Origin of the sequence: Tautonia sociabilis (genome assembly GCF_003977685.1) — a bacterium.
Lineage (GTDB): Bacteria > Planctomycetota > Planctomycetia > Isosphaerales > Isosphaeraceae > Tautonia > Tautonia sociabilis.
The window spans coordinates 1-56,536 of record NZ_RYZH01000032.1 but is presented as its reverse complement, the minus strand read 5'-3'; the positions used below and the strand labels follow the sequence as shown (position 1 = coordinate 56,536).

At 70.7% G+C, this 56,536-nt stretch carries 49 protein-coding genes and 1 pseudogene (1 of these 50 cut by a window edge); 16 read left to right on the top strand and 34 right to left on the bottom strand.

Translation table 11 applies throughout. The annotated features are described in order from the left end of the window. Both TsocGM_RS16390 and TsocGM_RS16385 read right to left on the bottom strand, forming a co-directional pair. Positions 1–523 carry the start of a DUF1549 domain-containing protein gene (locus TsocGM_RS16390; RefSeq protein ID WP_126726541.1) on the bottom strand. It extends 1,268 nt beyond the left edge of the window, so only the first 523 of its 1,791 coding nucleotides appear in the window; its start codon is at positions 521–523; its stop codon lies beyond the left edge, outside the window. Positions 524–661: 138 nt separating this feature from the next. Next, positions 662–1,192 (bottom strand): hypothetical protein, encoded by a 531-nt coding sequence (locus TsocGM_RS16385; protein WP_199756807.1) that lies wholly within the window; start codon positions 1,190–1,192, stop codon positions 662–664. Positions 1,193–1,468: 276 nt separating this feature from the next. Between TsocGM_RS16385 and TsocGM_RS16380 the strand changes: the two genes are divergently transcribed. Next, positions 1,469–2,218 (top strand): heme-binding protein, encoded by a 750-nt coding sequence (locus TsocGM_RS16380; RefSeq protein ID WP_126726540.1) that lies wholly within the window; start codon positions 1,469–1,471, stop codon positions 2,216–2,218. 217 nt (positions 2,219–2,435) lie between these two features. Here the strand turns inward: TsocGM_RS16380 and TsocGM_RS16375 are convergent, their stop codons facing one another. Then, positions 2,436–2,870, bottom strand: a complete 435-nt coding sequence (locus TsocGM_RS16375) for a hypothetical protein (protein ID WP_126726539.1) — start codon at positions 2,868–2,870, stop codon at positions 2,436–2,438. Between the two features lie 417 nt (positions 2,871–3,287). Between TsocGM_RS16375 and TsocGM_RS16370 the strand changes: the two genes are divergently transcribed. Next, a complete protein-coding gene (locus TsocGM_RS16370) occupies positions 3,288–4,112 on the top strand; it encodes a hypothetical protein (protein WP_126726538.1) in 825 nt (274 codons plus the stop codon). Between the two features lie 56 nt (positions 4,113–4,168). Here the strand turns inward: TsocGM_RS16370 and TsocGM_RS16365 are convergent, their stop codons facing one another. The 7 genes from TsocGM_RS16365 to TsocGM_RS16335 all read right to left on the bottom strand — a co-directional run bounded on the left by TsocGM_RS16365 (position 4,169) and on the right by TsocGM_RS16335 (position 12,364). Further along, positions 4,169–5,746, bottom strand: a complete 1,578-nt coding sequence (locus TsocGM_RS16365) for a sugar ABC transporter ATP-binding protein (RefSeq protein WP_126726537.1) — start codon at positions 5,744–5,746, stop codon at positions 4,169–4,171. Continuing rightward, on the bottom strand, positions 5,743–6,255 hold the full coding sequence (locus TsocGM_RS26095; protein ID WP_158633588.1) for a GNAT family N-acetyltransferase: 513 nt from the start codon (positions 6,253–6,255) through the stop codon (positions 5,743–5,745). Before TsocGM_RS26095 ends, TsocGM_RS16365 begins: the two co-directional genes overlap by 4 nt. Positions 6,256–6,272: 17 nt before the next feature. Next, entirely contained in the window at positions 6,273–7,922 is a 1,650-nt protein-coding gene (locus TsocGM_RS16355; RefSeq protein WP_126726536.1) for an alpha/beta hydrolase-fold protein, read from the bottom strand. A gap of 111 nt (positions 7,923–8,033) precedes the next feature. Beyond that, entirely contained in the window at positions 8,034–8,870 is an 837-nt protein-coding gene (locus tag TsocGM_RS16350; protein WP_126726535.1) for an NAD-dependent epimerase/dehydratase family protein, read from the bottom strand. A 191-nt stretch (positions 8,871–9,061) separates the two neighbouring features. Further along, on the bottom strand, positions 9,062–10,192 hold the full coding sequence (locus TsocGM_RS16345; RefSeq protein WP_126726564.1) for a glycoside hydrolase family 88 protein: 1,131 nt from the start codon (positions 10,190–10,192) through the stop codon (positions 9,062–9,064). 308 nt (positions 10,193–10,500) lie between these two features. Next, positions 10,501–11,136 (bottom strand): class I SAM-dependent methyltransferase, encoded by a 636-nt coding sequence (locus TsocGM_RS16340; RefSeq protein WP_126726534.1) that lies wholly within the window; start codon positions 11,134–11,136, stop codon positions 10,501–10,503. A gap of 103 nt (positions 11,137–11,239) precedes the next feature. Then, on the bottom strand, positions 11,240–12,364 hold the full coding sequence (locus TsocGM_RS16335) for a hypothetical protein (protein ID WP_126726533.1): 1,125 nt from the start codon (positions 12,362–12,364) through the stop codon (positions 11,240–11,242). 450 nt (positions 12,365–12,814) lie between these two features. On the opposite strand from TsocGM_RS16335, the gene TsocGM_RS16330 reads away from it, so the two are divergent. Next, on the top strand, positions 12,815–13,267 hold the full coding sequence (locus TsocGM_RS16330; protein ID WP_126726532.1) for a hypothetical protein: 453 nt from the start codon (positions 12,815–12,817) through the stop codon (positions 13,265–13,267). A 96-nt stretch (positions 13,268–13,363) separates the two neighbouring features. Next, positions 13,364–13,825, top strand: a complete 462-nt coding sequence (locus tag TsocGM_RS16325) for a hypothetical protein (protein ID WP_126726531.1) — start codon at positions 13,364–13,366, stop codon at positions 13,823–13,825. Positions 13,826–14,031: 206 nt separating this feature from the next. Here TsocGM_RS16325 and TsocGM_RS16320 read toward each other — a convergent pair whose 3' ends face one another. From TsocGM_RS16320 to TsocGM_RS16300, 5 genes are all read right to left on the bottom strand, one after another. After that, positions 14,032–21,396 carry a NosD domain-containing protein gene (locus TsocGM_RS16320; protein ID WP_126726530.1) on the bottom strand — a complete coding sequence of 2,455 codons (7,365 nt, stop codon included), beginning with the start codon at positions 21,394–21,396 and terminating at the stop codon, positions 14,032–14,034. Between the two features lie 799 nt (positions 21,397–22,195). After that, positions 22,196–22,642, bottom strand: coding sequence for a Dabb family protein (locus TsocGM_RS16315; protein ID WP_233578961.1), 447 nt, complete (start codon positions 22,640–22,642; stop codon positions 22,196–22,198). Positions 22,643–22,775: 133 nt separating this feature from the next. Then, positions 22,776–23,225: a YraN family protein gene (locus TsocGM_RS16310; RefSeq protein WP_126726529.1), complete on the bottom strand. Its 450-nt coding sequence runs from the start codon at positions 23,223–23,225 to the stop codon at positions 22,776–22,778. A gap of 55 nt (positions 23,226–23,280) precedes the next feature. Then, on the bottom strand, positions 23,281–23,559 hold the full coding sequence (locus TsocGM_RS16305) for a hypothetical protein (RefSeq protein WP_126726528.1): 279 nt from the start codon (positions 23,557–23,559) through the stop codon (positions 23,281–23,283). A gap of 143 nt (positions 23,560–23,702) precedes the next feature. Then, entirely contained in the window at positions 23,703–25,058 is a 1,356-nt protein-coding gene (locus TsocGM_RS16300) for an Nramp family divalent metal transporter (RefSeq protein WP_126726527.1), read from the bottom strand. 246 nt (positions 25,059–25,304) lie between these two features. Between TsocGM_RS16300 and TsocGM_RS16295 the strand changes: the two genes are divergently transcribed. After that, on the top strand, positions 25,305–26,147 hold the full coding sequence (locus TsocGM_RS16295; RefSeq protein ID WP_126726526.1) for a hypothetical protein: 843 nt from the start codon (positions 25,305–25,307) through the stop codon (positions 26,145–26,147). Between the two features lie 121 nt (positions 26,148–26,268). Here TsocGM_RS16295 and TsocGM_RS16290 read toward each other — a convergent pair whose 3' ends face one another. Beyond that, positions 26,269–26,862 (bottom strand): DUF1579 domain-containing protein, encoded by a 594-nt coding sequence (locus TsocGM_RS16290; RefSeq protein WP_126726525.1) that lies wholly within the window; start codon positions 26,860–26,862, stop codon positions 26,269–26,271. 302 nt (positions 26,863–27,164) lie between these two features. On the opposite strand from TsocGM_RS16290, the gene metK reads away from it, so the two are divergent. Next, entirely contained in the window at positions 27,165–28,346 is a 1,182-nt protein-coding gene (gene metK / locus TsocGM_RS16285) for a methionine adenosyltransferase (protein WP_126726524.1), read from the top strand. Between the two features lie 297 nt (positions 28,347–28,643). Here metK and gloA2 read toward each other — a convergent pair whose 3' ends face one another. Next, positions 28,644–29,033 carry an SMU1112c/YaeR family gloxylase I-like metalloprotein gene (gene gloA2, locus TsocGM_RS27950; RefSeq protein WP_126726562.1) on the bottom strand — a complete coding sequence of 130 codons (390 nt, stop codon included), beginning with the start codon at positions 29,031–29,033 and terminating at the stop codon, positions 28,644–28,646. Beyond that, on the bottom strand, positions 29,027–29,479 hold the full coding sequence (locus TsocGM_RS16275; protein WP_126726523.1) for an acyl-CoA thioesterase: 453 nt from the start codon (positions 29,477–29,479) through the stop codon (positions 29,027–29,029). Before TsocGM_RS16275 ends, gloA2 begins: the two co-directional genes overlap by 7 nt. A gap of 442 nt (positions 29,480–29,921) precedes the next feature. Here TsocGM_RS16275 and TsocGM_RS16270 point away from each other — a divergent pair, with 442 nt between their 5' ends. Beyond that, positions 29,922–31,517 carry an alkaline phosphatase D family protein gene (locus TsocGM_RS16270; RefSeq protein ID WP_126726522.1) on the top strand — a complete coding sequence of 532 codons (1,596 nt, stop codon included), beginning with the start codon at positions 29,922–29,924 and terminating at the stop codon, positions 31,515–31,517. A gap of 178 nt (positions 31,518–31,695) precedes the next feature. On the opposite strand, the gene TsocGM_RS16265 is transcribed toward TsocGM_RS16270, so the two are convergent. From TsocGM_RS16265 to TsocGM_RS16255, 3 genes are read right to left on the bottom strand one after another with little or no spacing between them, the layout of a single operon-like run. Continuing rightward, a complete protein-coding gene (locus TsocGM_RS16265) occupies positions 31,696–32,262 on the bottom strand; it encodes a rhodanese-like domain-containing protein (protein ID WP_126726521.1) in 567 nt (188 codons plus the stop codon). A gap of 51 nt (positions 32,263–32,313) precedes the next feature. Next, positions 32,314–32,769 (bottom strand): DsrE family protein, encoded by a 456-nt coding sequence (locus tag TsocGM_RS16260; RefSeq protein WP_158633587.1) that lies wholly within the window; start codon positions 32,767–32,769, stop codon positions 32,314–32,316. Between the two features lie 55 nt (positions 32,770–32,824). Beyond that, positions 32,825–33,388, bottom strand: coding sequence for a hypothetical protein (locus TsocGM_RS16255; RefSeq protein WP_126726519.1), 564 nt, complete (start codon positions 33,386–33,388; stop codon positions 32,825–32,827). 105 nt (positions 33,389–33,493) lie between these two features. Between TsocGM_RS16255 and TsocGM_RS16250 the strand changes: the two genes are divergently transcribed. After that, the gene (locus TsocGM_RS16250; protein WP_126726518.1) at positions 33,494–33,850 is read left to right on the top strand and encodes an ArsR/SmtB family transcription factor; all 357 of its coding nucleotides are present in this window, start codon (positions 33,494–33,496) and stop codon (positions 33,848–33,850) included. Positions 33,851–33,907: 57 nt separating this feature from the next. Here TsocGM_RS16250 and TsocGM_RS16245 read toward each other — a convergent pair whose 3' ends face one another. From TsocGM_RS16245 to TsocGM_RS16215, 7 genes are all read right to left on the bottom strand, one after another. Continuing rightward, a complete protein-coding gene (locus tag TsocGM_RS16245; RefSeq protein ID WP_126726517.1) occupies positions 33,908–35,089 on the bottom strand; it encodes an alpha/beta hydrolase-fold protein in 1,182 nt (393 codons plus the stop codon). A gap of 158 nt (positions 35,090–35,247) precedes the next feature. After that, complete coding sequence (locus TsocGM_RS16240; RefSeq protein WP_126726516.1) at positions 35,248–35,667, bottom strand: hypothetical protein; 420 nt, start codon at positions 35,665–35,667, stop codon at positions 35,248–35,250. Positions 35,668–35,726: 59 nt separating this feature from the next. Then, complete coding sequence (gene cbiE, locus TsocGM_RS16235; RefSeq protein ID WP_233578960.1) at positions 35,727–36,980, bottom strand: precorrin-6y C5,15-methyltransferase (decarboxylating) subunit CbiE; 1,254 nt, start codon at positions 36,978–36,980, stop codon at positions 35,727–35,729. 155 nt (positions 36,981–37,135) lie between these two features. Next, on the bottom strand, positions 37,136–37,969 hold the full coding sequence (locus tag TsocGM_RS16230) for an inositol monophosphatase family protein (RefSeq protein WP_233578959.1): 834 nt from the start codon (positions 37,967–37,969) through the stop codon (positions 37,136–37,138). Positions 37,970–38,349: 380 nt separating this feature from the next. Beyond that, positions 38,350–38,688 (bottom strand): hypothetical protein, encoded by a 339-nt coding sequence (locus tag TsocGM_RS16225; protein WP_126726514.1) that lies wholly within the window; start codon positions 38,686–38,688, stop codon positions 38,350–38,352. Then, complete coding sequence (locus TsocGM_RS16220; RefSeq protein WP_126726513.1) at positions 38,685–40,115, bottom strand: DCC1-like thiol-disulfide oxidoreductase family protein; 1,431 nt, start codon at positions 40,113–40,115, stop codon at positions 38,685–38,687. Before TsocGM_RS16220 ends, TsocGM_RS16225 begins: the two co-directional genes overlap by 4 nt. Further along, positions 40,103–40,705, bottom strand: a complete 603-nt coding sequence (locus TsocGM_RS16215; protein ID WP_126726512.1) for a hypothetical protein — start codon at positions 40,703–40,705, stop codon at positions 40,103–40,105. Before TsocGM_RS16215 ends, TsocGM_RS16220 begins: the two co-directional genes overlap by 13 nt. A gap of 385 nt (positions 40,706–41,090) precedes the next feature. Between TsocGM_RS16215 and TsocGM_RS16210 the strand changes: the two genes are divergently transcribed. The 7 genes from TsocGM_RS16210 (at position 41,091) to TsocGM_RS16180 (ending at position 48,756) form a co-directional block, all read left to right on the top strand. After that, positions 41,091–41,855 carry a hypothetical protein gene (locus TsocGM_RS16210; protein ID WP_126726511.1) on the top strand — a complete coding sequence of 255 codons (765 nt, stop codon included), beginning with the start codon at positions 41,091–41,093 and terminating at the stop codon, positions 41,853–41,855. 193 nt (positions 41,856–42,048) lie between these two features. Further along, a complete protein-coding gene (locus TsocGM_RS16205; protein WP_126726510.1) occupies positions 42,049–42,939 on the top strand; it encodes a glycosyltransferase family 2 protein in 891 nt (296 codons plus the stop codon). 212 nt (positions 42,940–43,151) lie between these two features. After that, on the top strand, positions 43,152–43,412 hold the full coding sequence (locus tag TsocGM_RS16200) for a hypothetical protein (protein WP_126726509.1): 261 nt from the start codon (positions 43,152–43,154) through the stop codon (positions 43,410–43,412). A gap of 304 nt (positions 43,413–43,716) precedes the next feature. Next, positions 43,717–44,049 carry a hypothetical protein gene (locus tag TsocGM_RS16195; RefSeq protein ID WP_126726508.1) on the top strand — a complete coding sequence of 111 codons (333 nt, stop codon included), beginning with the start codon at positions 43,717–43,719 and terminating at the stop codon, positions 44,047–44,049. 160 nt (positions 44,050–44,209) lie between these two features. Further along, on the top strand, positions 44,210–46,330 hold the full coding sequence (gene glgX, locus TsocGM_RS16190; RefSeq protein WP_126726507.1) for a glycogen debranching protein GlgX: 2,121 nt from the start codon (positions 44,210–44,212) through the stop codon (positions 46,328–46,330). A 359-nt stretch (positions 46,331–46,689) separates the two neighbouring features. Further along, entirely contained in the window at positions 46,690–46,941 is a 252-nt protein-coding gene (locus TsocGM_RS16185; protein WP_126726506.1) for a hypothetical protein, read from the top strand. A gap of 405 nt (positions 46,942–47,346) precedes the next feature. Beyond that, entirely contained in the window at positions 47,347–48,756 is a 1,410-nt protein-coding gene (locus tag TsocGM_RS16180; RefSeq protein ID WP_126726505.1) for a DUF1501 domain-containing protein, read from the top strand. 62 nt (positions 48,757–48,818) lie between these two features. Here TsocGM_RS16180 and TsocGM_RS16175 read toward each other — a convergent pair whose 3' ends face one another. The 3 genes from TsocGM_RS16175 to zwf form a co-directional block, all read right to left on the bottom strand. Then, positions 48,819–49,268: a hypothetical protein gene (locus TsocGM_RS16175; RefSeq protein WP_126726504.1), complete on the bottom strand. Its 450-nt coding sequence runs from the start codon at positions 49,266–49,268 to the stop codon at positions 48,819–48,821. Positions 49,269–49,447: 179 nt separating this feature from the next. Then, entirely contained in the window at positions 49,448–50,416 is a 969-nt protein-coding gene (locus TsocGM_RS16170; RefSeq protein ID WP_126726503.1) for a DUF1559 domain-containing protein, read from the bottom strand. A 350-nt stretch (positions 50,417–50,766) separates the two neighbouring features. Then, a complete protein-coding gene (gene zwf / locus TsocGM_RS16165; protein WP_126726502.1) occupies positions 50,767–52,734 on the bottom strand; it encodes a glucose-6-phosphate dehydrogenase in 1,968 nt (655 codons plus the stop codon). 237 nt (positions 52,735–52,971) lie between these two features. Here zwf and TsocGM_RS16160 point away from each other — a divergent pair, with 237 nt between their 5' ends. Beyond that, on the top strand, positions 52,972–53,151 hold the full coding sequence (locus TsocGM_RS16160) for a DUF1328 domain-containing protein (protein ID WP_126726501.1): 180 nt from the start codon (positions 52,972–52,974) through the stop codon (positions 53,149–53,151). Positions 53,152–53,309: 158 nt separating this feature from the next. Here the strand turns inward: TsocGM_RS16160 and TsocGM_RS16155 are convergent. The 3 genes and pseudogenes from TsocGM_RS16155 to TsocGM_RS16145 form a co-directional block, all read right to left on the bottom strand. Continuing rightward, positions 53,310–54,431: pseudogene (locus tag TsocGM_RS16155) on the bottom strand (DUF1559 family PulG-like putative transporter). 212 nt (positions 54,432–54,643) lie between these two features. Next, positions 54,644–54,883 (bottom strand): hypothetical protein, encoded by a 240-nt coding sequence (locus tag TsocGM_RS16150; protein WP_126726500.1) that lies wholly within the window; start codon positions 54,881–54,883, stop codon positions 54,644–54,646. A gap of 880 nt (positions 54,884–55,763) precedes the next feature. After that, positions 55,764–56,536 (bottom strand): ABC transporter ATP-binding protein (locus TsocGM_RS16145; protein ID WP_148114879.1); only part of this gene is annotated, 773 nt, incomplete at its 5' end.

The window sequence follows — 56,536 nt, the reverse complement described above, 5'->3', positions numbered from 1 at the left end:
GATACCGGATCACGTCCCGCCAGTAGCGCGCCCTCGAGGCGGCGAAGCGGTCGTCGTCGAGCAGCAGGTCGATCATCCTGGCCCGCTTCCCGGGGTCGTCGTCGGCCTTGAAGGCTTGGATCTGCTCGGGAGTCGGCGGCGCGTCGACCAGGTCGAGCCAGAGGCGACGGAGAAACGTCTCGTCGTCGGCGACCGGGGCCGGTTCGGTCCCTCCCAGCGCCGAGCGGACCATCGCGTCGAGCTGCTCGGCCGTCAGCGACGGCGGGGTGACGACCTTCTCGGGTCGTTCGACCTGGCCTGCCTGGGCCCGGAGCCGGGCCTGCTCGCGCTCGACGGCGCCGGCCAGGTCCTGCAAGGCCCGGACGATCTCCATCGCCTCGGCCCGATCGGGGGCGATCCGTCCCCCCGGAGAGGCCCCCGGCCGGGGCCGCTGCTGGGCGTCCAAGCGCCCGGAGATCGTGAGGGAGAGGGCCGTCGCCCCCAGCCCGAGCAGGCCGAGGGCCTGCCACCTCGAGATCGCCATGGTCGGGTCCTCCTTCCTTCGAATCGCTCGGGGCGGCCTCTCCTCAGGCCCGCTGTCCCCCCGTTCTGATCCGATCTGAGGATTGAACCCGACCGCCGGTTCTCGGTATCGCTCAGCGCGCGAAATCGCGGATTCGCCTCAGCCGAGCGGTTCGGCGCTGGGGGTGCCCGGCGGCTCGGCCGAAGACGGCGCCGAGGACGCAGGGGGCGGGCTCGCTCCCGGGCGGGCGACCTTCAGGAACCCGGAGAGCGCAACAATCGCAAAGCCCAGCACCAGCGTCACCGACAGCCAGTTCCGGTTCGCGCGCCGGATCCCCTCAAACGCCTTCGATCGCCCGGCCAACGCCGAGGCCAGGAAGAACACCGCCAGCGCCAGCAGAATCTTCAAGCCCATGAGGCCGTGATAGAGACCGTCTCCCCGGTGTCGGGGAAGCGAAACGGCGAGGTAGTTGTACAGGCCGCTGAGCAGAAACAGAGCGATTCCGGCGAAGACGAACCGACGCCAACGCGCCAGCAGCCGGTCGCGAAGGGCCTGGTGCTCGTCCTCGGGAAGTCCCTCGGCGGCGGGAATCAGCACGAATCGGAGAAAGACGCTCCCGCCGAGGATCACGATGGCGGTGCCGACGTGCACCCAGCGCGAAAGGACGTCCAGCGGCATCGAATCGGCCATCGTCGAGGGCTCCCAGTCCGACAGCGGCGGTCATCGCCGGCGGTCGGGCGGTTCGGCCGCACCGGCGAATGATGCGGACCACCGACCACCGGCCGCCGCGACGGGGACACTTTAGAACTGGCCCGTCCTCATCGTCAACGTCCAAGCCTTGACGATCCGGCAAGGCATGCCTATGTCACCCGTTGGAGTCGAATCGGCTCGAGGAGCGGATTCGGGTCGATTCGCCTGGGATCGTCCTCGGTCGCCACCACATCTCGTCTCATCGAGGATTGCCTCATGAATGCCGCCCGATTTTCTCTGGCACGGTTGGGGCTCATCTGCTTGCTCCCGACGATGGCGCTGGCCGACGACCCCCCCGCTCCCCCCCCCGACGCCCCCCTGCCCGAGGGCTTTCCTGCCCCAACCCCTCCCGACACGATCGAGGTGAAGCAGTATCCGGCCTACCGCAGCGCCTGGACCAAGGGAGAGGGGATGACCCAGCGCTCCGGAGACCTCATGTTCTTCTGGCTCTTTCGTCATATCAGCCAGCGAAACGTCGAGATGACGGCACCGGTGATCAACACGTACCTTGACCCCGAGATGGTCATCGATCCTTCGAAGAAAGGGGAACTAACGATGGAGTTCCTCTATGAACATCCGGATCAGGGAGAGCCGGGCCGGGGGGTTGGGCCAGTCGAAGTGAAGGATTTCCCGGCGATGACCGTCGTGGCGCTGGGGCTCAAAGGGGAGATGTCGCCGGAGCGAATGGCGGAGGGAGTTACCCGGCTTCGCCAGTGGCTGGATGAGCACCGCGATCAATGGGTCGCCGCTGGGCCCCCGAGACGGCTCGGCTATCACGGCCCGATGACTCCCGTGCCTCAGCGTCTTTGGGAGGTGCAGATTCCGATCACATCACCGGCCGCGCCAGCCTCCGATCCCGCCTCTCCCCCGGCGACCGAATCGAACACGGCCGCGTCTCCCGAAACCGGAGCGATCGAAGACCCTCGATCCGAATCAGGCCTTTGCTCCGGATCTCGGGCCGAGTGACGGTCGGCCGGCAAGACAGCGGCGGCCGACGGGGACGATCTCCATTTCCAGCGCCCTTCAGACCAACCGGGGAGAACGCGGCGGATCGGGCGGAGGGTCCCCTTGTCATCAGCGAACCGGTTCGAACCGGCGAGAGGGCGGCTCGAACCGGTGTTCGATGCGACCGTCGGGTGATTGAGCCCGCTGAGGTCACGGGACGACCCGGACGCTCCTGAGGTCAGAAGCCAGGGCCCGGGGGCGGGACCATCTCCGGCTGCTGCAGCCGACCGGCCGGAGGGGCCGTGATCGGGGGCACGCCTTGGGCGGGGTTGATCACGTCGGCGCCGCCGGGGCCACGCTCCAGCATCGTGCCGACCGGCGGGGTGAGACCGCCGGCCGGGGCCATGCCGGCGGCGGGAGAGGAGCCATAGGGCTCGATCCCCTGAGCCTGCATCTGCGCCCGCTGCGTCGCGGCCAGCGTGTTCGCCCAGGGGAAGTGGGGCCCCTCGGCGAAGTACTGGACGTCGTCGTAGAGGTACTTGCCGGTGGGCAAGGTCATGCCGGCGTATTCGACCTGGCACCCGACGGCGCCGAACAGGCCGAAGGCGGCGATCCCGGCCCAGACCCCCCGACGACCGGCGCGGATCGGGCCTCCCATGCGGGACGTCGACATCGGTTCGACCCTCCTTGGTCAGAGCGGCGGCCGACTCCGGACCGCCCGCGAGGCTGTCATCCTGCTCGCCGATCCCGACCGGCCTCCGGGCCGGATCCGAACCGCCCGCCTCGGGCGGGGGGCTGTCTCGGGAGTCGGGACCGATCACACCTGAAGTGATCGGCCGATCGGACACGCGATCCGCAACGAAACCGGAACCGGGGCCGGGCGTTCGCTCCCTGACGGCGGCCCCGGCCGGGCCGCCCGGGGGAGTCTCGCCGGCCCCGACGATCCTCCCGGTTGTTCTATCGGCCGACACCCCGGAGCTCTTGACTCGCTCGCCCGGATCCCCCCGGCCGTCGTGGCCTTCCGCCCGGGTCGGGCCTACAATGGATGGGTCGGCTCCTCACGATCCGATCGCCACCCGGGACCGCCACCATGCTCGATAGCATTCGGCATCCACAGCGGGCGCGTGTCGTCCTGCTCGCGGCGACCTTCGCCCTGCTGACCGCCGCCCGCCCTGCCCCGGCCCAGCTCGGCGCCGCGGGGCCCTACGGCGCCTGGGCCAACTACGGTTACTACGGCGGCGTCGGCCCCTACGGCTGGGGCCCCTACGCCTACGGCTGGGCCGGCTTCACCACCGCCGGCACCGGCCCGGCGATGCCCCCCCCCGGCGAGTTGCCCGACCTCCGGGTTTCCGTCTCCCATGCCCCCATGCTCCGGCCCGCCACCACCGGCGACCTGCTCCGGCAGGCCGAGGCCCCCTCCTGGCGCGACCGCAGGAGAGAGGCGCTGGAGATGCACGCCCGCTACGACGTCAGCACCGGCCGGCCCCGGGCCCTGCCGGCCCGGGTGCCCCCTCCCGAGGAGACGCTCGAACGCCGGATCGCGGCCCTCTTCCGCCCCGATGGCTCGATCTCCTGGCCCTCGGGGCTCGACTCGGCCGCCCCGCTGACCCGGGCGCGGGTCGAGGAGGCCTGCCGAATCGCCCTGGCCCAGTACCGCCTCGAAGGCCGCGCCAACCTCACCGACATCGCCTTCGCCCGCCACGAGCTGACCGACTTCGCCGCTCCGGTGCTGGCTCGGCTGGCCGCGACGAACGATCCGCTCTCCTCCCAGGCCGCCCTCGACTTCTTCCAAAGGCTCGACGCCACCCTGATCGACCTGGCCGATCCTCCCGCCGAGGCCGACGATCCCGCCGGGACCCCAGCCCCAATCTCGGCCCCGGCCCCGGCCGACAACGCTCCCGAGGCCCCGCGCTGATCCCGATCTGATCTGATTTGATTTGATCTGATCTGATCTGATCTGATCTGATCCGATCAGGAGGCCGCCGCCCGGTCCAGGAACCGGGTCGCGGCCTCCATGATCCGCTCCTCGGTCGCCTCGGCCCGGGAGAGCTCGGCGGTCAGCCTCCCCTCGCAGAGCACGAGGATCCGGGTGCTGACGGCCAGCAGCTCCGGCAGCTCGCTGGAGGTCATCAGGATCGCCATTCCCCGGGCCGCCAGGCGGTGGATCAGGGCGTAGATTTCCGCCTTCGCCCCCACGTCGATCCCCCGGGTCGGCTCATCGAGCAGCAGGAGCCTCGGCTCGGTCAGCAGCCATCGGGCGATGATGCACTTCTGCTGGTTGCCTCCGGAGAGGCTGGTGATCGGAGCCCGGGGAGAACGGGTCTTGATGGCCAGTTGCCCGATCGCGTCGGCCACCGCCCGGCGCTCCGCTCCCGGCGAGATCACCCCCAGGCGGGCCAGGGCGTCGAGCCGGGCCAGGGTGATGTTCTCGGCCACGCTCATCTGATCGAACAGGCCGAGGTGCTTGCGGTCCTCCGTCACCAGGGCCACGCCGGAGGCGATCGCCTCGGCCGGCTCGGCGAAGCGGGCGGGACGGCCGTCGAGGAGAATCGAACCCTCGGGGGGCTCCGCCGAGGCGCCGAAGAGGCACTCCAGCAGCTCCGTCCTCCCGGCGCCGAGCAGGCCGGCCACGCCGACCACCTCGCCCGGGCGGATGGCGAAGCGGAGGTTTTGCAGGCTCGGCCGGCCGCTGTCGCGGGGGCTGGGCAGGCAAAGCCGGTCGACCTCGAGCAAGGGGGGCCCCAGGTCCGTCCGATCGGGCACGACGATGGAGGTCAGCTCGCGTCCCACCATCCAGCGGACGACCTGGTCCGGGCCCGTCTGGTCTCGGGCCGCGGAGGCGACGAACCGGCCGTCCCGGAGCACGGTCACGCGGTCGGCCAGGGTGAACACCTCGTTCATCTTGTGCGAGATGTAGAGCACGGTGGTGCCCGATCGCTTCAGGTCGCCGATGACCCGGAAGAGCCGGGCCACCTCGGCATCGGAGAGGGCAGAGGTCGGCTCGTCCATGATGACGACCGAGGCGTCGAAGGCCAGCGCTTTGGCGATCTCGACCATCTGCTGATCGCCGATGCGCAAGTCCCCCACGCGGGCCCGGACGGGGATCGGTGTGCCCAGCCTCTGGAACAGCGCGGCGGCTCGACGCTCCATCGCCCGGTCGTCGAGCAGGCCAAGCCGGTTGGTCCGCTCCCTGCCGAGGAAGATGTTCGCCGAGACGGACAGCTCGGGGACGAGGTTCAGCTCCTGGTGGATGATCCGGATGCCGGCGTCCTCTGCGTCTCGGGGTTCGAGGAAGCGGACCTCCCGGCCGTCGAGCACGATCCGGCCGCCGTAGTCGGCGATGGCGCCGGCGAGGATCTTCATCAGGGTGCTCTTGCCCGCGCCGTTCTCGCCGCAGAGGGCGTGCACCTCGCCGGCCGAGGCCTCGATCGTCACCCCGTCCAGCGCGTGCACGCCGCCGAAGCGCTTGGTGATTCCCTCCATCCGGAGCCGGGGAGTCGGGTCTCCCGGGTCGGGCCGCACCCAGGTGTCGGCTTCGATCGGGTTCATGGCGTCTGGGCTCCCGACGAGTCGTCGTGCCCGGTCAGCGGCATGGCGAAGTGGATCTGCCGGGCGACCTCCCGGAAGCCGACCGACGGGTAGAGATGCCGCCCCACCGGGTTCTGCTCGAGCGTCTCGATGCGGGCGACGGTCATCCCCCGCTCCTTGAATCGAGCGACCGCATGTTCCAGCAAGGTCCGGCCGATGCCTTTGCCCCGCTGGTCGGCCTCGACGGCGAGGTTGGGGATCTGGCCGACCTTCGAGGCATCGTCGAACCGCAGCGAGACATAGCCGAGCGGCCGACCGTCGTCGTCCTGGGCCACGAGGATCTCGCCGCCGGGGGCGTCGAGGTCGTCGTCGACGTGGCGTCCCTTGCGCTCCCGCCAGTCCTGGGCCGCGATCGGGCCGAGGAGGCGGTCGATGTTGTGGTCGATCGACACACCCTCGAACGCGGCGATGGTCATGGCCCGGAGGGCGGGGCGGTCGGGCTCTCGGAAGGGGCGGATGGTGATGGTCATGGCGGAGCGGTCGCGTCTCAGCGATCGGGTCGGGCCGCCGAGGCGACCGCCTCGGCCATCTGCCGCATCATCTCGGCCTCGGAGATCCCGGACCAGCAGTGTCCTTCCCCCTCTCCGTAGGCGATGAGGCCCTCGAAGGGAGGGTCGGCGGTCTGGAGGAACGCGTCGAGGCGGTGGACGGCGTCTTCGAGGAAGAAGTTGTCGGCCTCGCCGACCCAGATGCGGAGCTTGCCGCGGAGCTTCGGGCCGAGGGAGGCCCAGTTCTCCTCCAGCACCCGGCGGAGGTCGTAGCGCTTCCAGTGGTCGAGCACCGAGCGGTCGATGGCCCCGGTCTTCGGATCCCAGAGGGGGACAGGCCGGCCGTCGGGGCCCCTCGGGCCGTAGGTCGCGTTCCAGGAGCCCCACTGGCCCCCCGACATCGTCCAGGAGTCTCCCCTCCCGAGAACGTTCTCGAGCTGGCATTCGTCCCGCATGGAGTAGACGGCGGTGCCGTCCTCGCGGCGGAAGGCGGCGCGGGGGGAGCCGTCGGGGGAGCGATAGGCGTTCGCGTCTTCGTAGATATTCACAAGCTGGAACGAGCGAAAGTCGACGCTGTCGGGGCAGCTTGACCAGCAGCCGTTGAAGAATTCGGGGTAGAAGACCTGGAGGGCCAGCGCCACCCAGCCGCCGGTCGAGCCGCCGTCGAGCACTCGGGCGTGGCCCTCGCCGATGCCCCGGTAGGTCCGCTCGACGAAAGGGATCAGCTCGGTCGTGATCGCGTCGCCGAAGGGGCCGTGGTTGGCCGAGTTCACCTGGTAGGGGTCGCCCAGGGGGCCGGCGCCGTCGAGGAAGAGCATGAGGAAGCGCGGGGTGTCGTCGGCCAGCCACAGCTCGCGGAAGGGGGAGCCCTCGGCCATCCGGCGGCGGGCGGCGGTGTACCGGGCGCCGAAGCCGCCGATATGGACGCGAAGCGGGTAGCGGCGATCGGGCTCCCGGTCGAAGTCTCGGGGCAGGACGACCGCGGCTCGGAGGAACATGGGCCGGCCGTGGAAGTCGCTCAGGAGCGTGGAGGGGAGCTTCAGGAAGCGGACGAGGTCCGAGTCGGGCGGCAGCTCCTCGGGGGGCTCGATCCGGGACAGTTCGAGCCGGATCGGGCCGTCCCGAGCCGGGTCGAGGCGGATGGGGGTCGGCGGGCTGGAGAGGTTGCCCGGGGCGTCAAGGAGCAGGAGGTCGGGGTTCCGCAGCAGGACGGCCTGCGCGGTGGAGTCGCCGGCCGGCAGGCGGTCAAGGCCGTTCTCGGGGAACGCCTCGGCCGAGGAGTCCACGGTGACGACTCCGCCGGGGGCCAGCCCGTCCGCGTCGACTCCCAGAACGAGGGGAGCCCCCGGCAGGGGAAGGCCGATGGCGTCCCTCGGCTCGGGGCGGGCCCGTCGGGAGACGATCACCAGCAGTCGGCCGTTGGCCGGCCCGTCGAGCAGGCCCCGGGCCAGGCTGACCTCGAACCAGGGGGCCGCGGCCTCCGTCGGCTCGGCGACGGGAACGGCCGGGAGCGGGGCGATCGGGCCCAAGGGCTCGGCCTCCGGGGTCGAGTTCGGAATCGGGGTCGGCAGCGGGTCGGCGGCTTGAGGTCCGGCCGGGAACGGGCAGACGAGCAGGGCCAGCGGCCAGAGCCACCGGAGCGCGGTCATCGGGGGGCCTCCGTCCGGTCGTCGGCGATCGGGGCGGTCGATCGGGGACCGTCGTATGGTACGACGCCTCCCCGGCCGGCGGAAGGGAGCGGCCGGGCGCCCTTGCGGCGCTCAGGGGGACCCGGCGAAGGCGTCGTCGAGCGGGTCGAAGCCGAGCGCCTCGACGGCCCGGCGGACGGGCCAGCGGCTCCCCCGGTTGCGGGACACGCCGTTGACGATGAGGAAGCCGTCGTCCAGGTCGGCCCAGATGGCACACTCGACCAGGTGGACGAGGTCCCGATCGGAGAGCCAGAGCCCTCGGGCCCAGTCGTCGGGCAGCGTCTCGGCCCGGTTCGAGCCGGGCTGGACCCAGCCGATCCGCACGCCCACGAACGCCAGGTCGAAGGCGGAGGAGAAGCTCCTGCCCAGGCGTTCCCCCATCAGCTTCGAGGCGCCGTAGGGGCCATCGGGCCGGGGGGAGAGGTCCTCGGAGATCGGCCCGTCGCCGTCGTCCTTGTAGCCCCACATCGTGTGGCTGGAGCTGGCGAAGACGAACCGCTCGACCGCCCCGAGCACCGCGGCGTGCAGCACGTTGGCCATGGCGTCGACGTTGGGCCCGACCAGCTCCGGCCACGGGGCGAGCGGGTCCGGGTTGGCCGCCAGGTGGACGACCGCGTCGGCGTTGTGGAAGGTGCCCATCCACTCGTCGTGCTGCTCGGCCAGATCGGCGGCGATCACGTCCGGTTCGTCGGGCCCGGCGTTCCGGTCGAGCAGGATGAGGTCGTAGCGATCGACCCAGGCGGCGCGGAGCTTCCGGCCGATGTGGCCGCAGGCGCCGGTGATCAGCACCGTCGGGCGGTCGCCGACGTCCAGCGCCTCGGCCTCGGGATCGATCAGAGGCAGGCAGGGGTAGCCGTTGGGAACGGGGGAGCGTCCTTCGGGATCAGGACGCCCGGGGTCGTTGGTCATGCCAGTGGTTCACTTGAGTGACGATCCGATGGGATGCCGGAAACCCCGGCAAGGCGAACCGGTTCTCTCCCCTTCCCGGCGAGGGCCGCCCGATCGATCGAGCGGTCGGATCGGCCTCGGCGCGGCTCCCCCGCCGATGAGATCGCCTTGAGGTAGGAGAAGGGCGGAGAATCCGCCGAGAGCCGCCCCGGTCAGTCGCCGTCGACCAGGGCCAGGGCCTTGCAGACGGCCTCCAGGAAGAAGAACTCGCCCCACATCACCGATTCGTCGACCCCCAGGCCCTTGGGCTTGTGGTAGACGCCGTGCTTGAGCACGCCTTCCCAGTCCGGGTCTCCCCAGGAGACGAAGCGATCGGAGCAAAGGGAGTCCAGGATCGTCAGCGCCGCGTCCTGGTAGCGGGCGGAGGCGGCGGGGTCCTTGCAGAGATCGGCCAGTTGCCAGAGGCCGGAGGCGGCGATGGCCGAGGCGGAGCTGTCGGGGATGCGGTCGTCCTCCGGGGCGTCGAAGTCCCAGGGAGCGACCATCCCCTCGGGGCAGCGGGCGATGAAGTGGTCGGCGTTGCGGCGGGCGACGGCCAGGTCGGCCGGGTCGTTCGTGTAGGAGTAAACCGTGCCGAAGCCGTAGAGCGACCAGGCCAGCCCCCGGGTCCAGTCCGAGTCGGCGTGGAGCCCCTGGTGGGTGCTCGGGCGGAGGAACTCGCCGGTGTTCAGGTCGAAGATCCCCTCGTGAGCCGTCCCGCCGTCGGGGCGGACGATCGTCCGTTCGGTCGTCCGGCAGTGAGCCCGAGCGATGCGCAGCAGCTGCTCGTCGCCGGTCTCCCGGGCGGCGTAGAAGATGATCGGCACGTTCATCATGATGTCGATGAACAGGCTCTCCGGTCCGATGAACGAGCAGAGGTACTGCCCCTTCTCCCGGAACCGCAAGGCCAGGGTCCGCCCGGCGGTAACGACCACCTGCTTCTTGTCCTCGTCGCCGGTCAGTTCATACCAGGGCAGGTAGGAGTTCAGGAAGATGAAGCCCAGGTCATGGACGGCTCGGTCGTGCTGCTTGTGCTCCAGCAGCCGGCAGTAGTGCTCGGCCTTGTCCCGCCACCACTCGTGCTTGATCCTCCGGTAGCAGTGCCAGAGGATGCCGGTGAGGAAGCCGGCGCACCAGTCGGTCCACAGTTCCCCCTCGTGCCGCCATCGGCCGCCCCGGGTGTAGCTGGGGAAGACGTCGGGGTGGTGGTCGACCAGCGTGCCGAACCGGTTGGCGTAGTGGTCGACGACGCGGCGGAGGCGGGGGGTCAGGTCGGCCAGGTCGACGAGGCGGGGCTCGGCCATGCTCGGGGCTCTCCGGTGCTCCCGGCGGTGAGGGGCTCGGGAGGGCGGGTCGGGGTCGTTCGGATCCGTCGGGCGGCGGCGGACACCGGCCGGACGGCGCAGCCGATCGTCGGCGCCGGCGCCCCGATCCGGGTCGCGAGCGGCCCGGGCTCCCGGAGGCGGTCGGAACCCGACCGTCCCGGGACCGGGGGGGAGCGGGGCCGACCGGGGAGAGGCCGGTCCTGGGACCGGGGACGAAGATCGGCCGCCACCATAACCGCCGCGCTTCGGATCGGCAAGCATCCCGGCCGAGCGGAGGCCCGAGGCGGTCAGATCCGATCCGATCCGATCCGACGAGCCCGCAGCCGCATCAGGCCCCACAGCGGGTCGATCCGGAAGCGCTCGGCCTGCTCCACCTCGAAGCCCGAGCGCTCCAGCAAGGCCCGGCACTCGCCCAGGGAGAACACCCGGTGGACCGACGGGTCGGTCAGCCGGAGCCAGGCCGAGCACAGCCGGCAGGCCAGATAATCGTCGCACCAGTCGACCAGCACGAGCCGGCCCCCCGGTCGCAGCACCCGGGCCAGCTCAAGGAGCCCGGCCTCGGGATCCCGGAAGCAGTGCAGGCCGCTGACGCAGGTCGCCAGGTCGAAGCGGCCGGAGCCCAGGGGCAGGCGACGAGAGTCGGCCTGCACGAGGCGGAGCCGGCCGGGAGCCATCTGCTTGCGGCTCGCCTCGCGCAGCATGCCGACGCTGAGGTCGACCCCGACGATCCGCAGGCCGGGCCAGCGGCCGAGCAGTTCGGCCGGCAGCGCCCCGGTGCCGCTCGCCAAGTCGAGCAGCCGCTCGGTCCCCTCGGGGTGAAGCCACTCAGTCGCCGCCCGGATCGACCGACGGACGTAGCGCGACCACCGCCGCTCGTATCGAGGGGCGAGCCGGTCGTACTCCAGGCGGACCGCTTCGCTCATGCGATGGCCCTACCCTCCCCGCCCCGCCTCGCTCCGGGAGTGACCCGGGCCGCGTGGTGGGGTGGGGAAAAGAGAGGCGGGGAGTGGTCGGGAAGGCGGAGGCTCAGGGATTCGGCTCGGGGGGCGGGACCTCGCCGTGCGGCTCGGTCTTGCCGAGTTGTTCCCAGTCGAGCTTCTCGAAGGCGCCGACCGGCGGCTCCTGGCCGACGTTGGCCTGGAACTCGGTCGGGATCTTGCCCCCCAGCTCCTGAGCGACCCGGTTGCGCAGCTCGGACATCATCGGGTAGAGGGTGCGGAGGTAGACCTCCTGCTCCTCGGGGTCGTCGGCCGGGCCGAAGCCGAGGTTGAAGGTATCCATGCCCAGCAGGGCGTTGGCCAGCGGCACCACGTCCTTCTTGTAGGCGGCCTCCAGCACCTTGCGGATGTCCGGCTGGCGGGCCATCTGCAGCAGGCCGGCCTGGGCCTTTAGGTAGCGCTCGGCCGCGGCATAGTCGGGGCCGGAGAGCTGCTGCTCGGCCAACGCCCGCAACTGGTTGATGATCTGGATCCCCTTGACGATCGTCTCGTCGGAGACCTCCTCGTCTTCGGGGCGGTTGCGCGCCTCCTCGACCAGCGCCTGGTACTGCCGCTTCAGGTCGGCGAAGGCGGGGGCGCGCAGGGGGGCGGGCCAGGAATCCTCAGCGGCCAGCCGGTGGGCGGAGATCACGACCCCCTTGGAGGCGAACCGCAGCGGGATCCGGCGGATCTGCTCCCCCGTCAGGCTCAAGTCGGTGCCGGCATTGACCAGCAGCGAATCGGGAACCGCGGGGCTGCGCAGTTCGTTGAGGATGGCGTTGAGGGTGTCTCCGCTGACGATGTCGGCCCGGTCGGGGTTGTTGAGGATCCGGTCCTGGATCTGGCTGATCGACTCGTTGGTCCGGCGGCGTCGGGCGGCCGCCTGCTCGGCCTGCTGCTGGCGCCGGATCTGCTCCGACTGCCAGAGGTACTCATTCAGGCGCATCCGGGTGTCGGTCTCGATCGACCGTGCGATCGCCGTCTGCTCATTGAACTGGCCGACGCCGGCGGCGAAGACCCCCATGCCCTGGGCCACGCTGCCGCCGATCGTGCCGGCGCCTCCCCAGCCTCCCCAGCCGTAGGGGTGATAAGCCCACTGGGCCTGGGCGGCGGGGGCCAGGCTGGCCGCCGCCAGCATCGTCGCCGCGATTGCGATCGAACTCCGACGAATCATGGTGCCTCTCCAACGCGAATGCCGGGCGATCTCGGGGGCGGTCGGCTCCCGCTCCGGGGGGCGCCGCGATCGTCGTCAAGGGTTCCGCCACCGTCGGGCCGACTCTGGCGGAATCGCCCCCTCCCCAATTACCCTATCCCGCCCCGGGGTCGCACGCAAACAATGTCGGCTGACGGCCGCCAGTTCTGGCCGCCGACCTCCTCGGGCCGGTCGCCAATCGGCGCTGGTCCCCTCCCCGTCAGACCAAAGTCCCCCCCCGAATTCCAAGAATGTCCCGGCTCCGATCCCCCCGCTCTCGCTTCGGGTGATCCGCCACGGGGGGCCGGGCCGAGGCGGGGGGCCCGTTGCCCCGTGGTCGGCCCGGAGGTACAGTGCGCGCAGGTCGCCGGCCCGCGATCGCCGGGCGATCTCCCATCGACACCCACCGCTTCCCCTCGGGGGCCCCCGAAGATGACCACCCCGACCTCGAGATCCGTGGCGGCCGCGCTGCTCCTGCTGTCCGCCTCCCTGGGCGCCTGGCTCCTGCTGGCCGCCGGCCCGGCCGGGTCGACCGCCGGCGCCTCCCCGGCCTCGGAGGCCCCCGCGCAGGACAAGCGGGCCGAGCTGATGAAGCTGAAGCTCGACTACGCCAAAAATGTCCTGGAGGGCCTGACCCTCGAGAAAATGGACCTGGTCGCCGACAACGCCCGGGAGCTGAAGCTCCTCAGCGCTGCCGCCGAGTGGGAGCCGGCCACCGTGCCCGGCCCGCTGTACCTGACCTACACCCGGGAGTTCCAGCGCCTGGCCGACTCGCTGGCCACTCACGCCAAGGACGGGAACCTCGACGCCGCCACGCTCTGCTATGTCCAGCTGACGATCAACTGCGTCGAGTGCCACAAGTACGTCCGCCGCACCGACCGCTGAGCCCTTCGGGCCCCCGATCCGATCCGGCCCGGGGGCCCGAGCCCGGACCCCTTCTCGTCCCGAACCCGACTGGACCCGAAGCCGGAGGCTCGAACCATGACCGCCCCGAGATCGAGACGCCCCGGTCCGGGGCTCCGGTGGCTCGCCCTGCTCGTGGCGGGCTCGGCCCTGGCGATCTCCCCGGCCGGACGGCCGGCCTCCGGAGGCCCCCAGGACCCCGACAGCCCCCAAGACCCGAGGACGGCGCTGATGCGCCAGAAGCTCGACCACGCCCAGCGCATCCTCGGCGGGCTGACCGAGGGCCGCTTCGGCCCCATCTCGAGATCGGCCCGAGCCCTGGAGGAGATCAGCCGAGAGGCCGCCCGCCACAATCTCCCGACCGCCGACTACCGCCGCTTCAGCGACGAGTTCCGCCGCCTGACCGCCTCCCTCGCCAAGCACGCCGACGCCGAGGACCTCGACGCCGCCACCCTGGCCTACGTCCAGCTCACCATCAACTGCGTCGACTGCCACAAGTACGTCCGCATCCAGACCCTCCCCGCCGGTCCCCCTCAATAGGACCGGCCCCCCTCGATCGGGACGAGCCGAGTCCCGGCCGGCGGCCCGAGACGCCCCCCCGAGCCCTCCGGGGAGGATCCCGAAGGCCGAGGGAGGCGGACGATGGAATGGGCGGAGGGGGCCGGGGTCGCGTCGATCCCGGCCCCTCGGGTCGGCCGAAGGGGAGTCTGCCGGAGCGCCGGACCTCCCGGCGAGGGCTCGATCGATCAGACGCCCCGGCCGGGCAGGTCGTCGTTCGAGGAGAGGACGTCGACGAGCCGGGCCCTCAGCGCGGCGGAGGCCGACCGGGCCGGAACGGCGACGACCTGGGAGAAGTTGTCGCCGGCCCGGCCGTCGGTGTTCCCGTCCAGGAAGGCCGGGGCGATGCCGACCCCGGGCCGGGAGCGAAGGCCTCCCGGCGCCCGGCCGACGAGCGTCAGCTCGAACGACTGGCCGGGGGCCAGCGGCGAGGCCGGCGTGATCGACACCAGCCGGGCGATCTCGTCGTAGCTCACCGAGGCGATGCCGACCGCCGGGCCTCCTCCAACCGGAGCGATGGCGTAGTTGCCCGGGTTGAGCGTGACGGCGGCGTTGCGGTCGAGGTAGCCGTTGATGCGGACGTCCAGGCGGACGATCGCTCCGGTGCTCGGGTCGAACACCGGGATCACCCCCTCGACCAACGGCCCGGAGGAGATCCGACGGGTGCGGATCTCGGCGCCGGCGTTCCCCCGGATGTCATTGTCGGGGGCGATCACGTTCGCCCCGTCGACCACCTGGTTCAGGAACAGCCCGGAGCCCAGCCCCCTGGAGTCGCCGAAGCCGTTGGAGGCGTTGCCGACGTTGCCGTTCACGTCGGGGCCGATCCGGTTGCCGGCCACCACGTTGTTGACGGCGTTGAATGCGGTGATGTTCAACCCAACCTGCGTGTTGCCGCTGATCAGGTTGCCGACCACCGAGTTCCCGGGGGCGTCGCTCAGGAAGATCCCCTGGAAGTTTGGCAGGCGGGAGGTCCCGGAGGCGTCGGTGCCGACCCGGTTGCCGGCCACCACGTTCCCGGAGGTCACGGCCCCCGCGACGGCCGGGTTCGGTGCGATCACCGGCCCGGCCGGGGTGATCACGGTGGCGGCGTTGATCGTGTCGGCGTTGAGGATCTGGAGGCCAAGCTCCCGGTTCCCCGAGAGCAGGTTGCCGCCGCCGTTCGGGTCGGTGTAGCTGCCCAGGCCGATCTGGTTGCCCGACGCCCCGTAGACGAAGACCCCCTGCCGGTTGGGGATCGCGGCGGTGCCGGAGGCGTTGGTGCCGATGTAGTTGCCGGCGACCACGTTCCCCGAGGCCGGCGCCATCGGCTCCTCGAAGGCGATGCTGGTCAGGCGGACGCCGACCTCCAGGTTGCCGGAGATGACGTTGCGCGCCGGGGAGCCGACGCCGCCAATGGTGTTCCCCGACGAGTTCATCACGATCACGCCGTCGCCGTTGCCCACCGAGGCGGAGGCGTCGGCATTCGTGCCGATCCGGTTGCCGAGCACGATGTTCCCCGGCGACTGGCCCCGGATGTAGACGCCGATCCGGTTGCCGCTGATCAGGTTCCCGTCGCCGCCGACGCCTCCGATCGTGTTCGCCGAGGCTCCCCCGGCGATCACGACGCCGTCGTTGCGCGGGTCGAAGATCCGGCGGTCGCCGGCCGGGGGAGTGCCGTCCCCGGGGGGGATCGGCTCGTCGACTCGGACCCCGGAGGCATTGACGTCGAGCGACCGGGAGCCCGACGAGTCGGTGCCGATCCGGTTGCCGGCCAGCAGGTTCCCCACCGATCCCGGCCCGAAGATCCGGACGTTCCCCTGGATGTCCTGCGCCCCGTTGCTAGAGATCGTCGAGGTGAACACCGCGTTGTTCGAGGCGTTGAGCAGCAGGACGCCGACCGAGACGTTCCCCAGCCCGTGAGCGCCGCCGAGGTCGGTGCCGACGAAGCCGTCGGCCACCACGTTCCCCGAGGACCCGGCGATGGCGATGCCGAACCCCAGGTTGCCCGAGGTGACGTTCCCCTGCATCGCGTTGTTCGGCGAGGCCGCGATCAGGATGCCGCTGCCCTGGTTGCCCAGGGCCGACGACCCGGCGGCGTTCGTGCCGACGAGGTTGGCCACGAGGACGTTGTGCGACGAGCCGCCGATCAGCTTCACGCCGTCGGAGCCGTTGGCCGAGATGACGTTCCGCTCCAGGCGGTTGTCGGAGGCCAGTTCCAGGTACACCCCTTCCCGGGCGTTGCCCAGCGGCGCGTTGCCCGAGCCGTCGGTGCCGATCCGGTTGTCGAGCAGCACGTTCCCCGAGGAGCCCGTCCGCAGTTCGACGCCGTAGAGCCGGTTGGCCGAGATGACGTTCCCGGAGAGCGTGTTGGCCGTCGCCGCCAGGACCATGACGCCGTGCAGGGCGTTCCCCCTCGCCGTCGCTCCCCCGGGGCCGACGCCGATGAGGTTGCCCGACAGCACGTTCCCCGAGGTGCCCGCCAGCGCCACGCCGAAGCCGGAGTTGCCCGACAGGACGTTCGCGTCCAGGGTGTTGCGGTGGGCCCCGACGATCAGCACGCCGCTGACATTCCCCCGCGAGACCGCCCCTCCCGAGCCGGCCAGGCCGATGAGATTGGCGGCCAGCAGGTTGTCTGACGAGCCGTTGATCAGGACCACGCCGTCGCTCCGGTTCCCGGAGATGACGTTGGCCCGGATCGAGTTGCCCGGGGAGCCGTCGAGGAAGACGCCTCGGTTGTTCCCCAGGCCGACGAGGCCGCCCTCGTCGGTGCCGATGACGTTGCCGGCGACGAGGTTCCCCGACGAACCGGGGCCGAGCAGCTGGACGCCGTCGCTGGAGTGCCCGCCGATGACGTTCCCCCCGGACACGGTGTTGCCCGGAGCGTTGAGGATCACCAGGCCGACCTGCTGGCCGCCAAGGCTCGCCCGGCCCGACAGGTCGGTGCCGATCAGGTTCCCGGAGACGAGGTTCCCCGACGCCTCCGGTCCGGCGATGGCGACGCCGAAGGCGCCGTTGCCGGAGATCAGGTTCACCCGGCCGCCGACGGTGTTGTCCGAGGAGCCGGAGATCCGCACCCCCGTCGCGGCGTTCCCCACGGCCCCGTCTCCCGAGGCGTTCGAGCCGATCAGGTTCCCGGAGACGAGGTTCCGGGCCGACCCGCCGGCGATCACCACGCCGTCGGCCCCGTTGCCCGAGACGATGTTGCCGGCGGCCAGTTGCGCCCCGCCGACGGTGTTCCCCGAGGCGCCGTCGAGCAGCGCGATGCCGTCGCCGGTATTCCCCAGCGCCGCCAGGCCGGTGGCATCCAGGCCGACCACGTTCCCCGAGACGAGGTTGCCCGAGGCTCCCGACCCGAGCAGGAGGATTCCCGAGCCGTCGTTGCCCGAGACGATGTTCCCCTGGCCCGCCTCCAGGCCGCCGACCTCGTTGCCTGCCGAGCCGTCGACCAGCACGCCGCCGGTCCGGTTGCCTCGGTCGAGCCGGGCGGCGTCTCCGGTGCCGATCCGGTTCGATCGCACGACGTTCCCCGACGAGCCGGGGCCGACCAGGGCCACTCCCCAGCCGACGTTGCTCGAGGCCACGTTGCTGGCGATGGTGTTCCCCGACGCCCCCTCGACCCTCACGCCGTCTCCGCCGTTGCCCAGCGGGGTGATGCCGTCGGGGCCCAGGCCGATGAAGTTCCCCGCCACGGCGTTGGCCGTGCTGCCGGCCCCCTCGATCCGGACGCCGGCCTGGCGGTTGCCGGAGATCACGTTCCCGTCTCCGATCGCGTTGTTCGGCGCGTCGGGGCCGATCCGGACGCCGTCGGCGTTGCCCAGCGCGGCCGACCCGGAGGCGTTCGTGCCGATCCGGTTGCCGGCGACGACGTTCAGCGACGCCCCCGGGCCGACGATCCGAACGCCCGCCCCTCCGCTGGCGGCGATGACGTTCCGGGAGCCGTCGGCATTGGCTCCGATCGTGTTCCGGCCGGCCGATTCGAGGCGGATGCCGTCCTCGACGTTGCCGATCGCGGCGGTCCCGCCGAGGTCGGTCCCCACGAAGTTGCCCAGGATCAACGTGCCCGAGGCACCCGCTCCGATGAGGCGGATGCCGGCCCCGGCGTTTCCGGAAACCAGGTTGCCCGCCGTCAGGCCGCCGGCCGGGGGGTTCACGCCCCCGATCGTGTTCGAGGGCCTCCCCTCGATCCGGATCCCGTCGACCCCGTTGCCGATGGGCACGGCGCCGGCCGCCCCGGTGCCGATGGAGTTCCCCAGCAGCAGGTTGCCCGAGGCCCCCTCGCCGAGGACGCGGATCCCCGAACCGCCGTTGCCGGAGATCAGGTTGCCGGCCGTCCGCTGGCCGGCGCCGGCGTTCTCGCCCCCGATCGTGTTGCCCACGGCTCCCGAGGCCAGCAGCACGCCCTCCTGAGCGTTGCCCAGCGCGGCCGACCCGGAGGCGTTCGTGCCGATCCGGTTGCCGACGACCAGGTTGCCGGTCGTCCTCCCCTGCCCCTGGCCGATGACCACCCCCCGGCGGTTGCCGGAGATCAGGTTGGCCTCGGCCGGGTCGAGGCCGCCGATGGTGTTGCCGGTCGAATCGACGATCTGGACCCCGTCGTCCCGGTTCCCCAGGGCGACGGTGCCGGAGGCGTCGGTGCCGATGAAGTTGCCCACCACTCGGTTGCCGGTCGTGGGCACGCTGGGGGTCGTCTGCGAGTCGAGGATGCTGACGCCGTCGAAGTTCCCCGAGATCAGGTTGCCGCCGATGACGTTGGCCGAGCTGTCGAAGATCGAGACGCCGAAGCTGCCGTTGCCGATCGCGGCCGACCCGGCGGCGTTCGTGCCGATGTAGTTGCCGAAGATGACGGCCGCCGTGGTCCCGTCCTCGACCTGGATGCCGTCGTCGAAGTTCCCCGAGATCAGGTTCCGGAGGCCGGGCACCGCCCCCCCGATCGTGGTGCCGATCGCGGCGATCACCTCCACGCCGTCCAGCCCGTTGCCCAGGGCGACGGCTCCCGAGGAGTCGGTGCCGATCCGGTTCCCCGCGATCAGGTTCGCCGACGAGCCGGCCCCGATCACGGCGACGCCGTGCCCCGTGTTCCCCGAGATCAGGTTCCCCCTGGTCAGCGCCCCGAGGGGATTGGCGTTCTCGCCGCCGATCGTGTTCCCCACGGCTCCGTTGCGTAGCAGCACGCCGTTGCCGTTGAACCCGGTCGGGTCGGTCGCGCCGGCCGGCAGCGGCACCCCCAGGCCGTTGGGCACCGAGCCCGTCCCGGAGGCGTTCGAGCCGATCCGGCTCCCCGAGACGAGGTTCCCCGGGCTGGCGTCGATCACGACCCCCGAGTTCACGTTGCCGGAGACGAGGTTCCCCGGGCCGATCGTGTTGGCCGACGCCCCCTGCTCGAGGAAGACGCCGATCCCCTGGCTGGTGTCGATCGGCCCGGCCATCGTCGGCGCCCGGCCGTTGGGCAGCGCGGCGGAGCCCCCGGCGTTCGATCCCACGAAGTTCCCGATCGCCAGGTTCCCCGACGCCGCCGGGCCCCCCATCCTCAGCCCGACCCGGACGTTCCCGGAGATCAGGTTGCCCGCCGAGAGCGCGAACGGCGAGCCGTTGGCCCCCCCGATCGTGTTCCCCGAGACGCCGCCGACCGAATTCGAGGGCCCGTCCAGCGCGATCCCCGCCCCCGAGTTCCCGACCGGGACCGAGCCCGACACGTCCGAGCCCACGAAGTTGCCGAGCACCAGGTTCCCCGACGACGAGGAGACCGCCTCCCCCTGATTATTGACCTGGACCCCGATCCGGATCCCGTCTGCCCCGTTGCCCGAGACGAGGTTGCCGGCGGTGAGCACCCCCGGAGTCAGGGCGACGTTGACCGCGCCAATCGTGTTGCCCGACGCGCCGTCCAGCCAGACGCCGTGGATCGAGTTCCCCAGCGCCCGGGTCCCCGCCACGTCCGTCCCGATGAAGTTCCCGAGCACGACGTTCCCCGACGCCCCCGGGCCCGAGACCAGGACGCCGTTGCGGCTGTTGCCGGAGATCAGGTTGCCGGCCGTCAGCACGCCGCTCGCCGCGTTCACGCCGCCGATCCGGTTGGCGACGGCGCCGGGCATGATCTCCACGCCGTTGGTCGCGTTGGGCAGGGCGAACGCCCCAGTGGCATCCGTGCCGATGAAGTTCCCCTGGACGACGTTGGCCGAGGCGGCTCCCCGAAGCCGGACGCCAGCGGCCCCGTTGCCCGAGATCACGTTCCGGGCCCCGGAGGCCGCCCCGCCGATGGTGTTCGCCACGCCTCCGTTGATCTCGACCCCGTCGTCCCCCGGGTTGGGGATGGCCGCGGTGCCGGCGGCGTTCGTGCCGATCCGGTTCCCCAGCACCAGGTTCGCCGAGGACGAGGCGCCCACGATCAGGACGCCCCCCCCGGCGTTCCCCGAGATCACGTTCCCCATCCCCGGGGTCAGCCCGCCGATCGTGTTCGCCGAGGCCGACGTCAGGTTCACCCCCGAGGTGATGAACATCGGGCTGCCGATGTCCGCCGTCCCGTCGGCGTTCACCCCGATGAAGTTCCCGGCCACCAGGTTCCCCGAGGTCCCCGGTCCCACCAATCGGACCTCGGCGTCCCGGTTCCCCGCGATCTGGTTGCCGACCGACAGCGCGAACGGAGAGGCGTTCGTCCCCCCCACGGTGTTCGCCCGAGAGCCCGCCTGGAGGCTAATGCCCTGGCTCTGGTTCGGCACCGCGGTCGTCCCCGAGGCGTCGGTGCCGATCCGGTTGCCGACGATCCGGTTGCCCGAGGAATTCGAGGTCTGGATCCCATTGATCGCGTTGCCCGAGATCAGGTTCCCCTCGGCGGCCGACAGCCCTCCGATCGTGTGCCCCGAGCCGCCGACCAGGTTGATCCCCTGAGAGACGCCGTCCCCGTCCGGATCCCCCAGCGCGACCGTCCCCGATCGGTCCGTGCCGATCCGATTCCCCGCGATCCAGACCCCCTGGCCGCCATCGACCCGGATGTTGTCGTTCAGGTTCCCGGAGATCACGTTCCCGATCGTCCCGGGGGAGAACGGAGAGGAGGTGGCCCCCCCGATCGTGGCCAGGCCGGCCCCCCCCTCGATCCGCACCCCGCCGCCGTTGTTCGGCAGCTTCGTCGAGCCGTCGGCGGCCACCCCGACGTGATTGCCCGTCAGCACCGCCCCCGTCGCCCCGGTCCCGGAGATCAAGATCCCGGGCCCCCGGCTCCTCACCACCGCCAGCGACCGCAGCGCCACGTTCGGCGCGGCCACCCGGATCGTGTTGTCGACCGTCCCCCCGCCATCCACCGTCACCACCGGCCGGTCCACGAACCCCGGGGCCGTCCGGCCGTCGATCTCGACCGGGTTGGCGATTACCGGCAGGCTGGAACCCAGCGCGATCGTCCCGGCCACGGAGAAGACGATCCGGTCGTCCGTCCCGAAGACCCCCGAAACCGCCGTCGCCACATCGGACCCCGGCGCGACCGATCCGGGGTTGTTGATCGCCGCGATCGCCTCGCGGAGCGTCACCACACCGTCATTCGTCGCCGCCGAGTCCCCCAGGCTCGTCACCGGGATCGTCGCCAGCAACTGCCGCCGCTCCATCGGCTCCGCCGCCGGGCGCAGCCCCCCAACCCCCCGCCTCTGGCGTCGGGGCCGATTCCTCCCTGGACGACCGCGTCTGCTCATCGCTCGATCCTTGTTGCTGTCCGACGCCCCGCCGGGCGATCCTCCGCCCGTCCCGGGCGACTCGCCCGGGTCCCTGGCCTCGTTCCCCGATCGCGCCCCAAACTATCGACCATCCATGCCTGTCCGCAAGCAGGCCGATCCGGGCTCCTCCGGCGGCGAGGACGCATAGTTTCCCACGACGCTTCAGGCTTCGCAACTGTCCTAGTTCGCCCGACAGCGCCACCGGGCTCCTAGGCGCGCGGCCTCCCCCCGTCCGAGACGACGGAAGGGGGTTCCTCGGGGATCCGGACCGCGTCCGGATCCCCGCTCCGACTGGGTTCGGCGCCGGTGCCGATCCCCGAAGCCCCGTCCCTGTTGGCCGCATATCTCCCTTGCCGAGAACGACTTCCATTCCATCCCGGACGGAGCGATCCCGATGCGATCGGATGGCGTCCCGATCTCCCGGCGAGAGGGGTTCCGGCCCTCGTCGCCGTCGTCCCGGTTCCTCCTCCCGGATCCGGGAGGAGGGGACGGGGAGGGCCCGGCTCCGAGGTCGGGAGGCCCGGACGACCGATCGATCGTCCGGCCCCTCCAGGGCCCGATCCTCGGACGCCGTCGGCCGCTTCCCTCCCCGGATCATCGGCGACCGCCCGGGGCGAGTGCCGTCGGAGCGATCGCGAGACGGGCCCCCTCGGGAACCGATTCGCTCCGGGATGCCGGCTCAGCGGGTCGCGCCGCTCGACGGGCCGGCGAGGTAGGAGTCGAAGACGCGGACGCCGGACCAGAGCGAGCGGTTCTTCTCGATGAACTCCAGGTGGCGCGGGTGCTCCTGGTAGGTGTCGTGGGCGGCCTTGCTGTCGAAGACCAGGTGCAGGGCGACGTCGAAGTCGGTGACGTTGACGTCTCGGTCGAGCTCCTCGGCCCGGGTGCCGACGGAGAAGTAGACCGTGCCCTCGTGGCCGCTCAGGTACTTCTGGCAGGCGTCGACGAGCTTCTGGGCGTCCTCTTCGGAGCGGTTGGCCAGGGTGAAGAACACCATGTGGGCCAGCGGGGCGGCGGCGGCCCGGGCGGGGCCGGCGTCGGAGCGGCTGGTCATCGTCAGGATGGCGGCGGTCACGGCGGCCGCGGCGACGGCGGCGAAGGCGGGGCGGAGCAGGGACGTGCGCATCGATGGTCTCTCCCGGTGTCGATCCCCGGGCCGCCGCCCGGCGGCCCGTTCCCTCGGCCGGCCCGGTCCTCCCCGGCCCGGCCGATCGGGGCCGATTGTAAAGCCGGGCCGCCGGACGGGCCAGGGGCCGAGCTCACCGGAAGAACTGGCCCGGGGGCCCGACCGCCTCGAAGGCGTCCGGGAGGTGCTCGATCTGAGGCCGGCCCCAGCCCTCGGGCCAGACGATGGCGACGATGTCGAACCGGCAGCAAACCGGCCTCGGGGCGTCAAGCAGGCCGTGCCGCTTGAGGAAGTGCAGCGCCGCCAGGGTGACTCGCCGTTGCTTGGCGAGCGTGACCGCTTCGGCCGGCTCCCCCTGTCTCCTCGTCTTGACCTCGACGAAGACAAGGGTCTCTCGGTCCCGGGCGATCAGGTCGATCTCGCCCTGGGCGGTCCGGTAGTTTCGCGAGAGGATCGTCATCCCCTGGCGTCGGAGGGACCGGGCCGCCTCGCGCTCTCCCCGATCGCCGAACCAGCGGTTCCAGGGCCGCTCCGCTCGGCCCGGGAGCGAACCGAGACGAAACGGCAGCCGGAAGCCGAGCATGCCGTCCCTCCCGACCCGAGGCTCCGGCCGCCTCACCCGGCATCAGCCACCCAACTCAATAAATATTAAACGAACCGCGCTCGATTTCCCTCGCCTCCGAGCTGAGCCCGCCTGGCAAGCGGTTGCGCTTGAAGAGGCGGGTGGGGGCCTCGTCCTCGGGAACGGAGGAGGAGATGGGAGGGTCGTCCTGGCCGAAGAACTCGTCGTAGAAGGGGGCCTGGTCGGACTGGGCGTCCTTGCCCTTCCCCAGGCCGAGGGCGTTGCATCCCGGGCTGGCCGCCGCCAGGCAGAGGCAGGCGGCCGCCAGGGCGATCCGGACCGGGCACCGTTCCATGGCGACTCGTCCCCTACCGGCCCGAGCGGTCGGGCCGGCCGATCTGTTCGGACTTCGGGCGCTCGAAGAGGCCGGCGGCGGGCGAACGCCGCCGCGACTCGAGAGGAGTGCGGCGGAATCCTGCCACGGATCGCCCCCCGCGCCTAGTCCGAACCGGGGGGCTCAGGCTCGGGGGAGGCCTCGGCCGTCGAGCCGGCCGGCTCGGGAGAGCGCCACTGGTCCCGGACCTTGCCGATCTGGTCGATCAGCTTGCCGTAGGTCGCCACCGAGAGCACCAGCACCAGCACCAGGCCGAAGCCGGCCAGCACGTTCTGCCGCCAGGAGTTGGCGAACCGGCCCATCACCGAGCGGTCGTTGAGCATCAGGAACATCCCCACCCCGACGGCCGGCACGGCGAGCATCGTGGCCGCCTGGGCGATGACCAGGGCGTTGGCCCGGTTCTCCTGCGGCATCATGGCCACAACCATGCCGATGAGCATGATCGCCAGGGTGAGTCTCCTCGGCCACTTCTGGTCCATCCGGTGCCCCAGGCCCAGTCCGTCGGCCAGCAGGCCGCCGCCGACCAGCGCGTTGACCGGGATCGAGGAGAAGGCCGCCGACCAGAACCCCAGACAGAAGATCGCCTTGGAGGCCGGCCCGAAGGCCGCCTGGAGCTGAAGGGCCATCTCGGCCGCGTCGGCGATGACGATGCCCCGGGGCTTCAGCGCCGCGGCCGAGGTGAGCATGATCAACACGCTGATCGTCGCCAGCAGCGCGATGCCGACGATCGAGTCGACCAGCCCCTTGCGGACATCCGGCAGCCGCCAGCCCTTGGACTGCACCAGGTACGACTGGTAGAGGCAGGCGTGCAGCACGAAGGTCGTGCCGACCATGGCGGCGATCACCGTCGTCCCCCCTCCCCCGGGAGGGATCCGGGGGACGAGCCCTTCGGCGGCCGAGGCCAGGTCGGGCCGGGCCACGACGAGGTTGGCGAGGAAGGCGCCGATCATGATCAGCACCAGGACGATCATCACCCGCTCGACCACCCGGTACAGGTCCTTCGCGAAGAGGACCATCAGCAGGGCCGCGCCGGTGAAGACCAGGGGCCAGACCTGCTCCTCGACCACCGGGCGGCCGAGAAGGTGGGAGAGGGTGCGGGAGGCCCAGTCTCCGGTGATCGTCGCCGTGGCGGTGGTCACGCCGAGGTTGTTGCCGAACTGGAAGCTGGCCGACATCAAGAACGACGCCAGGCCGATCAGGACGGCGAACCATCGGCCGTAGCGGTCGGCCACGGCCTGGAGAAAGGACCGCGACTGGGTGGCGCCGAAGCGGGCCCCCATGGCGGTGTACATCATCATGGCCGCCGAGGCGAGCACGACGACCCAGATGAGCATGTAGCCATATTCAGCCCCAATCTTCGACGCGGTCGTCACGCTGCCGGGGCCGAGGCAGACCGAGGCGATGATCAGCCCCGGCCCGATCGAGCCCAGAATCGCCCTGATCCTCCCGGGGATCGCCATCGGTCCTCCGGCGGTTGATTGCCCTGGTCGCCGCGCGGTGCGGTGCGATGCGGTGCGGTGCCGAGCCGCGTTGCGAGGCGCGGCCCGTCCCGGCCGGTCGGCCGGGGCCACCCCGGGACTTATACCCCGTCCGCCCTTCCCCGTCGATGCCCCGCCGGGGAGGGATCCCCCCTGGCCGGCGGCGGAGGGGGGGCGTAAGCTCAATGAGGCCGATCGCCCCGAAGAGGACCCGAGTACCACGGTCGGATGCCCATGCCCGAGAACGACTACCGGCTGATCCTCTTCGACGCCCCCGACGACCCCCAGGCGCTGCGCGACCTGTTTCGGGCCGTGATGGGGCTCCACCCGACCGAGGCCATGCAGTGGGTCAAGCGGGCCCCCGGCATCCTCCCCTGGCCGCTGGCCAAGGGGGAGGCCCGGGAGCTGCTCGACGCGCTGTACGAGCAGGGAATCGCCGCCGAGGCCCGCCGGGTGGACACCGTGCCGAAGCTCGTCCCCCCCCGGTCGGTCCACCGGGCGGCGATCCTCGGGGACGGGCTGAGCATCGGCGGCCTGCGCGGAGAGCCCGCTCACTGGATCCCCTGGGCCAAGCTGGAGCTGATCCACGCGGCCCGGATCGCCTCCCAGGACGAGTTCCGCGACCCCAAGGGCCCCGGCTGGGCCGGCACCCTGAGCGCCGGGCTCAACGCCCTGATCCTCCGAGGCCCGAGAGCCCCCCGCACCCGGAGGGCCCAGCGCATCTCCCGAGACCCGACGACCGAGCTGCACCTGGTCCGCACCGATCCGCTGATCGCCTTCCGGATCGTCGCCGACCAGATGAATTACAGCGACCTTGGCGACCGCCTCCGCCCCTCGGCCGCCGAGAACTTCCCGGTCTTCCTCCGGGAGCTGCTCGAGCGGGCCGACCACGCCCACGTCACCCCCTCCACCCGGGCCCTGCTCGACCCGGGGGAGGAGGCCGAGCCGACCACCTACCCCAGCGCTCAGGCGATGATCGACGACACCACGCTCCGGCTGCTCTGGGCCTGGTACCGCAGGGACCGGGAGCGGGACCGGAACCAGGGGGAGGAACCCGGAGCCGACGGCTGAGAGCCGAGGCCCGATGACCAAGGCCGGCCGGCGGACCGAGGCCCGATGGCGCTGTTCGGATCGCCCGCCATCGGCCCGATCGCTTCCGCCAACCCTCACCGGAACGATTCCTGGAGGCGGGTCACTTCGTCGAGCCGGAGGGGCGCCGGGTGTACTGGATCTCCATGCCCTTGATCCAGTCGTCGCCGTATTCGGGGGCCTTCATGTACATGACGAAGACGCGATGGTCGTCGTCGATGGTGCGGCCGATCGCCTTCTGTTCGACCTCCTTGTCGAGCATCGGGTCGAAGGCCTTGCCGGTCATCGTCAGGGTCTTCGTCTCGGCGTCGTAGGTCCCGGTCAGGGACATCATGGTGGTGCTGACCGAATCGACCCAGGTCATGACGAAGCGATCGACCCGGGGGTCGAAGCCGATCTGGCTGTGGCCGGAGAAGGGCATGCCGCCGAAGGTGCCCTCGAACGCGCTGATGAGCCACAGGTCGCCGAGCATCCGGTTAGTCTCGACCCCCTTGGAGACCTCGGGAGGGGCGTCGGGGCCATTCATGTAGGTCTTGATCTCGGCGTCCCAGGTGCCGACATCCCCCTTGAGCACCTCGTGCTCGGCGGTCGGCCGGGCCGGGAAAGCCGGGGCGTCGTCCTGACCGAGGGCGGAGGAAGACGCCAGGGCCGCGGTCAGCAGGGCGGCCAGTCCGGGCGCGATCGTCGCTCGATGCATCGGTCTGCTCCGTCGAGAGGCACCGCTGGGTCCGCCTCCGAGTGAACGCCCGGACAGGACGGACGGCGGCAGTATGTACGGATGTCTCCGATCTGTCCAGGGGAAAACGGCTCGGAAGGGCGCCAGCGGACGTGGTGACGGGCACACGGTCAAGCCCGGCTTGGCTTTACACCGCGGAGCGCCCCTTGATAAACTCGCCCCTCGAAACGGAGTCCGCGGCCCTTGGGGAGGGGCGATCTCGCGACGGCGCGTCACCCGACCGGCGCCCCCGCCCCCGCACCGACCGCAGGAGAGGCCTGCCCGTGTCCGAGAATCACCGCTACCTGTTCACCAGTGAGTCGGTCTCGATGGGCCATCCCGACAAGATGGCCGACCAGATCTCCGACGGCATCCTGGACGCCATCTTGGCCCAGGACCCCAACGCCCGGGTGGCCTGCGAGACGCTGCTGACCACCGGCCTGGTCGTCCTGGCGGGAGAGATCACCACCACCGCGACGGTCAACTACCCTGACGTCGTCCGTCAGATCGTCCGGGAGATCGGCTACACCTCCAGCGCCATGGGCTTCGACGCCGACACCTGCGGCGTGATGGTCGCCCTGGGCCGGCAGTCTCCCGACATCGCCATGGGGGTCAACGAGGACGCCGCCACGGGCAAGGACATCGGCGCCGGCGACCAGGGCCTGATGTTCGGCTTCGCCTGCGACGAGACGCCCGAGCTGATGCCGCTGCCGATCGCCCTGGCGCACCGGATTATCAACAAGATCACCGAGGTCCGCCAGTCCGGCCGCATCGCCTGGCTGCGCCCCGACAGCAAGAGCCAGGTGACCGTCGAGTACGACGACGGCAAGCCGATCCGGATCGACACCGTGGTCGTCTCCACCCAGCACGACCCGGGGATCGACCACGCGACAATCCGGCAGACGATCATCAAGGAGGTCGTCGAGCCCTGCCTGCCGAAGGAGCTGGTCCAGGGCGAGCCGACCTACCATATCAACCCGACCGGCCAGTTCATCGTCGGCGGGCCGCACGGCGACGCCGGCCTGACGGGCCGGAAGATCATCGTCGACACCTACGGCGGCGCCGGCCGCCACGGCGGCGGCGCCTTCAGCGGCAAGGACCCCACGAAGGTCGACCGCTCGGCCGCCTACATGGCCCGCTACGTGGCCAAGAACATCGTCGCCGCCGGGCTGGCGACGAAGTGCGAGGTGCAACTGGCCTACGCCATCGGCGTCAGCGCCCCGGTCAGCATCCACGTCGATACCTTCGGCACCGGCACCATCCCGCACGACCGCATCGAGGCGCTGATCCGCGAGCACTTCCCGCTCACCCCGTCCGGGATCATCTCGTACCTCGACCTGCGCCGGCCGATCTTCCGCAAGACCGCCGCCGGCGGCCACTTCGGCCGCTCCGAACCCGAGTTCACCTGGGAGAAGACCGACAAGGCCGCCGCCCTCCAGCAGGCCGCCGCCGCCGTGGTCGCCTGACCGGCGCCCTCTCCCCAATCCGATCCGATCCGATCCGATCCGACTTCCGTCTCGACCCGCCGCCCGCCGAGGAGCCCCTCCCGGCGGGCGGCGTCGTTTCCGAGGTCGTCGGGCGGCCCTCGTCGATGGGGAGCTCGGGAGATCCTCGGAGGAGTCGCGCTCCGGTTGGGGGCCGGAATCAGGCCTCCCCCGGATCCGGAAAGCTCCCGATCCCGGGGCGGACACGATCCCCGACACTCCTTCCCCGCAGGAAGCCCCCCACGGCGTCACTCCTCCGTCGGCATCGGCGCTCCGGGATCAGCGCTCGTAAAGCTCCAGGGGGAGGCCGTCGGGGTCGGCGAGGACGGTGAAGCGCGTGCCAGTCAGCTCCTCGAGGCGGATGGGCTCGACGGAGACGCCCCGAGACGGGAGGGTGGTGACGACTCGGTCGAGGTCGTCGACCTCGAAGGCGAGGTGGCGGAGGCCCCGGGCCTCGGGATCGCTGGGACGAGGCGGGGGGTCGGGGAACGAGACGAGTTCGAGCTGGGTGCCGTCGGGCAGGCGGAGGTCGAGCTTGTGGGAGTCTCGGGCCTGGCGGACGGTCTCGGAGACGATCTCGAGGCCGATCGTCTCGACGTAGAACCGTCGGGAGGGGACGTCGTCGGAGCGGATGAGGGCGACGTGGTGAACGCTCAGGAGCCTCAGGATGCCTCGGGTTCAGGACCTGGGGACTCGGCTTCTTCGGCGGGCGCCGGCTCGAAGAAGAGGAGGCGGAGGGCCTCGGGAACGCGTCGGGGGCGATGGGAGCGGGGGTCGACGGCGACCCAGACGGTGCGGACCCGGGCGAGCAGGCGAGCGTCGGCGGGCCGGGTGATCTCGACGAAGCGCTCCATGCTCGCCCCCTCGGCCTCTCCCACCCAGGTGCGGGCGAGCAGGGCGTCTCCGGGCAAGGCGGGGCGGAGGTAGTCGATCTCGTGGCGTCGGACGACCCAGAGAAGGCCCTGGGCGAATTCGGGGGCGGCGACGGCTCGCCAGTGGGCGACGGCGGCATCCTGGGCATAGCGGAGGTAGACGACGTTATTGACGTGGCCCATGAGGTCGATGTCGTCGGGAGAGACGACGAGGGGGTGCTCGAACCGAAGGGGCTGGGACATGGGGGCCTCGGAAGCGCGGACAACACCTTGACAGCGATCGGATCGATGAGGACGGCGGCCGATGGCGGAGGACCGGGGGAGTCGGGAGCGGGGAGGAGAGCAGGAGGAGCCCGGGTGATCGGTGACCGAAGGATCGGGGCAGCGCGAGCGGAGCCGGCGCGGCGCCGGCGCCGAACGGATCGGCTTGCCCTCGGTGTTCGAGCGGGCGGAAGAAGACGGTGACGGTCTTGGGTCGGGCGTCCCATCGTATCGTCGGCAGGCTGGGAAGAACGAGGGGGGCCGGGCCCTCGGCCAGGTCGTTTTCGGCGATCGGTCCGCGACGCCGGGAGCCTCGGGAAGTCGGGGAATTCACCCGATCTTCTCGTGCCGCCGGGAAGAGCGGCCCGCTATGATACGGCCCGCGGCCGAGTCGTGCCGATCCCCTCCTCGAGGAGCCCTGACGATGTTCGACCCGTCCGACCTTCGCGCCGCCGCCCGATCCGAGGGCGGGGTGAGCCGCCGCCTGTTCCTCTCCTGGGCCGCCGCGCTGCCGGGAATCGCGGTGCTCGGCCAGCGGGCCGAGGGGCGCACGCTCCGGCATCCGACCTTCTCGAGCGACCCGTTCTCGAGCGGCGTCGCCTCCGGCGACCCGACGCCGAGGGGAGTGGTCCTGTGGACCCGACTCGCCCCCGAGCCGCTGGAGCCGGGAGGAGGGATGGCGCCGGAGCTGGTCGAGGTGGGCTGGGAGGTTGCCTCGGACGAGGGGTTCTCGAACATCGTCCGCCGGGGATCGAGCGTGGCGACCCCGCAATTGGGGCACTCGGTGCATGTCGAGGTCGACGGGCTGGAGCCGGGGCGGTGGTACTGGTACCGCTTCCACAGCGGAGCGGCCGAGAGCCCGGTCGGCCGCACCCGAACCATGCCCCGCTCGGACGAGGTGCCGGACCGCCTGACCTTCGCGTTCGCCTCCTGCCAGCACTTCGAAAGCGGCCTGTACACCGCCTATGAGTACATGCTCGCGGACGATCCCGACCTGGTCTTCCACCTGGGCGACTACATCTACGAAGGAGCCGCGCGAGCCGGAGGCGTCCGCGAGCACATCGGCGACGAGATCCGGTCGCTGGACGACTACCGGATCCGCTACGCCCTGTACCGAGGCGACGAGCACCTGAGGGCCATGCACGCCTCTTGCCCCTGGGTGGTCACCTGGGACGATCACGAGTTCGACAACAATTACGCCGGCGCGATCTCCGAGGAGGAGGGGACCGACCCGGTCGCCTTCCTGGAGCGCAGGGCCAACGCCTACCAGGCCTACTACGAGATGATGCCGCTGCGGCGGCGGTCGCTGCCGAGGGGGCCGGAGCTTCGGCTCTATCGCTCGATCGACTTCGGCCGCCTGGCGAGCTTCCAGGTGCTCGACACCCGGCAATACCGCACCGACCAGCCCAACGGCGACCGCCGAAGCCCGATCAACGAGCAGGCGCTCGACCCGAAGGGCTCGCTGCTGGGCCGGGAGCAGCTCGGCTGGCTGAAGTCCCGGCTGCTGGCCTCGACGAGCACCTGGAACGTGCTGGCGCAGCAGGTGATGATGGGCATGGTCGGCTTCCGAACCGACGGAGTCGCCGAGCCGATCTACTCGATGGACCAGTGGCCGGGCTACGCCGCCGAGCGGATGGCGCTGGTCGAATTCCTCCGCGACCGGAAGGTGCCCAACCCCGTCGTCCTCACCGGCGACATCCACTCGAACTGGGCCAACGAGCTTCGGGTCGACGACCGGCAGCACGACGCCCCCGTCGTCGCCGCCGAGTTCGTCGGCACCTCGATCTCCAGCGGCGGCAACGGCTCCGCGACCGTCCCCGGCCTGGAGGAGCGGCTCTCGGCCAACCCGTGCGTGCGGTTCTTCAACGCGCAGCGAGGGTACGTCCGCTGCTCGCTCTCGCCGACCGAGTGGCGAACCGACTACCGGGTGGTCGAGCAGGTGACGACCCCCGGAGCGCCGGCCGTGACGAAGGCGTCGTTCGTGGTCGAGGCGGGGAAGGCGGGGATGGAACCAGCCTGACGAGGCCCGGGGAACGCCCGCTCTCGACGGATGCGAGCGGGCGAACGGCGAACGGCGGAGGGCGGAACCGCGAAGGCGGAGGAGCGACCTCGGCCCGCTCGGCGGGTCAACCGTCGCTTGCCGGCCTTCCGTCCTCCGCCGTCGGTCGGTCCCGAGCGCCGGCCAGGAAGGCCCGGCGTCATCGGGAACAGCCGCCCCCGCTTGGGGGGACCTGGTTCCAGGGCATCCGGGCCAGGAGCATGCCCATCCCGCAGGTGTCGGTGATGCCGGCGAAGACCAGGCCGCACCCAACGAAGCCGGGGATGACCAGGAAGTAGGGGCTCACGAAGGCTCCCAGCGCCGTGCCGATCGCCACGAGGGTGCCGGCGGCGATGCGAACCTGCCGCTCGAGCGAGATCGCCTTCTTGCCCCGGACGACCGGCAGCCCGGCCTGCTCCCAGGCGATCGTGCCTCCCTCGACGTTGACCACGTTGGGAATCCCGGCGGCCACGAACATCTCGCACGCCTTTCGGGCGCGGTTGCCGGTCCGGCAGATGACATACAGCGGCTCGTCGGCCGGGCACGAACGGGAGGCGACGACCGCCTTCGGGTCAAGCTGGTCGAGCGGCACCAGGCGGGCGGGTTCGGCGTGCAGCTCTCGGAACTCGACCGGGGTGCGGACGTCGATCAGGTCGATCGGCTTGCCCGAGGCCCGGATCGCCTCCAGGTCCTTCGGCGAAATCGTCGCGATGGTCTCGACGCTCATCGGTTCGTTCCTCTCCAGGATCGCGCGGTCGGCCCGTCGCCGCGACCGGGCTCAGGGCTTGAAGTAGGCATATCCATCGATCTGCTGCTTCCGGGCGACCTCGACAGCGCCCGAGGGGACGGTCTCAACGCCGGGAAGCAGGTCCTCCTCGGCGATCGACCGCTCCCGCATCGTGTTCCGGCAGGCGGCGAAGCGGACGCCCCGGGCGGCCAGGTCGGCGACGGCGCCGGCGTGCTCCGAGCGGTCGGCGGTGACCACCGCGATGCCGTCGCTGTGGCAGACGACCTCGACGAGGGCGTCCGGAGCCTCCTTGAGGATGTTGGCCACGTTCTTCAGCCCGCCGGCCTGGCGCTTGACGTCGGCGAAGTTGACGTGGACGACGACCCGCAACGGGCCCTCCGCCGCCTCGGCGATGGGCTCGACACCCGTCCCCTCCCCGAACCGGGCCAGGGCCAGAGAGGCGGTCAGGCCCATCACGGCGGCCAGGGTCCCACCGAGTTTCGACATCGCGATCACGCTCCTCGACTTCAAGAACGATGACAGAGACGCCCCAGTTCGGCGATCATGGTTGCCGCTCCCCCATTCCCCGGCCCGCCCAGGGAGGACGAGCCTCCTCGAAGCCGCCAGCGACGAACGCGTTGACCGTCTTCGCATGAGCCCGGATCAGGGGGACGACCTCGGGGTCGTCGCTCGTCTCCGACACGGCGATCCCCCCCTCGATCTCCTCCCAGGCCATCGTGATGGCGTCGGCGTGGGCGAAGACGTCCCGGAAGACCGGGTCCCACATCCGGACGGGCCGCCCGCGGTCCAGCCGGGCGGACATCTGCCGGACGTGCTCCCGCAAAACGTCCACCAGCGCCGGATCCGAGGTGACGGTCCTCGTCAGCACCCCCCCGGGGATCTCCTCCACGGTCCGCTCGATCGTCTCGTGGGCACTGAGCAGGGCGTGGATGTTACCGTGCTCCTCGGCCGACATCCCCCGGGCCATCATCCCCAGGCCCCGGCCCATCGGCCCGCCGTGCAGGCCGAGGCCGCCGGGCCCCCGCCCGTGCGGAGGACCTTGCGGCATCGTCAGCGCCGGGTTGCTCAGCAAGATGGCCGCGATGGCCGTCGCGATGGTCCCCATCGTCCTGCCCTCCTCCGCTCCCGAAACAGGCCCGGGCTTGATCGCCGTGCTAAAATATCCCAGGACGCTTGACCAACTATATTCCAGATCGGTTATTCAGTCAAGATGCACCCCGCGATCCCCGACGAGTTCCTCGACCTGATGGCGGAGAAGTTCCGGATGCTGGCCGATCCGACCCGGCTGGCGATCCTGCGCGCCCTGATGGGGGGGGAGCGGAACGTGAGCCGGGTGGTGGAGGAGACGGGGCGCAACCAGGCGAACGTCTCCAAGCACCTGAAGATGCTGGCCGACGCGGGCCTGGTGGCGCGGCGGAAGGAGGGGTTGCAGGTCTTCTACCGGGTGGATGACCCGCTGGTGGAGCGGCTCTGCAAGCTCGTCTGCGAGACGATCGTGCAGGAGGCTGAGCAGGAGGTGGAGCGGCACCGGACGCTGCTGAGCGGCTGGAGCAAGGCGTCGCCGTAAGGCCGGGAGGGATCGTCGGGCGGCGGGTTGCGGTCCGGCCGCCCGACGGGGCCTTGCTCAGCGGAAGAGCTGCCGGGCGAAGTCGGGGAGGTAGTGCTCCCGCCAGTTGATCCAGGTATGGCCGCCGTCGGTTTCCTCGAAGGTGACGTCGAAGCCCTTCTCCTTGAAGAGGTCGACGGTGGCCCGGGTGGTGTTCAGCAGGAAGTCCTCCCGACCGGTGGCGAACCAGAGCAGGTGGAGGCCGTCTCGGAGGTCGGGGTCGTCGAGGGCGGCCTGGTGGCGCTGCTGCCAGGACGGCCCGCGAGCGTCGCCGCCGCCGCCGGGCCCCTGGCGGTCGAGGCCGAAGACGCCGGAGCTGAAGACGCCGACGTAGCCGTAGTCGGCCAGTTGCCTCATGGCGATTTCCAACGTCTGGGCGCCCCCCATCGACAGCCCGGCGATGGCTCGGTGGCGGCGATCGTCGGAGACGCGGTAGGTGCGCTCGACCAGCGGCCGGACGTCGGCGATGAAGTCGGTGACGAACTCCTCCATCTGCCGCTCGAACGACGAGCCGCCGGGGCCGAACGAGAAGGGGCCGGTGTGCCCCATCGGCATGACGACGATCATCGGCTCGGCCTCTCCGGCGGCGATCAGGTTATCGAGCACCAGCCCGGCTCGGCCGACGCTGCTCCAGGAGGCGTCGGAGTCGGTGGCGCCGTGCAGCAGGTAGAGCACGGGGTATTCTCCCTCCCCAGACTCGTACCCGGGGGGGGTGTAGACGTGCATCCTCCGGAAGCGGTCGAGCGATTCCGAGCGGTAGTGCACCTCGGCCACGGCGCCGTGGGGGACGTCCTTCAGGTCGGAGACGGGGGAGCCGGGGACGGTGACGAGGCTCCACGTGTTCATATTCGATTCGCTGGTCGTCGGGTTGCGCGGGTCGACGACCGGAATCCCGTCGACCTGGAAGGTATAGCGGTACGAGCCGGGGGGGACGGGGCCGAGGGTGGCTTCCCAGACCCCTCGGTCGTCCTTGGTCATCGCGACCCCCCGGCCGAAGGGGGTGTCGGAGGGGAGGTCGCTGCTGGAGAAGCGGACCTCGTCCGCCTCGGGGGCGAAGAGGCGGACCACGACGGTCCGGTCCTCCTTCACCTCGGGGGAGGAGAACTCGGGAGGCCGGGCGCCCGGCCCCTGCTGCGGGGCGGCGAGGGCCGGGGAGGCGAACAACGACAGGGCGAGGATCCAGCGGCTCGATGCGGTCATGGGTCGTCCTCGATCCGGGGAAGTGGGTTCGGGTCGTCGTCGCGAGGGAGCGAGGGCCCCTGGCCCTCGCCGTCGTCCGGGGAATCGGCCGCCAGCGCCGGGGAGAGCCGCCGCCGCAGGGCGACAGGCCGATCGAACCCCGGATCGGCCGGCTCGGATCAGGGGGAGTCGGGGCAGGGGCGGCGGAGCAGCTCGATCTCGCGGCGGCGTCGGGCGTCTCGCTTGGGCTGGGGGTCCCAGTCGAGTTCCTCGGCTTCGAGCCAGGAGGCGGCGCGGTCTCGAAGGTCGTCGGGCACGGGGACGCCCAGCTCGGCATGGAGCACGACGACGCCGCAGAGGGCCAGCCGGGCGACGTCGTCCCAGGAGTCGAGATCGTCGCCGTGGTCGTCGCGGAGGGCGTCGAGGGCGGCGGCGAGCGTCCGGGCGTCGGCGAGCTGGCGGTGGATCTGCTCGACCGGCGTCGGGTTCCGGTCGCTCATCAGCTCGTCGTAGCGGCGGCCGTGGACGCGCTCGAAGGCCAGGTCGAGGGCGTCGTTCGCCTCATCGACCTCGTAGCTGCGGACGCCCCAGTGGCCCATCGAGTCGTCTCCGTTCGATCGGGGGAAGAAAGGGGAGCGGGTCGGGGAGGACGGGGGGATCACTCGGCCGACTTGCCGGCGGCGAGGAGGTAGCTGGGGTTGATGGCCTGGAACCGGAGGCGGTCGAGCTGCTCGACGCCCCGAGAGAGGTGGACGTCCCAGAACAGGAGGTCCCGGGTGAGGTCCTTGAGCAGCCGGTGGGCGTCGACCAGCGCCTCGACCGAGGCGACGTTGACGGCCATCCGGCCGCCGGGCTTCAGCCGGGAGAAGGCGGCCCGGAGAATCGTGCCGACGTGCCGGCCGGTGCCGCCGACGAACACGGCGTCGGGGTCGGGCAGGTCGGCCAGGGCCTCGGGGGCTCGACCGGAGACGGGGACGACGTTCGAGACGCCAAAGCGCTCGGCGTTGACGGGGATCAGGGCCAGGTCGTCGGCCCTCGGCTCGATGGCGAAGACGCGCCCCTGGGGAGCGAGCTGCGCGGCCTCGACCGCGACCGAGCCCGAGCCGGCGCCGACGTCCCAGACGATCGAGTCGGCCCGGATGTTCAACTGGGCCAGGGCGAGGGCTCGGACCTCCGCGGTGGTGACCAGCGCCCGTCGGGGCTGGTTCTGGGAGAAGAGGTCGTCGGGGTTGCCGAAGCGCAGGCGGGAGGCGAAGCGGTCGGCCTTCGAGGCGAGGTCCGGGGACCGAACCAGGATGAGTACGTGGAGCGGGTCGAACTCCAGCTCCGCCAGCTCGGAGAGCGAGGCTCGGGTGACGCGCTCGTCGGGGGAGCCGAGGTGCTCGCACACGAAGGCGCGGAAGTCGTCGATCCCCCGGTCGAGCAGCGCCCGGGCGAGCCGGGCCGGCGGGCAGCGATCGGAGGAGAACAGGCCGACCTTCTCGGCGTGCCGGATGCGGGCGACGATCGCCTCCAGCGGCCGGGCGCCGAGGTCGGCGAGGTAGGCGTCGTCCCAGCTCTCCTTCACCCGGGCGAAGGCGAGCTGCATGCTGCTCACATGGGGGATGATCTCGAACCGATCCTCGCCCAGCCGGTCGAAGAGGAAGCGGGCGATGCCGTAGAAGAGCGGGTCGCCGGTGCTGACCATCACGGGCCGATCGGCGCGCAAGGCCTCTCGGACCTGCTCAACGGCCTCGGTCATGTCGCTGGAGAGTTCCCACTTGCGCCCCTCGGCCTCCTCGACCGCCTTCAGGGCGGCGGGCGCCCCGAGGATCAGATCCGAGCCGAGGATCACCGCCCGGGCCGGCTCCGTCAGGCCGGACAGGCCGTCGTCGCCGACCCCCACGATCACGAGCTTGCTCGATTCGGCCACCGCGATCGGCCCCCCTTCCGCTGATCGGATCGAACAGGAGCGCCGGAGTTCGAGAGCATCCCCCGGCTCGTTCCAGGGTAGGGATCCGGGGGGCATCCCGCCAGTCAGGCGTGCCCCGGCGTCGGGAGTGCCCCCGGGGTCGGAAGGTCCCTGGCTCAGGGGAGCCGCTTCGTTCGGGCCATCAGCGCCTTCAGCCGACGGGGAGGGGCGGTGAAGGTGGGAACCCGGATGGGGGTGGACGCGATCAGCTCGGCGGGGGAAAGCTCCCGGCCGTCGAGGGTGCCGAAGCGGCAGCCGGCCTCGGAGGCGATGACGGCGCCGGCGGCGAGGTCGTGGGCCCGCTCGCCCAGGTGGCAGACGGCGACCAGTCGTCCGCAGGAAACCCAGGCCAGCTCGGCGCAGCAAGAGCCGAGGTCGCGCAGGCGGCCGACGACGGTGCGGGGGTCGATCTCCCGGAGAGCGTTGGTGCCGACGCAGACGTTGTCCTGGTCGTGGAAGTCGTCCCGGTCGGGGGAGCAGCGGATGGGCTGGCCGTCTCGCCAGGAGCCGCCGCCGAGGGTGGCCCAGTACAGCTCTCCCAGCGGGGGGAGGGCGATGACTCCCACGGCGGGCACGCCGTCGTCGATCAGCCCGATGCTGACGGCCCAGACGGGCAGGCCGTGGACGAGGTTGCCCGTGCCGTCGATCGGGTCGATCGACCAGCGGCGGGGGCCGGAGCCGCCGGCGTTCTCATACTCCTCGCCGGTGAGAACGTCGTCGGGGAACCGGGAGGCGAGGCGGTCCCGGATCAGACGCTCGAGGTCGTGGTCCAGGTCGGTGACGTAGCTGAGGTTCTCCTTCTCCTGCGGTCGGACGCGGTCGCATCGGGATCGGGCAATCTCGGCGGCCTCGGAGGCGATCGCTCTGGCGAAGTCGAGCTCGACGGCGTAACGGTCGGTGGGGGGCATGGCGGTGGGGAGGGGAACAGAGGCGGAGGGTCCAGGGGGCATGGTATGCGATCGAGCGGCCGGCTGAGAAGCCCTCGAGCGAAGGCCGGGCGCCCCGGAGCCGTCGCGGAGGAGCGGGCCGGACCGGACACCACGCGAATTGCCGGCCGCTCGGCGAGACCGTGTCGCTGAAGCCGACGCGGAAGACGCGGCACCGTCGGCGTCTTGGAGCGGCCTTGAGCGCGTTCCGATCGGATCCGCCCGCGGACGATCGCGCCCACGATCGTCCCGGGCCCGGCGCGTTGGTGAACGGGGGAGCGGGCCGGAGGCCCCCCAAATGGGCCGACGCTCGCCAGCGGACAAGGCGGGCCTCTGCCCCGGCTGGCCGTCCTGGGGGGATCGCCTCGCTGGTCAACCTGGCGATCCCGGACTGACCAAGCCGATCACTCGTCGTCGGGATCGACGATCTTGAAGGTGTCGCCCGCCTGGGCCGGGCCGCCCATCTCGAAGGTCTGCATGGAATTGCGGAGCCGCTTGGGCTCGAAGTGGAGCAGGCCCCGACGCTCGGCGCAGGGAAGGCAGAGCTTCTCCTCGGGGGAGTAGACGAACAGCTCGCCGTCGGAGAGGCGGTGGTAGGCGTCGTCGCCGGGGGCGATGGCGTGGCAGAACTCGCGCTCGCTGCCGACCTTCATCCCGACCTTCCAGCCGGGCTCCCGGAGGAAGACGCGAGGGACGAGCGTCTCCTCGGGATCGGGCAGCGGGGCGTTCGGGTCTCGGATCATCGTCTCGCCTTCGGCTTCTCGGGGCGATTCCTCGGGGGAGGCCCGGCCTCGGGGCGACGACCGGCCGGAACCGGGCCGGTGCGCGACGGATCCCGGGGCCGATCCTTCGCGATCGTATTGTAGAGCATCCCGCCCAGCTCGGCGACGCCGGGCAACGCACCGAGCAGCCCCAGCGGCCAGAGCAAGGGCACCCGGCGAGCCACGGCGACCACCGCGCCGAAGCCCGATCGGATCCGGTCCCCCGGGCCGACGGCCATGACCCCCTCCTGACAACGCTCCTCCGAGAGCGCCGGGTGGACCGCGACGACGTCGCTGGCCGTCAGGTCGATCCACTCGACCGTCCGGGCCGGGTCTCCCGAGCAGGCGATCGCCACCGCTGCTCGGCAGCGCGGGGACGCGCCGTCGAAGACGACCCGAAGGGGCTCGGGATCACGACCGGCTACCAGGCTCCGGAGCCAAGGGCCGGAGGCGAAGGACAGGTTCGCCACGATCATCGCCGCGGCGAACTCGTACAGGCCCATCGTGACGGCGATGCCCAGGTGGAGCGAGATCGTCAGGGAGACGATCAGCGGCCGGAGCGGCCTCGGCCAGACGAGCACCGGGTAGGTGATCTCCAGCCAGAGCGCCCCGTGCGAGAAGACCATCAGGAGCATCGGCCAGCGGGCCAGCCACGTCAGGTCGACCGGGCGGAACTCGGCGTAGCCAAGCAGGGAGCCGAAGGCCCAGCCCTCCCACCAGATCGGGTGCTGGAGCTTCGCCAGGCCGGCCAGGCCGTAGATGACGCACAGGTGGAGCTGGATCAGCCTCAGGCAGAGGTTCGCCGAGACGGAAGGGGCCGGGGTGCCGTCTCCGATCGGCCCGTCGAGCGGCCGGGCAGAGCGGGAGCGGTCGACCTCTCGCCGGATCCTCCGCCATCGGGAGACGAACCGATCGAGCGACATCGCCTGCCCGCTCGACCCGGTGGCGGCGAGGTACAGCAGCACCATCGACACGGCCATGTCGAAGCCGAAGTGGATCACCGGCGCCCGACGGACGGTCGAAACCACGATCATCCAGGCCAGCACCGCCGTCACCCGGCTCCAGAGCCCAACGGTGAACAGCAGCAGCACGACCAGGCAGGCGGCATAGGCCGGCACCAGCAGGGAGTCGGGCACGAGCGACCAGAGCGACCAGCTCCAGCGCTCTCCGGCGCCGTTCCGGAAGAAGGCGACCGCCTCCGGGTCGGCCCAGCCGGCCGAGCCGAGGAAGGCGTTCAGGTCCAGGCCGAGGACGGCGAAGTCCCAGAGCAGGATGAGGCCCAGGCCCAGTCGGATCAGGCCCACCGGGGTGGGGTCGGCGGGTCGGAAAAAGAAGGCGTCCCACCCCCGAACGGTCGATCGGCCGAGGTCGGCGAGGTACGAGGCCGGGCCGGTGATCAGTCGTCGCACGAGTAGGCTCCGATCCGGAGGCGATCGCCGTAGTAGCGCGGGTCCTCAACGTCGATCGTCCGGCCCTCCCGAGCGGCCTCGACCAGCTCCCGGGGGGACGGGTTGAGGTGGTCCTGCAAGAACAGGGTCACGCGGCGGCAACCGGGGTGCTCCCGGCAGAGATGCCGGGCGTAGGAGGCGGCCCACCGGCTCCGGCTGTCGCCGGTGTCGGGGTCTCGGGGAGCGCGGCGGACGTCCTCGAACAGGTGGTAGGCGATCGCCAGATGCCTCTGGAAGCGCAAGCGAGGGGCCTGGGAGCGGTCGGGAACGCGGATCTCCTCCGATCGGCCGTCCTCGAACTCCAGCTCGGCAAAGAGGATCGGGGTCGGAGGAGCGCCGGCGGTGTAGAAGCGGTACGTGTAGCCCTGGTCGAGCAACTGGTAGTACCAACGGAACTGATCGGCGACCGCCCGCTGCAGGCCCGAAGACGGCGAGGCCGCCAGGACGGCCGCCACCACCGCCGTCCCGTGCAGGACCAGCAGCGCCGAGACGCCGAGCTTCGCCCACCCCGGCCAGCCGGCCCCCCCCTCCCCCGATTCCGGTCGAGCCATCGCGTCCCCCCCCCCGATTGGTCCGGGGCCCGGCCGACCCGAAGCGGCCCCTGGGGCAATCTTACCCGATCGGGGAGCGCCTCGGCCCGAACCGGAGAAAACGTGGCACAATCGCCGCAATTCTCCACAATCTCCCCAAGTCGCCAAATTCACAGAAACTGGTTGAATGACGAATTGGCGGGGATTAGAATCTGCGATGGCTCACCTGTCCGTTCCGGTTGGACATGACGGGGAAGCTGGGCAGGGCGCATCGGTTTTCCAAGATGGTCGGCGGTGCCCGCCCGGCGTGCGAAATCACCCATTCGGCACAGGTTTCGCGGCTTCTCAGGGCCGGACATTCCCACCCGGATCACCTCGACTCGCAACCCACGGGAGAATCGAAGCGATGCAGGGCACCATGATCATGCTCCTGGCGCTGAGCGGGATGGGCTGCCACCACGGCGGTCACTCCTCGTACGACGCCTGCTATAGCTCCTGCTACGACTCGTGCTACTCGGCCTGCTACAGCTCCTGCTACAGCTCGGGTTACGACTCGTGCTACAGCTCCTGCTACTCGGCCTGCTACGGCGGCGGGTTCAAGATGGGCCCGTACGGTGCCTGCTATGATGCCTGCTATGACTCGTGCTACTCCGCCTGCTATGACGCCTGCTACGATTCGTGCTACACGACGAAGCACGGGTGCGGGCTGTTCTCGTGCCTCAAGGGGCTCTTCGGCGGGCACAAGAAGCACGCGTACTTCGACGCCTGCTATGCGGCCTGCTACGGGCCGGTCTTCCACGACGCCTGCTATAGCTCGTGCTACTCGGTCGGCTATGACGCCTGCTACTCGTCCTGCTATGCCGGGTCGATGGGCGTGGCGGCGTTCGGGATGCCGGTGTATGGGACCTACACGCCCGCTGTTTCGCCGCAGGCCGGGTACGCGACGCCGCAGAAGTCGGCCATCCTGACCTCCCCGAGCAAGGGGGGAGACTCGGCCGGCGAGGTGATGGAGGCCCCGGCCACCGAGGAGCCCGCCGAGACCGCCCCTCCGGCCGAGCCGGAGACCGAGCCGGCTCCGGCGCCGGCACCGGAGCTGGAGCCGGCCCCGGCCCCCGAGGTGCCGGAGAGCACCCCTCCGGTCGGCGATGAGTTGTCCATCCCGACCCCCTGACCAGACTGCCGGCCCGCTCCGCCCGACGGCCCGAGACGGCTTTCCGCGGCCTTCTCGGGCCGTCGGCCTGCGCGGGGAGAGGCAGACGGGTGGCCTTTGCGACCCGAGCGGTCGGGGGTATAGAGTGGGGCCTGCGATCGGCCCCCACGACGAGGGGCCCCAACCCGCCTCACCGCCGAGGATCGCCCGAACGATGGATCCGACTTCCTCCCCCGAACGCCCCTCGATCTCGGGATTGGGCCCCGACACCCGGCCCCCCGAGGATCCGAAGGCCCGCCTGGACTGGCTGATGGACGCGCTGGGAGAGGCCAATTGCCGTCGGCTGGGGTTGTTCCACGTGCCCGACGACCTGGTGCTGTCGGTCGTCATCCCCGTCTACAACGAGCGAAGGACGATTGAGGAGATCCTCCGCCGCGTCCGGGAGACGCCGATCGCCAAGCAAATCATCCTCATCGACGACTGCTCGACCGACGGCACCCGGGACCTGCTCCGCCGGTGGCGTCCGGAGGGGGAGGACCCGCAGCCGGACCTGACGATCCTCTTCCACGAGCGGAACCGCGGCAAGGGGGCGGCGCTGCGCACCGGGTTCGCGCACGCCACCGGCGATCTGGTGATCGTGCAGGACGCCGACCTGGAGTACGATCCGGCCGAGTACCTCCGGCTGATCGAGCCGATCGTCGACGGCCGGGCCGACGTGGTCTTCGGCTCCCGGTTCATCGGCGAAACCCACCGGGTGCATCTGTTCTGGCACGCGGTGGCCAACCAGGGGCTGACCTTCCTCTCGAACATGTTCACCAACCTGAACCTGACCGACATGGAGGTCTGCTACAAGGTCTTCCGCCGCGAGGTGCTCCAGGGGATCACCCTGAAGAGCGACCGCTTCGGTTTCGAGCCCGAGGTCACCGCCAAGGTCGCCCGCTTCCGCTTCCCCGACGCGAACGGTCGCCGAGGACGGAAATGCCGGATCTACGAGACTCCCGTCTCCTATCACGGCCGAAGCTTCGAGGAAGGCAAGCACATCCGTCCCCTCCGAGACGGCTTGCGCGCCCTTTACTGCATCCTCCGCTACGCCTTCGCCGACTGACCGGCCGGGCGGCCCAGGGTCCGCACTCCTTCGGTTTTCGGGGACAGGTTCCAACGCTCGGAGGCCCGAGCCCCGTATCTCAAGGTATCGGGCCCGGCGGCAATGCCGTCGGGAGGCCGATCGGCCCCGCGGCCTCCCTGTTCGAAGGGGAACCGCATCGGGCCGTTCCGCCAATCGAACTCGCAGTCCCTCTCAGAGAGGAATCGCCTCCGATGACGAACCTGCGCCTGATCGACCTGCTGAAGCTCGCCCCGCTGACCCTGGCCGCCGCCCTGCTGGCCGGCTGCGGCGGCGCCACCGACGAGGCCGCTCCGCCGGCCGACGAGTCCATCGGCGCCGAGATCTCCGAGCCCGTCGTCGAGCCCGCCGAGGGCGAGGCCGTCGAGGAGGAGACCGTCGAGGGCGAGGCCGTCGAGGAAGAGACCGCCGCCCCCGAGGCCGAGGTGACCGAAGAGCCGGCCCCGACCCCCTGAGTCCCTCCCCTTCGGGAGTGATCTCCTCGTTCTTCCCTCACCCCCCGGATCGCCGGCCCTCCCGGCGGCCTGGGGGGCGTTGCGTTGGTCGTCGGGCGATCGGCGCGGGAAGGACCGAGCCGGACCGGGCCAAGCCGGGCCGGGCCGGGCCAAGCCGGGCCGATCAGAGAAGGCCCGGGGGCGGATCGGGTGGGATGTGGTATGCTTCCGCGTCGGGGCTCGCGGACGAGATCGCCCCGCTCGGCCGGCGCGCAGGGAGGAGCGGCGCGGCGTCGGCCCGGTCGCCCACCCGGGATCACCGCCGATGCGCTCGCTCCGCCCCCTGCTCCTCGCCCTGGCCCTGCTCCTGCTGGCCTCCGCTCCGGGACGGGCCCAGTGGTTCTGGGGAGCCAGCTCCGATTCCGGGTTCTCGGGCCCCTACGCCGGCGATTCGGCCATCTGGGCCTACCCGACCGACCTGAGCAACGGCCCCTCACCCGATTATTCCCCGATCTTCAACAGCGCCGCCGCCAGCCGCCCCCGGCCGGACCTGAAGCCAAGCCCGTACGCCCGATCTCCGCTCGACCTGCTCCGGTTCAACCGGCCCTTTGGGGACAAGCACCACAAGAAGTCGCACCGGCTCTTTGGCCGGCGATGACTCGGGAATCCCTCGGGAGGGGCTTCCCCGAGCGTCGGGCCTCGGGTTCGCGTTGACGGCGAAGCCTCTCGGTCGTACTGTTCCCTCCGACCGCCCGGGGGGCGTCGGCGCTCGCGCCGCGCCCGGGACGGGCTGGAGGGACGGAGGGCCGTGCCCGGCCATGGCGACGACGACGATCCAAGACGCCCCGGTCCGCAACGGGGCACTGGCCACGTACCACTTCCGGGATCTCGCGCTGACCGTCGCCCGAGGGGAGCCGCTGCCGCTGGGGGCGAACCGGGTGCAGGGGGGCGTGAACTTCGTGCTGATCTGCCGGCACGCCACCTCGGTCAGCCTGGCGCTCTGCGAGCCCTGCGACGGCACCGTTCGCGCCGAGATCCCGCTCGACCCCCGGCTCAACCGCACCGGAGACCACTGGCACGTCCGAGTCGAGGGGCTGCCGGAGGACTTCTGCTACGGCTACCGCGTCGACGGCCCTCGCGGCGGGCCGCACCGATATGACCCGTCGAAGATCCTGCTCGACCCCGCCTGCCGAGCCCTCTCCTGCGGCACTCCCTGGGGCCAGACGGGCACCCTGCCCCGGCTGAGCCTGATCATGCCGACGGACTTCGACCGGATCAACGATCTCCACCCGCGCATCCCGCTTGAAGACACGATCATCTACGAGATCCACGTGCGCGGCTACACCGTGCACCCCTCCTCCGGCGTCCGCCACCCGGGCACGTTCGCCGGCCTGGCGGAGAAGATCCCGTATATCAAGGAGCTGGGGGTCACCGCCGTCGAGCTGCTGCCGATCGACGAGTTCGACGAGACCGACTGCCCCTTCGTCAACCCCTACACCGGCGAGCGCAACCGGAACTTCTGGGGCTACAACACGATCGCCTACGCCGCCCCCAAGGCCGCCTTCGCGAGCAACCCCGAGCGGACCGCCCCTTGGGAGGAGTTCCGCCGGATGGTCCGCTCCTTCCACGACGCCGGCCTGGAGGTCGTGCTCGACGTCGTCTTCAACCACACCGCCGAGGGGGGCGACGGCGGCCCGACCTACAGCTTCCGGGGCCTGGACAACGGCCTCTACTACCTCGTCGACGACCACGGGCGCTATCAGAATTTCACCGGCTGCGGCAACACGGTCAACAGCAACCACCCGGTCGTCCGCAACCTGATCCTCGCCTGCCTGCGCAACCTGGTGGCCGAGTCTCACGTCGACGGCTTCCGCTTCGACCTGGCCTCGGTGCTCGGCCGCGACAAGAAGGGGCACGTCCTCGTCGAGCCCCCCGTGGTCGAGATGATCAGCGAGGACCCCCTGCTCCGCGACACCAAGCTCATCGCCGAGCCCTGGGACGCCGCCGGGCTCTACCAGGTCGGCTCCTTCCCCGGCGGCGCCCGCTGGTCGGAATGGAACGGCCACTACCGGGACGACGTCCGACGCTTCTGGAAAGGGGACCGCGGCCAGGTCCCCCTGCTGGCCACCCGCCTCTGCGGCAGCGAGGACCTCTACCACGACCGCGGTCCGCTGCACTCGGTCAACCTGATCACCTGCCACGACGGCTTCACCCTCTGCGACCTCGTCTCCTACAACCAGAAGCACAACCTCGCCAACGGCGAGGACAACCGAGACGGCCACAACGACAACTGCTCCTGGAACTGCGGCGTCGAGGGGCCGACCGACGACCCCGCCGTCCGGGCCCTCCGCGCCCGACAGGCGAGGAACCTGTTCGCCACGCTGATGGTCAGCCAGGGCGTGCCGATGATCCTCGGCGGCGACGAGTTCCTCCGCACCCAGGGCGGCAACAACAACGCCTGGTGCCAGGACAACGAGACGAGCTGGCTCAACTGGACCCTGACCGAACAGAACGCCGACTTCCTCCGGTTCGTCAAGCGGTTGATCGCCCTGCGCAAGCGCCATCCCGTCCTGCGCCGCCGGACCTTCCTGCGACGGGTGGCCGGCCACCCTCCCGACATCGTCTGGCATGGCGTCGAGCCCGGCGAGCCCGACTGGGGCTTCGACAGCCACTCCCTGGCCCTCGCCCTCGACGGCCGCCGCTGCGACCGCCCCGGCGTCGTCGACCGCGACCTGTACATCGCCTTCAACGCCTACTGGGAGGCGCTCACCTTCACCATCCCCGCCTCCCCCTCCGGACGTCGCTGGCGGCGCACGGTTGACACCGCCCTGCCCTCCCCCGAGGACGCCCTCGACCTGGACGAGGGGCCGACCATTCCCGTCCTGCACCGCTACCGCCTCGCGCCGAGGTCGATGCTCATCCTCGTCTCCGAGGCCTGAGCCACCGGGACCGGCAGCGGCGATCGCTGGGGAGCGACGTCGATCGGTTCGCCGATCCCCCGCCGACGGCCGGAGGGGCCTCGGGCGCACGCTCGACGCCAGCGATTCCGCTCCGGCCGACCGGCTCCTCCCGAGCCGATTCGACGAGACGGGCGGTGGACCCTTGCGTTCCGGGCGCCGACCGTCTACCTTCCGGCCAATAGACGGGCGGGACGGCGAGGGCCGTCGCCCAGAGGGGGGCCGTCCATCGGGCGTCATCGCGACCGACCACATCCCCCCGGCCGGTCGCGCGCCCAGGGCCCGGGCCCGCGCCAAGGCTTCCGATCCCACCACCGGCCCGGGCCGAGCTGGAGCCACCGATGTTGCTGCGACGATTCCGCTTCGCCTGCCTCCCGATGACCCTCGGCGCCGCCCTGATCCTGGCCGGCTGCGCCGGTTCCGAGCCCGCCGCCCCGGAGGGTGGCGCGATGGAGGGCGGCGCCATGGAGGGAGCCCCGCTCGGAGACGAGATGATCGAAGACGAGGGCGGCGCGATGGAGGGTGAGGCCATCGAGGGCGAGGCGATCGAGGTCGCCCCGGCCGAGGAGGTCCCCGCCGAGCCCGGCGCCTGAGCTGCTTTCCTCGAGCAGATGCCCTGAGCATCGGGGAGGCCGGGGTCGATTCGCCCCCGGCCTCCCCGGGCCGATCGCCGGCCCGCCCTCCTCCCGATCCGGCCTCCCCTCACCCGTCCCCCCTCGGTGCCGTCCGGCCCTCCCCTCTTCCCTTCGGCCTCCTCCGATCCCCGCAGGCCCCTCCTTGAGACTGGAACCGAAGCACTCGCCGCCCTCCCGGCTGTTCCACGGCAGCAAAACGCCCGGGTGCCGCCGGTCATCGTCGCGGCCGACGGTTCGATCCCCCCTTCCCGCTCGGCCCGGCCGGTAGACAGCCCCCCCGCAGGAATGCTAAAGTGCTTGCGGATCGAATGTTGAGCGAAGGTTCAACACGCCTCGCGGTCGAATCACATCGAGGATCGACACATGAACGGACGCCACGACCGATCGTCCGGCCGGGCGGGCTGCGACGCCTTCCTGGCCTCCGTCGGCTCGCGTCGGGACGCCCTGCGAGCGGGGGCGCTGGCGCTGGGGGGGCTCGCGCTGCCCGGGTTGTACCGGGCGAGGGAGGCGTCGGCCGCGGCGCTGCCGGGGCCCCCTCGGACGACGACCGGCCGGGCGAAGGCGTGCATCCTGGTCTTCGCCTGGGGAGGGCCAAGCCAGCTCGACACGTGGGATCCCAAGCCGGAGGCCCCTGAGGAGATCCGGGGAGAGTTCCGGGCGATCGAGACGAGCGTGCCCGGCGTCCGGATCGCCGAGCATTTCCCGATGCTGGCCGCCCGGGCCGACCGCCTGGCGATCATCCGGTCGATGACGCACGACGACCCGGCCCACCTCTCCAGCGTCCACCATCTGCAGACCGGGCACCTCGCTCCCCGGCCGCACTCCGACGCCGACGGCCCCTCCCCGAACGACTGGCCGCACCTAGGCTCCCTGGTCGCCCGGGTTCGGCCCCGGGGAGGGGCCTTGCCGCCGTCGGTCATCATGCCCTGGATCGTCTCGCACCCGGCCGCCCCCGGCGGCAAGGCTCCCGGCCAGCACGGCGGCTGGCTCGGCAAGGCGTTCGACCCCTTCCTCATCCCCGGCAACCCGAACGCCCCCGACTTCCGGATCGACGGCCTCCGCCTGCCCGACGGCCTGCCCGACGCCCGCCTTCTCGATCGCCGAGCGCTGCTCTCCCGCGTCGACTCCGGCGCGATTGCCGCCCCCGCCTGGTCCGACTACCGCTCCCGGGCCTTCGACGCGCTGCTCTCGGCCGAGGCCCGAGGGGCCTTCCGGATCGACGAGGAGTCCCCCGCCACCCGGGACCGCTACGGCCGGCACATCCACGGCCAGTGCCTGCTGCTGGCCCGTCGGCTGGTCGAGTCGGGCGTCCCCCTGGTCACGGTCAACTGGCACGACGACGGCGTGAACTTCTGGGACACCCACGGCGACAACTTCAACGGGCTGAGGACCCGCCTGATGCCCCCCACCGACCGGGGCCTCTCGGCCCTGCTCGACGACCTGGCCGCCCGGGGGCTGCTCGACGAGACGCTGGTCGTCTGGGTCGGCGAGTTCGGCCGGGCCCCCCGGATCACCCGGGCCAACGCCGGGCGAGAACACTGGCCGCGCTGCTACTCCGCCGTGCTCGCCGGCGGCGGGATCCGAGGAGGAGCGGTCTTCGGCTCCTCCGACCGCTGGGCCGCCTACCCCGACTCCAACCCCGTCGGCCCCGCCGACCTGGCCGCGACGATCCTCTTCGCCCTGGGAATCGACCCCGCCACCGAGATCATCGACCCCATCGGCCGTCCCCTGCCCATCAACCGGGGAACCCCGGTAACCGCCCTCTTCGGCTGATCCGCTCCCCCCGGCGCGGCGAGGGGGAGCGGCCCCGCGCCGCCGCCGGGGAAGGGCCCGGGTCACTCCAGGTCGAAATTGAAGGTGTTGCTGCCCCGCTCGACGGTCGCCGTCAACCCGGACGTGTTGACGTCGGCATATTTGAGGGAAATCGGGGACTGCGGCTGGTCGGAGGCGTCGGGGGGGATGTAGTCCAGGACATCCTCCGGTCCGAGGCCGGAAATGGCCACCTTGTAGGAACCGACCACGGCCCCATCGCCGAACTCGGACGTGGCGAGGGTATAGGAACCGTCGGGCCCGATCTGGCCGGTGGCGTAGGGGGCGTCCGGGTCGTCGGGGACGAAGGTGACGTTCCCCTTCGTCAGCGGCGCTCCGCCGTGGGTGACGACTCCGGAGACCCGGCCCATCGTCGGCCCCGAGGAGCCGCAGCCGGCGGCGATCAGGGCCAGGCAGATCGACAGCGATCCCCCGGCGGCGAGCCGGAGGGCCGGGGAGAGAAGACGGTTGCTCACGGACTCGGTCTCCAGGAACGCGGGGATGCGAACGGCCCCGCCCGCCCCCCGGAATGGGGGCGGGAGGGGCCTGGTCCTCAAGGGGAGGGCGACGGCGATGGCAACGGCGACGGCGATCGCGACGGCGATCGCGACGGCTTGACGACGTTGGGCGTCGCGCCGCCTCACCAGTCGGGAGATCAATACTGGTCGGCCGAGATGACCTCGCCCTGGGCCCGGGTGCTGACGGCCTGGTAGATCGGCAGCGCGATCGACTCCTTGATGAACCGAACCGAGCCGTCGCACATCGCGAAGTTCGCACCGCCTGGATGCAGGCTGCGGAAGGTGTACTGGTGGGTCCAGTTCCCCACGTTGGGCGGCCGAAGCGTGTAGTTCAGCGGCATAGCGGTGGTGCCGACCGACTGGTTGGCGTGCACCCAGGCATTCCAACGGGTGGTGGCCATAACCTGCTCGCCCATCAGGAAGGTGTTCGAGGTCTCGTCCCGAATGGCGTTGATCCCCACCTTGGGGCCGTATCGCCAGAAGATGCCGCTGCCGCCGCCGTCGGCCAACTGCGGGCCCCGGCACGGGTAGCCCACCGTGGCGCAGAGCTGCACCTGGTTGGCCGGCGGGTTGCACGCCAGGCAGTTGTCGCCGATGTTGCCGACGTACGAGGTCCCGGCCGCCAGGCCGTTCCAAATCTCGTCGGCGTTGGTGTTGTCCAGCTTCTCGCTATCATCCGACGGGCAGTTCAGCGAGTTGATGATCGTGGTCCGGACCGTCGAGTTCTGCTCGCCGTAGTACTGCGGACCCCAGTTGAACAGGACGTTCGTCCCCCACATGATGCTGAAATTCACGGAGTTGTAGACCGACTGCTGCTCCATCTGGGGAAGCAGCAGCACGATCCAGCTCGCGTTGTTCCAGGCCTGGCTGTCGGTGACGTAGGCCGGGTGCTTGTACAGCGCCGTGGGGAAGGTGCCGACCTGGTCGTGGTAGTTGTGGGCGGCCAGGGCCAGTTGCTTCAGATTGTTGGTGCATTGAGCCCGCCGAGCGGCCTCGCGCGCCGACTGGACGGCCGGCAGCAGCAACGCGATGAGAACGCCGATGATGGCGATCACCACAAGCAATTCGATGAGCGTGAAACCGCCTCGATCCCGACGGTTTTGCATATCCTCGCCTCGCGTTCGACCTTGGGAAGGGGGCCGGATTGGGCTGTACCGCCCTCCGGGGGGGACCAGTATTTGGGCTGATCGGGGAAAAAGCAACAAAAAAACCCCCGGACCATATCGGGACCAGCTCACTTCTTATTTCGACAAAAACATGACGATTTGCCGTACTGTTTTCGGCCCCCGGCCGCCTCCCGTAACCGGGCGAAGGACCACGGTTGTTCCGCACGAAAATCCCGGATCCGATCCCGGACTCGGGGCGCCTCCCCGGGTCCGGCGCGGCCGGCTCGGGGAATGGTCGCGGTCGCTGGGGGAAGGCTCCGTCGCTCCCGGATCGGGGGCGGGGAGAAGGCTCAATCCAGCTCGGCGGTGAGCTGATCGGCGTCGATGAACTTGTGGTAACGCTCCTGTGCGATCTGGGTGACCGCTTGGCAGAACTGCGGGTGATCGCGGAGGATGCGGCGGAAGTCGGCTTGCTCCAGGACGAAGAGGTTGCAGGCGGTGCGGGCGCGGACGGTGGCCGTGCGGTGCTCCGAGAGCAGCAGGGCGATCTCCCCGAAGCAGGCCCCCTCGCGTAGCGTGGCCAGGACCTTTCCCTCGCCGTCGACGACCTCGACTTCCCCCCGGCTGATCAGGTACATCTCGGCGCCGGGATCCCCCTTGCGGATGATCACCTCGCCGGGGGAGGCGGCGTGGGGGCGAAGCGCCACGCTGACCTGGTTGAGCAGCAGCGGGTCGCCCCCCTGGAAGAGCGGGACGCGCTCCAGGGTCTCGCGGTCGATGACCTCGTACCAGCGTCGGCCGTCGCGCTCCAGCAGGTCGTAGGCGGCCACGGGGCCCCACGAGCCGGCGTCGTAGTTGGGGAAGTCCGGCGCCGGCCGGCTGGCCCAGGCGTCGAGGAACGGCTGGGCGATCCGCCAGGCCGACTCGACCAGGTCGGTGCGCGAGAAGAGCGTGGCGTCGCCCATCATGCAGCTATAGATCATCACCTCGTAGCCGGTGCCCCGGGCCGCCCGAAACGAGTCGCCGTAGCTGAACCGCATGTTCACCGACTGCAAACGCATCACCGGCCCGGGAACCTTGGCCTGGAAGATCGTCTCGATCCCCTGGTCGGGCTGGATGTGGAAGACCAGCCGGTTCGACGACATGTGGCCCGACGGGGTCCCCCGGAAGAGCACCCCGGGCGCTCGCTTGAACTGCACCACCACCTCGGTCCCGCGCTTCCAGAGCGCCTTGCCCGACCTCAGGTAGATCGGCACGCTCTCCCACCGCCAGTTGTCGATGAACAGCCGCAGCGCCGCGAAGGTCTCCGTGTTCGAGTCGCGGGCGACGTCCTGCTCCTCCCGGTAGGCCGGGCACGGCGTCCCGTCGGCCTTCGTGCCGGCGCCGTACTGGCCCCGGACGCTGTTGGCCAGCGCCTGCTCCGGGGTGAACAGCCGGACGGCTCGGAGCAGCTTCGCCTTCTCGTCCCGAATGTCGTCGGCCGCGAACGAGGCGGGGGGCTCCATGCACACATAGGCGAGCATCTGGAGCATATGATTCTGGATCATGTCCCGAAGCACGCCCGACTTGTCGTAGTAGCCCCCCCGGCCCTCCACGCTCACGGCCTCATTGACCGTCAGCTGGATGTGGTCGATGTGCTTGCGGTTCCACAGCGGCTCGAACATCTCGTTGCCGAACCGGAAGGCGAGGATGTTCTGCACCGTCTCCTTGCCCAGGTAGTGGTCGACCCGGTACACCTGGTCCTCCGACCAGTGCGCCAGGATCTCCCGGTTCAGCGCCTGGGCCGACGCCAGGTCGGTGCCGAACGGCTTCTCAACGATGATCCGCTTCCAGCCCGGGAACGTCCCGAACCCGGCCACGTTGAGCTTCTCCGAGATCGTGCCGAAGAGCGACGGCGGCACCGCCATGTAGAACAGTATGTTCCCCCCGGCGCTGTACTGGGAGTTGAGCTGCTCGACCAGCTCCCGCAGCCTCAGGTAGGCCGACTCGTCCCCGAAGTTCCCCGTCGTGTAGTGGAGCCGAGACTCCAGCCAGGACCAGCGCCCCTCGTCCAGCTCCTTCCTCGTGTTGAACCGGCGGATGTCCTCGGCCATCCGGGCCCGGAACCCCTCCGTGTCCAGCTCGTCCAGCGCGATGCCGACCACCGCGAACCGCTCCGGCAGCAGGCCGTCGCAGGCCAGGTTGTACAGCGCCGGGACGAGGAGCCGCTTGGTCAGGTCCCCCGAGGCCCCGAAGATGACCATGATGCACGAGTCTCCCGGGCCGCTCTCGCTCAGCGCCTCCGGCCGAGAACGACCGACGGTTCGTGTCGTGTCCATCGAGGAAACCTCCCGGGGGCTCGAGCTGGGGCGGTTCGAGATGGTGCCAGGGGGATGCGATCGGGCTATGGCAAGGGATCTTACACCAGCGGGCTCCCCGCCGCGCCTCCCTTCCCCCGCGCCGGTCGGCGAGGACCCGGCGCCGGCCCTCGGCACGGCGGTTGCATCGGCCCTCCCCCCCGAGGCGAGTCGGATCGATCGACTCCCATCCCATTCCCCGGAGCGGAGGCGGGACCGATGGTGTTGCTCAAATGGGCCCTGATCGCGCTGGTGATCGCGGGAATCGCCGCCCTGCTGGGGTTCGGCGGCGTGGCCGAGGGGGCGGCGGACGTGGCCCAGGTGCTCGTGCTGATCTTCCTGGCGATCGCCGCGCTGCTCGGGGTGCTCGGCGTGATGGCCTACCGCAAGGTCACCTGACTGCCGATCGGGGAGGAACCCCTCCCGGATCCGGGATCGACAACGCCAACGGCCCGCCCCCCGAAGGATCGCGGGGGCGGGCCGTCTCGATGCGATCTCGGGCGTTCCTCGGCGGCCGAGGCCGGCCGTTCGGCCTCGGCCCTCGGAGCCCGGGGGGATCAGTACTGGTCGGCCGAGACGACCTCGCCCTGATCCCGGGTGGCGATCCCCCAGATGACCTGGATGGCGGTCGTGTTCTTGAGGAACCGGACCGAGCCGTCGGCCATGCAGACATTCGCGCCGCCGGGGTGATGGCTGCTCAGGCCGAACATCCCGGGAGAGTCGAAGTCGCCACAGCCGGAGCAGGTCATGCAGTTGGGGATCCCGTTGGGGTTGGGCGGCAGGAGCAGGTTGCCCAGCGACCGGCCCGGGATGCCGGTGATCCACTGCTCTCCCAGCCAGCTCCGGTTGACGAGGTTGGTGCCCGAGGGAACGGGAGCCCAGCTCGACTGGCAGGTCTGGATGAACGCCTGCAGCGCCGCGGCGCCGAAGGGCATGTTCGAGTTCGGGTCGTTGTTGCCGAAGCCGTTGACGGTCGTCTGAATGTTGACGACGTCGGTGATCGACATCTTCGTGTTGTTGAAGTCTCCGGTGCGCCACTCGCCGAAGGCGACGGTGTTGCTCGTGCCGTCGAGCACGTCCCGGACCCCGAGCGGGGCGCCGAGGTACTGGAAGAGGCCGGTGGGGGGGGCGTTGTTCCAGGTGCCTGAGAACCCGGCGCTGGCGCCGAACGAGGCGAAGTAGTTGTTCCCCGGGGCGGTCACTCCTCAGAAGTTGGTGTTCCTCGGCAGCGGAGAGGACGGGCAGAGGAAGGTGGCCACCCGGGTCCGAGTGGCGGTCGTGTTGGCCCGCTCGCCGAAGTAGTTGTTGCCGTTGTCGCCCTGGTTGATGAAGTTGAAGTTAATCGAGTTATACACCGCCTGCTGCTCCAAAAACGGCAGCAGCAGCGACTGCGGGCTGAAGCAGCCCCACGCGCCGCCGGGAGAGAACGTGCCGTTGGTGTAGCGGCCCGCGTTGTAGGCCCCGGGGAAGGCGTCGTGGGTCTGGTGGTAGTTGTGCAGCGCCAGGCCCAGTTGCTTCAGGTTATTGGTGCACTGCGAGCGTCGGGCCGCCTCCCGGGCGCTCTGGACGGCGGGCAAGAGCAGGGCGATCAGGACGCCGATGATCGCGATGACGACCAGCAGCTCGATCAGCGTGAACCCACGCCGCGAGCCGGGACGGACGATGGCAGAGTACAGCATCTCGAAACCTTGTGGAGGGGGACGAGGCGGGAGAGATTGACTCAAGAGCCACACGGACCAAACCGAACCGAGTGAGTCGGGCGACGTGGCCGTCACCCGGGACCGTGGCGCTCCCGATCGGATTGACCGAGAGGGTTCGGGCCCGACGCCAGGACGATCCCCGTTGCGACGGCCCGGGAGGAGGACCCGGTCGGCCCCGCGACCGATGGCGATCAGCGCGAGTACGAGGCCGGGTCACCCTGGCTCATGACACCGGTGTCGCCCGTGGCCGGCGCACCTTCGGCAAACTTCGGCGGCGCGGAAGCCTCGGGGAACTCGATCACGGCCCCCTGGTCCCCGCCACCGCAGCCGACCCCCGGCAGGGCGGCGATCGCCAGCGTCGCGGTCGCGACAAGGCGACGACAAAACGGAATTGCGCTCATGGAATCTGCTTCCAGGTTGATTGCGGTCACGCCTCGGCCCGGACATCGAGCGCGCCAACACGAGAGCAACAGCCCCACTCGAGGGTAGCGGCCGGTGGCGAAACCTTCGGGAAGAACCACTGACGCCGACGACGGGCGCACAGCGCCCTTGACGCCCCTGGGACCGGCCCGACCCCTTCGCGGCCAGCCCCCGGCGGGGGATGATGACTCGGGACTGTCCTGTCCATCCTCGACCGGATCGGGAGCCCCGCGAAGCGCGGACCCACTTAATGGACCTCGATCGGGCCCGCCACCTTCCAGGGGGGATTTTCCCGAATTCGGGATGGAGGTTGTAGCTATGTATGATTCTAGTCAAGCTGACCGGCCCCGTCAATCATTCACTCCCCTGGTGCTGATTCGTCTCCTTGCTTCCCCCTTGTCGAGGCCCTTCCGTCCGGTGGTCGTGTGCGAGGAGCCTTGGACCGATTCCCGCGGTCCCCAGGGTGAACCGACTCCCCGTCCCCGACGGGAGGGGCCGATGGGATGAGGAGGTGCTCCCTCCTTGAAGGAGCGACAGCGGACGGCCTTCTGTCCGAGGCAACGGCGAACGGCGTCGGCGTGTTGACCGTTCCTCTCGCCGGCTTGGACGCCGACTGGCCCCGGAGCGGGGCGGTCTGCCTGTCCGGATTGGGGGAGGGCGTGGCCCTCCGGCGAGTTCCGAGGGGATTGGCCCGCTCGGAGGGGGGGGCGTCGGAGGCCGACGGGGAGCCGACGGTTCGAGGGGGGTGCTTTAGGAAGAGCGGAACTCGGATTGATCGAGGTCCGGGAAGGTCGGGGGAGGGGAGTCTCCGGCGCCGGGGGCCGGCCGGATCGGGGCCGGAGCGGCCTCGCCCGACCCCGGCCCTGGGGGAAGGCTCCTCGATCGCCGGGATCAGCTGGTGATCCCCTTGGTCAGGTGCATGAACGCCGTCTCCAGGTTGATCTCGTCCTCTCGGAAGAGGGTCAACTCGAAGCCGTTCTCGATCAGGCGCTGGGCGAGGAAGCCGTAGCTGATCACCTCGGGCTTCATCTTCACCACGAGGTAGGTGCGGTCGTTCAGGTCGGTCTTCTCGTCGACCGACTCCACCTCGGCCTGCGTTTCGAGGAAGTCGGCCGCGTCGGTCATCCGGTCGGCGACGGTGACGTTGAGCACCACGTCGGTTCGGACCTGCTTCATCACGTCCGAGACGGCGCCGTTGACCAGCAATTGGCCCTGCTCGATGATCCCGATCTTGTTGCAGATGTCCGCCAGCTCAGGAAGGATGTGGCTGGAGACGAGGATCGTCTTGCCCATCGTCCTCAGCTCCTTGAGCAGGGCCCGGATCTCGATGCGGGCCCTGGGGTCGAGGCCCGAGGCCGGCTCGTCGAGCAGCAGGACCTGGGGGTCGTGGAGCAGCACCCGGGCCAGGCCCAGGCGCTGGGTCATGCCTCGGGAGAGGCTGGTGACCAGCGCGTCGCGCTTGTAGGTCAGGTCGACCAGCTCGAGCACCTCCTCGCAGATCTTCTTCCGGGCCGGGCCGGTGATCCGGTAGGCGGCGGCGAAGAATTCGAGGTACTCGATCACCTTCATATCGTCGTAGACGCCGAAGAAGTCGGGCATGTAGCCGATCGCCCGGCGGATGTCCTTGGCCCCGGTGTAGATCGAGTGGCCGCAGACGTAGGCCT

Coding starts and splice junctions, on each gene's coding strand:
- TsocGM_RS16250 (WP_126726518.1), top strand. CDS start 33,494: ATGCACCCCGCGATCCCCGACGAGTTCCTCGACCTGATGGCGGAGAAG.
- zwf (WP_126726502.1), bottom strand. CDS start 52,734: ATGGACACGACACGAACCGTCGGTCGTTCTCGGCCGGAGGCGCTGAGC.
- TsocGM_RS16365 (WP_126726537.1), bottom strand. CDS start 5,746: ATGAACCCGATCGAAGCCGACACCTGGGTGCGGCCCGACCCGGGAGAC.
- TsocGM_RS16260 (WP_158633587.1), bottom strand. CDS start 32,769: ATGTCGAAACTCGGTGGGACCCTGGCCGCCGTGATGGGCCTGACCGCC.
- TsocGM_RS16255 (WP_126726519.1), bottom strand. CDS start 33,388: ATGGGGACCATCGCGACGGCCATCGCGGCCATCTTGCTGAGCAACCCG.
- TsocGM_RS16245 (WP_126726517.1), bottom strand. CDS start 35,089: ATGACCGCATCGAGCCGCTGGATCCTCGCCCTGTCGTTGTTCGCCTCC.
- TsocGM_RS16350 (WP_126726535.1), bottom strand. CDS start 8,870: ATGACCAACGACCCCGGGCGTCCTGATCCCGAAGGACGCTCCCCCGTT.
- TsocGM_RS16270 (WP_126726522.1), top strand. CDS start 29,922: ATGTTCGACCCGTCCGACCTTCGCGCCGCCGCCCGATCCGAGGGCGGG.
- TsocGM_RS16375 (WP_126726539.1), bottom strand. CDS start 2,870: ATGTCGACGTCCCGCATGGGAGGCCCGATCCGCGCCGGTCGTCGGGGG.
- TsocGM_RS16160 (WP_126726501.1), top strand. CDS start 52,972: ATGGTGTTGCTCAAATGGGCCCTGATCGCGCTGGTGATCGCGGGAATC.
- TsocGM_RS16240 (WP_126726516.1), bottom strand. CDS start 35,667: ATGGGCCACTGGGGCGTCCGCAGCTACGAGGTCGATGAGGCGAACGAC.
- TsocGM_RS16180 (WP_126726505.1), top strand. CDS start 47,347: ATGAACGGACGCCACGACCGATCGTCCGGCCGGGCGGGCTGCGACGCC.
- TsocGM_RS16230 (WP_233578959.1), bottom strand. CDS start 37,969: ATGCCCCCTGGACCCTCCGCCTCTGTTCCCCTCCCCACCGCCATGCCC.
- TsocGM_RS16200 (WP_126726509.1), top strand. CDS start 43,152: ATGACGAACCTGCGCCTGATCGACCTGCTGAAGCTCGCCCCGCTGACC.
- TsocGM_RS16205 (WP_126726510.1), top strand. CDS start 42,049: ATGGATCCGACTTCCTCCCCCGAACGCCCCTCGATCTCGGGATTGGGC.
- TsocGM_RS16290 (WP_126726525.1), bottom strand. CDS start 26,862: ATGCATCGAGCGACGATCGCGCCCGGACTGGCCGCCCTGCTGACCGCG.
- TsocGM_RS16275 (WP_126726523.1), bottom strand. CDS start 29,479: ATGTCCCAGCCCCTTCGGTTCGAGCACCCCCTCGTCGTCTCTCCCGAC.
- TsocGM_RS16370 (WP_126726538.1), top strand. CDS start 3,288: ATGCTCGATAGCATTCGGCATCCACAGCGGGCGCGTGTCGTCCTGCTC.
- TsocGM_RS16210 (WP_126726511.1), top strand. CDS start 41,091: ATGCAGGGCACCATGATCATGCTCCTGGCGCTGAGCGGGATGGGCTGC.
- TsocGM_RS16305 (WP_126726528.1), bottom strand. CDS start 23,559: ATGGAACGGTGCCCGGTCCGGATCGCCCTGGCGGCCGCCTGCCTCTGC.
- TsocGM_RS16265 (WP_126726521.1), bottom strand. CDS start 32,262: ATGAGCGTCGAGACCATCGCGACGATTTCGCCGAAGGACCTGGAGGCG.
- TsocGM_RS16295 (WP_126726526.1), top strand. CDS start 25,305: ATGCCCATGCCCGAGAACGACTACCGGCTGATCCTCTTCGACGCCCCC.
- TsocGM_RS16340 (WP_126726534.1), bottom strand. CDS start 11,136: ATGAGCGAAGCGGTCCGCCTGGAGTACGACCGGCTCGCCCCTCGATAC.
- TsocGM_RS16185 (WP_126726506.1), top strand. CDS start 46,690: ATGTTGCTGCGACGATTCCGCTTCGCCTGCCTCCCGATGACCCTCGGC.
- TsocGM_RS16170 (WP_126726503.1), bottom strand. CDS start 50,416: ATGCAAAACCGTCGGGATCGAGGCGGTTTCACGCTCATCGAATTGCTT.
- TsocGM_RS16355 (WP_126726536.1), bottom strand. CDS start 7,922: ATGACCGCGCTCCGGTGGCTCTGGCCGCTGGCCCTGCTCGTCTGCCCG.
- TsocGM_RS16195 (WP_126726508.1), top strand. CDS start 43,717: ATGCGCTCGCTCCGCCCCCTGCTCCTCGCCCTGGCCCTGCTCCTGCTG.
- TsocGM_RS16380 (WP_126726540.1), top strand. CDS start 1,469: ATGAATGCCGCCCGATTTTCTCTGGCACGGTTGGGGCTCATCTGCTTG.
- TsocGM_RS16215 (WP_126726512.1), bottom strand. CDS start 40,705: ATGGCTCGACCGGAATCGGGGGAGGGGGGGGCCGGCTGGCCGGGGTGG.
- TsocGM_RS16325 (WP_126726531.1), top strand. CDS start 13,364: ATGACCGCCCCGAGATCGAGACGCCCCGGTCCGGGGCTCCGGTGGCTC.
- TsocGM_RS16345 (WP_126726564.1), bottom strand. CDS start 10,192: ATGGCCGAGCCCCGCCTCGTCGACCTGGCCGACCTGACCCCCCGCCTC.
- TsocGM_RS16225 (WP_126726514.1), bottom strand. CDS start 38,688: ATGATCCGAGACCCGAACGCCCCGCTGCCCGATCCCGAGGAGACGCTC.
- TsocGM_RS16335 (WP_126726533.1), bottom strand. CDS start 12,364: ATGATTCGTCGGAGTTCGATCGCAATCGCGGCGACGATGCTGGCGGCG.
- TsocGM_RS16385 (WP_199756807.1), bottom strand. CDS start 1,192: ATGGCCGATTCGATGCCGCTGGACGTCCTTTCGCGCTGGGTGCACGTC.
- glgX (WP_126726507.1), top strand. CDS start 44,210: ATGGCGACGACGACGATCCAAGACGCCCCGGTCCGCAACGGGGCACTG.
- TsocGM_RS16330 (WP_126726532.1), top strand. CDS start 12,815: ATGACCACCCCGACCTCGAGATCCGTGGCGGCCGCGCTGCTCCTGCTG.
- TsocGM_RS16300 (WP_126726527.1), bottom strand. CDS start 25,058: ATGGCGATCCCCGGGAGGATCAGGGCGATTCTGGGCTCGATCGGGCCG.
- TsocGM_RS16310 (WP_126726529.1), bottom strand. CDS start 23,225: ATGCTCGGCTTCCGGCTGCCGTTTCGTCTCGGTTCGCTCCCGGGCCGA.
- TsocGM_RS16315 (WP_233578961.1), bottom strand. CDS start 22,642: ATGCGCACGTCCCTGCTCCGCCCCGCCTTCGCCGCCGTCGCCGCGGCC.
- TsocGM_RS26095 (WP_158633588.1), bottom strand. CDS start 6,255: ATGACCATCACCATCCGCCCCTTCCGAGAGCCCGACCGCCCCGCCCTC.